Origin of the sequence: Mesorhizobium sp. B2-6-1, assembly GCF_006440475.1 — a bacterium.
GTDB lineage: Bacteria > Pseudomonadota > Alphaproteobacteria > Rhizobiales > Rhizobiaceae > Mesorhizobium.
Genome location: NZ_VFUH01000006.1, coordinates 168,940 through 224,639 on the forward strand (window position 1 = coordinate 168,940; position 55,700 = coordinate 224,639).

The 55,700-nt window shown below is 63.9% G+C and carries 55 protein-coding genes and 1 other RNA gene (2 of these 56 only partly in view); 25 read left to right on the plus strand and 31 right to left on the minus strand.

What is annotated here, in order from left to right; translation table 11 throughout:
* The 4 genes from FJ443_RS15015 to FJ443_RS15030 form a co-directional block, all read right to left on the minus strand.
* A protein-coding gene (locus FJ443_RS15015; protein ID WP_140521174.1) for a protease modulator HflC crosses the window boundary here: on the minus strand, positions 1–603 show its 5' portion. It extends 366 nt beyond the left edge of the window; the window shows 603 of its 969 coding nt (coding positions 1–603); it begins with the start codon at positions 601–603; the stop codon falls past the left edge of the window.
* On the minus strand, positions 603–1,724 hold the full coding sequence (gene hflK, locus FJ443_RS15020; RefSeq protein WP_140495337.1) for an FtsH protease activity modulator HflK: 1,122 nt from the start codon (positions 1,722–1,724) through the stop codon (positions 603–605). The genes FJ443_RS15015 and hflK overlap by 1 nt, the downstream gene beginning before the upstream one ends.
* 166 nt (positions 1,725–1,890) lie before the next feature.
* Complete coding sequence (locus FJ443_RS15025; RefSeq protein WP_140664677.1) at positions 1,891–2,409, minus strand: dihydrofolate reductase; 519 nt, start codon at positions 2,407–2,409, stop codon at positions 1,891–1,893.
* Positions 2,409–3,419 carry a DUF4424 domain-containing protein gene (locus FJ443_RS15030; RefSeq protein WP_140664680.1) on the minus strand — a complete coding sequence of 337 codons (1,011 nt, stop codon included), beginning with the start codon at positions 3,417–3,419 and terminating at the stop codon, positions 2,409–2,411. The genes FJ443_RS15025 and FJ443_RS15030 overlap by 1 nt, the downstream gene beginning before the upstream one ends.
* 124 nt (positions 3,420–3,543) lie before the next feature.
* On the opposite strand from FJ443_RS15030, the gene cobF reads away from it, so the two are divergent.
* Positions 3,544–4,308: a precorrin-6A synthase (deacetylating) gene (gene cobF, locus FJ443_RS15035; protein ID WP_140516517.1), complete on the plus strand. Its 765-nt coding sequence runs from the start codon at positions 3,544–3,546 to the stop codon at positions 4,306–4,308.
* Between the two features lie 134 nt (positions 4,309–4,442).
* On the opposite strand, the gene FJ443_RS15045 is transcribed toward cobF, so the two are convergent.
* From FJ443_RS15045 to FJ443_RS15070, 6 genes are all read right to left on the minus strand, one after another.
* Positions 4,443–4,784: a winged helix-turn-helix domain-containing protein gene (locus tag FJ443_RS15045; RefSeq protein WP_140495328.1), complete on the minus strand. Its 342-nt coding sequence runs from the start codon at positions 4,782–4,784 to the stop codon at positions 4,443–4,445.
* Positions 4,785–4,876: 92 nt separating this feature from the next.
* A complete protein-coding gene (modC, locus tag FJ443_RS15050) occupies positions 4,877–5,989 on the minus strand; it encodes a molybdenum ABC transporter ATP-binding protein (protein WP_140664685.1) in 1,113 nt (370 codons plus the stop codon).
* Complete coding sequence (modB, locus tag FJ443_RS15055; RefSeq protein ID WP_140495324.1) at positions 5,986–6,690, minus strand: molybdate ABC transporter permease subunit; 705 nt, start codon at positions 6,688–6,690, stop codon at positions 5,986–5,988. The genes modC and modB overlap by 4 nt, the downstream gene beginning before the upstream one ends.
* A gap of 15 nt (positions 6,691–6,705) precedes the next feature.
* Positions 6,706–7,500: a molybdate ABC transporter substrate-binding protein gene (modA, locus tag FJ443_RS15060; RefSeq protein ID WP_140559667.1), complete on the minus strand. Its 795-nt coding sequence runs from the start codon at positions 7,498–7,500 to the stop codon at positions 6,706–6,708.
* 731 nt (positions 7,501–8,231) lie between these two features.
* Positions 8,232–9,026: a thymidylate synthase gene (locus FJ443_RS15065; RefSeq protein WP_140521267.1), complete on the minus strand. Its 795-nt coding sequence runs from the start codon at positions 9,024–9,026 to the stop codon at positions 8,232–8,234.
* A gap of 303 nt (positions 9,027–9,329) precedes the next feature.
* Positions 9,330–9,641 carry a DUF2853 family protein gene (locus FJ443_RS15070; protein ID WP_140495320.1) on the minus strand — a complete coding sequence of 104 codons (312 nt, stop codon included), beginning with the start codon at positions 9,639–9,641 and terminating at the stop codon, positions 9,330–9,332.
* A gap of 168 nt (positions 9,642–9,809) precedes the next feature.
* Between FJ443_RS15070 and ssrA the strand changes: the two genes are divergently transcribed.
* Both ssrA and FJ443_RS15080 read left to right on the plus strand, forming a co-directional pair.
* Positions 9,810–10,170: a transfer-messenger RNA gene (ssrA, locus tag FJ443_RS15075) on the plus strand.
* Positions 10,171–10,285: 115 nt separating this feature from the next.
* Positions 10,286–10,837 carry an AAA family ATPase gene (locus FJ443_RS15080; RefSeq protein ID WP_140664688.1) on the plus strand — a complete coding sequence of 184 codons (552 nt, stop codon included), beginning with the start codon at positions 10,286–10,288 and terminating at the stop codon, positions 10,835–10,837.
* A 64-nt stretch (positions 10,838–10,901) separates the two neighbouring features.
* Here FJ443_RS15080 and FJ443_RS15085 read toward each other — a convergent pair whose 3' ends face one another.
* Positions 10,902–12,107: a multidrug effflux MFS transporter gene (locus FJ443_RS15085; RefSeq protein ID WP_140664691.1), complete on the minus strand. Its 1,206-nt coding sequence runs from the start codon at positions 12,105–12,107 to the stop codon at positions 10,902–10,904.
* A 186-nt stretch (positions 12,108–12,293) separates the two neighbouring features.
* On the opposite strand from FJ443_RS15085, the gene FJ443_RS15090 reads away from it, so the two are divergent.
* The 4 genes from FJ443_RS15090 (at position 12,294) to FJ443_RS15105 (ending at position 14,107) form a co-directional block, all read left to right on the plus strand.
* Positions 12,294–12,983 carry a TetR/AcrR family transcriptional regulator gene (locus tag FJ443_RS15090; protein WP_140495314.1) on the plus strand — a complete coding sequence of 230 codons (690 nt, stop codon included), beginning with the start codon at positions 12,294–12,296 and terminating at the stop codon, positions 12,981–12,983.
* 145 nt (positions 12,984–13,128) lie between these two features.
* On the plus strand, positions 13,129–13,662 hold the full coding sequence (locus tag FJ443_RS15095) for an SspB family protein (RefSeq protein ID WP_140495312.1): 534 nt from the start codon (positions 13,129–13,131) through the stop codon (positions 13,660–13,662).
* 18 nt (positions 13,663–13,680) lie between these two features.
* On the plus strand, positions 13,681–13,878 hold the full coding sequence (locus tag FJ443_RS15100; RefSeq protein ID WP_140495310.1) for a DUF4169 family protein: 198 nt from the start codon (positions 13,681–13,683) through the stop codon (positions 13,876–13,878).
* Positions 13,879–13,885: 7 nt separating this feature from the next.
* The gene (locus FJ443_RS15105; protein WP_140516531.1) at positions 13,886–14,107 is read left to right on the plus strand and encodes a ribbon-helix-helix domain-containing protein; all 222 of its coding nucleotides are present in this window, start codon (positions 13,886–13,888) and stop codon (positions 14,105–14,107) included.
* A gap of 12 nt (positions 14,108–14,119) precedes the next feature.
* Here FJ443_RS15105 and FJ443_RS15110 read toward each other — a convergent pair whose 3' ends face one another.
* Positions 14,120–15,913 carry a chloride channel protein gene (locus FJ443_RS15110; RefSeq protein WP_140664693.1) on the minus strand — a complete coding sequence of 598 codons (1,794 nt, stop codon included), beginning with the start codon at positions 15,911–15,913 and terminating at the stop codon, positions 14,120–14,122.
* 148 nt (positions 15,914–16,061) lie between these two features.
* Here FJ443_RS15110 and FJ443_RS15115 point away from each other — a divergent pair, with 148 nt between their 5' ends.
* From FJ443_RS15115 to FJ443_RS15130, 4 genes are all read left to right on the plus strand, one after another.
* Entirely contained in the window at positions 16,062–16,508 is a 447-nt protein-coding gene (locus tag FJ443_RS15115) for a MarR family winged helix-turn-helix transcriptional regulator (protein ID WP_140495304.1), read from the plus strand.
* A 38-nt stretch (positions 16,509–16,546) separates the two neighbouring features.
* Entirely contained in the window at positions 16,547–16,792 is a 246-nt protein-coding gene (locus FJ443_RS15120; RefSeq protein ID WP_140495302.1) for a DUF982 domain-containing protein, read from the plus strand.
* A 266-nt stretch (positions 16,793–17,058) separates the two neighbouring features.
* Positions 17,059–17,364, plus strand: a complete 306-nt coding sequence (locus FJ443_RS15125; RefSeq protein WP_140495300.1) for a hypothetical protein — start codon at positions 17,059–17,061, stop codon at positions 17,362–17,364.
* A 134-nt stretch (positions 17,365–17,498) separates the two neighbouring features.
* On the plus strand, positions 17,499–18,386 hold the full coding sequence (locus FJ443_RS15130) for a sigma-70 family RNA polymerase sigma factor (protein WP_140630949.1): 888 nt from the start codon (positions 17,499–17,501) through the stop codon (positions 18,384–18,386).
* A gap of 62 nt (positions 18,387–18,448) precedes the next feature.
* On the opposite strand, the gene FJ443_RS15135 is transcribed toward FJ443_RS15130, so the two are convergent.
* The gene (locus FJ443_RS15135; RefSeq protein WP_140664696.1) at positions 18,449–22,318 is read right to left on the minus strand and encodes an AsmA family protein; all 3,870 of its coding nucleotides are present in this window, start codon (positions 22,316–22,318) and stop codon (positions 18,449–18,451) included.
* Positions 22,319–22,542: 224 nt separating this feature from the next.
* Here FJ443_RS15135 and FJ443_RS15140 point away from each other — a divergent pair, with 224 nt between their 5' ends.
* Complete coding sequence (locus FJ443_RS15140) at positions 22,543–23,526, plus strand: Dyp-type peroxidase (protein WP_140495294.1); 984 nt, start codon at positions 22,543–22,545, stop codon at positions 23,524–23,526.
* A 112-nt stretch (positions 23,527–23,638) separates the two neighbouring features.
* Here the strand turns inward: FJ443_RS15140 and FJ443_RS15145 are convergent, their stop codons facing one another.
* Together FJ443_RS15145 and FJ443_RS15150 are read right to left on the minus strand one after the other, a co-directional pair.
* Positions 23,639–24,160: a hypothetical protein gene (locus FJ443_RS15145; RefSeq protein WP_140495292.1), complete on the minus strand. Its 522-nt coding sequence runs from the start codon at positions 24,158–24,160 to the stop codon at positions 23,639–23,641.
* A 99-nt stretch (positions 24,161–24,259) separates the two neighbouring features.
* Positions 24,260–25,675 carry an FAD-linked oxidase C-terminal domain-containing protein gene (locus tag FJ443_RS15150; protein WP_140495290.1) on the minus strand — a complete coding sequence of 472 codons (1,416 nt, stop codon included), beginning with the start codon at positions 25,673–25,675 and terminating at the stop codon, positions 24,260–24,262.
* A gap of 215 nt (positions 25,676–25,890) precedes the next feature.
* Between FJ443_RS15150 and FJ443_RS15155 the strand changes: the two genes are divergently transcribed.
* Together FJ443_RS15155 and FJ443_RS15160 are read left to right on the plus strand one after the other, a co-directional pair.
* On the plus strand, positions 25,891–26,376 hold the full coding sequence (locus tag FJ443_RS15155; RefSeq protein ID WP_140495288.1) for a thioesterase family protein: 486 nt from the start codon (positions 25,891–25,893) through the stop codon (positions 26,374–26,376).
* A 147-nt stretch (positions 26,377–26,523) separates the two neighbouring features.
* A complete protein-coding gene (locus tag FJ443_RS15160; protein ID WP_140495286.1) occupies positions 26,524–26,721 on the plus strand; it encodes a hypothetical protein in 198 nt (65 codons plus the stop codon).
* 50 nt (positions 26,722–26,771) lie between these two features.
* Here FJ443_RS15160 and FJ443_RS15165 read toward each other — a convergent pair whose 3' ends face one another.
* The gene (locus FJ443_RS15165; RefSeq protein ID WP_140557567.1) at positions 26,772–27,251 is read right to left on the minus strand and encodes an Lrp/AsnC family transcriptional regulator; all 480 of its coding nucleotides are present in this window, start codon (positions 27,249–27,251) and stop codon (positions 26,772–26,774) included.
* Between the two features lie 89 nt (positions 27,252–27,340).
* Between FJ443_RS15165 and FJ443_RS15170 the strand changes: the two genes are divergently transcribed.
* The gene (locus FJ443_RS15170) at positions 27,341–28,240 is read left to right on the plus strand and encodes an EamA family transporter (RefSeq protein ID WP_140557565.1); all 900 of its coding nucleotides are present in this window, start codon (positions 27,341–27,343) and stop codon (positions 28,238–28,240) included.
* A gap of 8 nt (positions 28,241–28,248) precedes the next feature.
* Here the strand turns inward: FJ443_RS15170 and FJ443_RS15175 are convergent, their stop codons facing one another.
* A complete protein-coding gene (locus FJ443_RS15175) occupies positions 28,249–29,145 on the minus strand; it encodes a dienelactone hydrolase family protein (protein ID WP_140557563.1) in 897 nt (298 codons plus the stop codon).
* 243 nt (positions 29,146–29,388) lie between these two features.
* On the opposite strand from FJ443_RS15175, the gene FJ443_RS31175 reads away from it, so the two are divergent.
* The gene (locus FJ443_RS31175) at positions 29,389–29,544 is read left to right on the plus strand and encodes a hypothetical protein (protein ID WP_181168351.1); all 156 of its coding nucleotides are present in this window, start codon (positions 29,389–29,391) and stop codon (positions 29,542–29,544) included.
* A 4-nt stretch (positions 29,545–29,548) separates the two neighbouring features.
* Complete coding sequence (locus FJ443_RS15180) at positions 29,549–29,983, plus strand: hypothetical protein (protein ID WP_140664700.1); 435 nt, start codon at positions 29,549–29,551, stop codon at positions 29,981–29,983.
* A 30-nt stretch (positions 29,984–30,013) separates the two neighbouring features.
* Here the strand turns inward: FJ443_RS15180 and FJ443_RS15185 are convergent, their stop codons facing one another.
* Complete coding sequence (locus FJ443_RS15185) at positions 30,014–32,329, minus strand: glucose/quinate/shikimate family membrane-bound PQQ-dependent dehydrogenase (protein WP_140664703.1); 2,316 nt, start codon at positions 32,327–32,329, stop codon at positions 30,014–30,016.
* A 182-nt stretch (positions 32,330–32,511) separates the two neighbouring features.
* On the opposite strand from FJ443_RS15185, the gene FJ443_RS15190 reads away from it, so the two are divergent.
* Entirely contained in the window at positions 32,512–35,208 is a 2,697-nt protein-coding gene (locus FJ443_RS15190) for a UvrD-helicase domain-containing protein (protein ID WP_140664706.1), read from the plus strand.
* Positions 35,209–35,394: 186 nt separating this feature from the next.
* Here the strand turns inward: FJ443_RS15190 and FJ443_RS15195 are convergent, their stop codons facing one another.
* The 3 genes from FJ443_RS15195 to FJ443_RS15205 form a co-directional block, all read right to left on the minus strand.
* Positions 35,395–35,709, minus strand: coding sequence for a hypothetical protein (locus FJ443_RS15195; RefSeq protein WP_140567336.1), 315 nt, complete (start codon positions 35,707–35,709; stop codon positions 35,395–35,397).
* A gap of 123 nt (positions 35,710–35,832) precedes the next feature.
* On the minus strand, positions 35,833–37,386 hold the full coding sequence (locus FJ443_RS15200; protein WP_140664709.1) for a trimethylamine methyltransferase family protein: 1,554 nt from the start codon (positions 37,384–37,386) through the stop codon (positions 35,833–35,835).
* A 12-nt stretch (positions 37,387–37,398) separates the two neighbouring features.
* The gene (locus FJ443_RS15205; RefSeq protein ID WP_140664712.1) at positions 37,399–39,810 is read right to left on the minus strand and encodes an FAD-dependent oxidoreductase; all 2,412 of its coding nucleotides are present in this window, start codon (positions 39,808–39,810) and stop codon (positions 37,399–37,401) included.
* 309 nt (positions 39,811–40,119) lie between these two features.
* Here FJ443_RS15205 and FJ443_RS15210 point away from each other — a divergent pair, with 309 nt between their 5' ends.
* Positions 40,120–41,610 (plus strand): esterase-like activity of phytase family protein, encoded by a 1,491-nt coding sequence (locus FJ443_RS15210; RefSeq protein WP_140664715.1) that lies wholly within the window; start codon positions 40,120–40,122, stop codon positions 41,608–41,610.
* Between the two features lie 168 nt (positions 41,611–41,778).
* Positions 41,779–43,251, plus strand: a complete 1,473-nt coding sequence (locus FJ443_RS15215) for an MATE family efflux transporter (protein WP_140664718.1) — start codon at positions 41,779–41,781, stop codon at positions 43,249–43,251.
* Positions 43,252–43,263: 12 nt separating this feature from the next.
* Here FJ443_RS15215 and FJ443_RS15220 read toward each other — a convergent pair whose 3' ends face one another.
* Together FJ443_RS15220 and FJ443_RS15225 are read right to left on the minus strand one after the other, a co-directional pair.
* On the minus strand, positions 43,264–44,472 hold the full coding sequence (locus tag FJ443_RS15220; RefSeq protein ID WP_140664721.1) for an MFS transporter: 1,209 nt from the start codon (positions 44,470–44,472) through the stop codon (positions 43,264–43,266).
* Positions 44,473–44,662: 190 nt separating this feature from the next.
* Entirely contained in the window at positions 44,663–45,067 is a 405-nt protein-coding gene (locus FJ443_RS15225) for an SH3 domain-containing protein (protein ID WP_140557552.1), read from the minus strand.
* A 237-nt stretch (positions 45,068–45,304) separates the two neighbouring features.
* Here FJ443_RS15225 and FJ443_RS15230 point away from each other — a divergent pair, with 237 nt between their 5' ends.
* Positions 45,305–45,880: a TMEM175 family protein gene (locus tag FJ443_RS15230; RefSeq protein WP_140495258.1), complete on the plus strand. Its 576-nt coding sequence runs from the start codon at positions 45,305–45,307 to the stop codon at positions 45,878–45,880.
* A 4-nt stretch (positions 45,881–45,884) separates the two neighbouring features.
* Here FJ443_RS15230 and FJ443_RS15235 read toward each other — a convergent pair whose 3' ends face one another.
* Positions 45,885–46,166 (minus strand): hypothetical protein, encoded by a 282-nt coding sequence (locus FJ443_RS15235; RefSeq protein WP_140557550.1) that lies wholly within the window; start codon positions 46,164–46,166, stop codon positions 45,885–45,887.
* A 159-nt stretch (positions 46,167–46,325) separates the two neighbouring features.
* Between FJ443_RS15235 and FJ443_RS15240 the strand changes: the two genes are divergently transcribed.
* On the plus strand, positions 46,326–47,192 hold the full coding sequence (locus FJ443_RS15240) for an SDR family NAD(P)-dependent oxidoreductase (protein WP_140664724.1): 867 nt from the start codon (positions 46,326–46,328) through the stop codon (positions 47,190–47,192).
* Between the two features lie 79 nt (positions 47,193–47,271).
* On the opposite strand, the gene FJ443_RS15245 is transcribed toward FJ443_RS15240, so the two are convergent.
* The 3 genes from FJ443_RS15245 to FJ443_RS15255 form a co-directional block, all read right to left on the minus strand.
* Positions 47,272–47,712, minus strand: a complete 441-nt coding sequence (locus tag FJ443_RS15245) for a low affinity iron permease family protein (RefSeq protein WP_181173455.1) — start codon at positions 47,710–47,712, stop codon at positions 47,272–47,274.
* Positions 47,713–48,045: 333 nt separating this feature from the next.
* Entirely contained in the window at positions 48,046–48,687 is a 642-nt protein-coding gene (locus tag FJ443_RS15250) for a DapH/DapD/GlmU-related protein (protein WP_140516571.1), read from the minus strand.
* A 79-nt stretch (positions 48,688–48,766) separates the two neighbouring features.
* Positions 48,767–49,270 (minus strand): CreA family protein, encoded by a 504-nt coding sequence (locus FJ443_RS15255; protein ID WP_181168350.1) that lies wholly within the window; start codon positions 49,268–49,270, stop codon positions 48,767–48,769.
* Between the two features lie 220 nt (positions 49,271–49,490).
* Here FJ443_RS15255 and FJ443_RS15260 point away from each other — a divergent pair, with 220 nt between their 5' ends.
* From FJ443_RS15260 to FJ443_RS15270, 3 genes are all read left to right on the plus strand, one after another.
* The gene (locus FJ443_RS15260; RefSeq protein ID WP_140495247.1) at positions 49,491–50,069 is read left to right on the plus strand and encodes an SCO family protein; all 579 of its coding nucleotides are present in this window, start codon (positions 49,491–49,493) and stop codon (positions 50,067–50,069) included.
* Positions 50,070–50,079: 10 nt separating this feature from the next.
* Entirely contained in the window at positions 50,080–50,952 is an 873-nt protein-coding gene (locus FJ443_RS15265; RefSeq protein WP_140630930.1) for a 50S ribosomal protein L11 methyltransferase, read from the plus strand.
* 86 nt (positions 50,953–51,038) lie between these two features.
* A complete protein-coding gene (locus FJ443_RS15270; protein ID WP_140664726.1) occupies positions 51,039–52,883 on the plus strand; it encodes an aminopeptidase P family protein in 1,845 nt (614 codons plus the stop codon).
* 46 nt (positions 52,884–52,929) lie between these two features.
* Here the strand turns inward: FJ443_RS15270 and FJ443_RS15275 are convergent, their stop codons facing one another.
* The 4 genes from FJ443_RS15275 to ligA form a co-directional block, all read right to left on the minus strand.
* Positions 52,930–53,226 carry an AzlD family protein gene (locus FJ443_RS15275; protein WP_140516579.1) on the minus strand — a complete coding sequence of 99 codons (297 nt, stop codon included), beginning with the start codon at positions 53,224–53,226 and terminating at the stop codon, positions 52,930–52,932.
* Positions 53,223–53,951, minus strand: coding sequence for an AzlC family ABC transporter permease (locus tag FJ443_RS15280; RefSeq protein ID WP_140516581.1), 729 nt, complete (start codon positions 53,949–53,951; stop codon positions 53,223–53,225). Before FJ443_RS15280 ends, FJ443_RS15275 begins: the two co-directional genes overlap by 4 nt.
* A 104-nt stretch (positions 53,952–54,055) precedes the next feature.
* Positions 54,056–54,748 carry a TIGR02453 family protein gene (locus tag FJ443_RS15285; RefSeq protein ID WP_140664803.1) on the minus strand — a complete coding sequence of 231 codons (693 nt, stop codon included), beginning with the start codon at positions 54,746–54,748 and terminating at the stop codon, positions 54,056–54,058.
* Positions 54,748–55,700 carry the 3' portion of an NAD-dependent DNA ligase LigA gene (gene ligA / locus FJ443_RS15290; RefSeq protein WP_140521206.1) on the minus strand. 1,252 nt of this gene lie beyond the right edge of the window, so only the last 953 of its 2,205 coding nucleotides appear in the window; its start codon lies beyond the right edge, outside the window; the stop codon is at positions 54,748–54,750. Before ligA ends, FJ443_RS15285 begins: the two co-directional genes overlap by 1 nt.

Sequence of the window (55,700 nt, forward strand, 5' to 3'; positions counted from 1 at the left end):
CGCCCTCAGCCTTTCGGCCTCAGCCAGACGTTCCGCCTTCATGCGATCGAAGGTCTGCTGCGAGACTTCGGCGGTGAGGTCGGTGCGGCGGATGCGGACATCCTCGATCTGCAGGCCGAGCGAGGTGGCGTCGGGCCGTAGCTGATCGCGCACTTCGCGCATCATCACCGCGCGCTCCTCCGAAAGGGCGGCCTCGAAGTCTCGCAGACCGTAGACCCGGCGCAAGGCAGCGTCGAGACGCGTCCTCAGCCGGGCTTCGGCGAGCTCGATCTGGCCGGATACGGCGGCACGGAAGACACGCGGATCCGAGATTCGGTAGGCGATGAAGGCATCGACCTCATAGAACTTGCCGCCCGAGACCTGGACGCGGATGTTGTCGAGGTCGAAGCGCAGCACCCGGTTCTCGATCAACTGCACCGTGTCGGCGTCGAAGAACGAGAACGGCGCCTTGAAGTAGATGCCGGGTTCGGTCTTGACGTCGACGATCTCGCCGAACCTCAGCACCAGCGCCTGCTGGCGCGCATTGACCACGAAGACCGACGAATAGAGCAGGAACAGGATGACCGCCGCGATGACGACGATGACGGGAAGACGGTTGGCCATCACTGGTTACCTCCCGTCGTCGCGCCAAGCGGAGCCGGAGCCGGCGCTTTCTGCTGCAATGCCGGCAGCGGCAGATAAGGGACAACCCCCTGCCCGTTGCCTTGCTCGACGATCACCTTGCCGGAGTCCTTCAGCACCTTCTCCATCGTTTCCAGGTAAAGCCGCTTGCGCGTCACGTCGGGCGCCTTGGCATATTCGTCATAGACGGAGATGAAGCGCTGGGCCTCACCTTCGGCCTCCTGCACCACCCGGTTCTTGTAGGCGGCCGCGTCTTCGCGGACCTGTGCGGCCTCGCCGCGAGCCTGGCCGAGCTTCTGGTTGGAGTACTGGTTGGCCTGCTCGACGAACTTATCCTCGTCCTGCTCGGCGCGCTGCACCTCGTCGAAGGCATCGGCGACCTCACGTGGCGGTGCGGCGTCCTCGATCGAGATGGCGTTGACCTGAAGCCCGGCTTTGTAGCCGTCGAGCGTGGTCTGGATGATCTCGCGCACCGAAGCCGCTATGCCCTGGCGGTCGTCACGGAAGATGTCCTGCGCCGGCCTGCGGCCGACAGCCTCGCGCATCGCGCTCTCGGCGACCTGCCGCAGCATGCCGTCCGGGTCGGAGACGTCGAACAGATAGGCGCGGGGATCGGAGACCTGATAGGCGACCGAGAACTGCACGTTGACGATGTTCTGGTCGCCCGAAAGCATCAGCCCCGACGTGTTGCCGCTGGACGCGCCACCGCCAATGTCGACGAGCTGCTCGGAAATCTTGGCCGTTTCGACGGTTTCGAGCGGCCACCAGTGGAAATGCAGGCCGGGCTGCGACAGCTCGGCCTTCGGCTTGCCGAAGCGCAGCTCGACCGCGACCTCATCGGGCTGCACGGTGTAGACTGCCTGGAACGCCCATAGCACGACCAGCGCCGCGCCGATCAGGCCGAATATGGCCGGACTGGCGCCGCCACCGCCGGGCAGCGCGCGCCGCAGCCTGTCCTGGCCACGGCGGATGATGTCCTCGAGGTCGGGAGGCGAGCCTTGCGGGCCGCTTGGCCCCTTCGGTCCCTGCCCCCAGGGTCCCTGATTGTTGCCGCCGCCGCCCCATGGGCCGCCGCCACCGCCACCTTTGTCGTTCCAGGGCATGAATGTCCTTTCGCTTGGAATTCCCTCAAGCGCCGGAATTACGGCGCAAATCCAGTCTTGTTCTTCTATAGGGACGCCACGGCATGCTTTCAACGCGATGCTCTGCTGGCATCATCGGTTTTGGGCCGGTCGCGACCCTTTGTCGTCTTTAAACGCCTTTTTTCTTTCAATGGCTCTCGCGGCGTCGCTCGTAAACCGTATAGCGCGTCGCGTGGCTGTCCTTTTCGCCGGCTGGGATCTCCTGCGAACTGACTTCGCGCCAGCGTTTCGGATCGATCGGCGGGAAATGCGCGTCGCCGTCGACAGCGGCCAGCACATGGGTGACGTGCAGCCGGTCGGCCAGCGGCAGCGCCTGCGCATAGATTTCGCCGCCGCCGATGACGCAGACCTCGTTCACCCCGCTCATGCAGCGCCCACGCACATCAGCCAGTTGGATCGCGTTCTCGAGCGTATGCGCCACCTCCACCCCGTCGGCGCGCCAAGCCTTGTCACGGGTGACAACGATGTTCAGCCTGCCCGGCAGCGGCCGGCCGATGCCTTCATAGGTCTTGCGTCCCATGATGATAGGTTTGCCCATCGTGTCTGCCTTGAAGCGCTTGAGATCGGTGGAAAGCCGCCAGGGCAGCCCCCCGTCCCGCCCGATAACGCCGTTCTCGGCGATGGCGACATAGATTGCCACGTGCATCAGTTGCCGTCCCCATTGTCGGATGGATCGAGGATAAGGATGTCGATGTCGCGCTCTGGATAGAAGTCCTCAGCCGTCATCTCGAAACTCGTCGGCCCGACCTTCCTGACATTGTCGCCGCAGAACGAGACCAGGGCTTTGGGATTGTCCTTGTCGACGGTCAGCTTGAACTTGCCGATGCTACCGGCCGCCCAGTTGCCGCCGGTGGTCAGGATGTAGGCGATGCGGCTCTCGTAATATTTTGGATAGCCGTCGGGATCGTTCTTGGCAGCCTTGCGCACTGCGTTCTCGAAGGTGTCGTCCATGCAGTAGCGGGACTTGTAGGCGGCGTACTGTCCCTGGAACTTGCCGTCGTAGAAGAAGCTGACCGACGAGGTGCCGCCGACGCTCGGTTTGTAGCGGTGGGAAACGTGGACGTCCTTGTTGGCCGGAAAGGTCGAGCGCCACCAATAGGTCGAGCGCAATTGCCAGAACGGTGCATAATTGGGTTTCGCGCCAGGGCTGTCATCGACAGTGTCCTCGATGATGATGCCGCGGGTGACCCAGTCGTCCGCCACCGTTTGCGGCAGCTTCCCGAGCGCCGCCTTTGCCGCTTCGCCGAATGGGTTGAAAGGCACGTTCTGCGCCTTCAGGTCGGCACCGATGTCGATGCCGAGCGCGAACGCCTTCTGCTCGAGCTCAGGCTTTGCCGCCACGCCGTCGATCGTCACCTCGAAGCCAAGGAAATTGTCGCTCTGGTTTTCGGGGATCGCCGGCATCTCCTCGGGATCGCCGGAGATGTCGGGCATTGGGAAGGCGACGATCGCGTCGACGTCCTTATCGGTGTTGTTGTGGAAGACGTAATCCACGGTCACCTTTTCCGGCGAGATGAAGAGGTCCTCGCTCTGCATCGCCACGGCATCGCTGCGCGACAGCACCAGGCCGCCGGTGCCGAGTTCGGCAACGGAATCATTGGCGAACGCGGGTGCGGCCGACAAGGCCAGCACCGCCGTCAGAACATATCGCAACATGAAAGCCCCTCGGCGAGAATGTCGCGATGACCCTAGCGGTTTCAACGTGGCGTTTCAAAGCCCTTCCGCATCCGCGCCACGCCAGTCTGGACTAAAGGGTTGCGATCGGGCAGGAGTTCGCTTCATGCGCAAGCTTCTCGTCATCGGCATCGGCGCCGGCAATCCCGACCATATGACCGTGCAGGCCATAGACGGCCTCAATCGGGCCGACGTGCTGTTCATCCCCGACAAGGGTGCGAAGAAGAACGATCTTGCCGAACTGCGCCGTCACATCTGCGACCGCTTCGTCACCAACCCGAATTCACGCCGCGTGGAATTCGACGTGCCCGTGCGGGCCGAACCGGCGCCTTCCTATCGCTCGACGGTGGATGACTGGCACGAGGCAATCGCCGCCATCTATGAAGACCTGATCCGCGAAGAGATCGCCGAGGATGGTTGCGGCGCCTTCCTGATCTGGGGCGACCCCTCGCTCTACGACAGCGCGCTGCGCATCCTGGAGCGCGTACGCCTCAGGGGCAACGTCGCCTTCGAACTGGAGGTTATTCCCGGCATCACCGCCATTCAGGCGCTCGCCGCCAGCCACGCGACAGCGCTGAATCGCATCGGCGATTCCATCCTGATCACCACCGGCCGCCGGTTGACGGAAGAAGGCATGCCGCAAAATGCCGGCAGCGCCGTCGTCATGCTTGACGGCAAATGCGCCTTCAACACGCTCGCCGACCAGGATCTTTTCATCCAATGGGGCGCTTATCTCGGCACGCCGGACGAAATCATCGTCTCCGGCCGCCTCGGCGACGTCGGCGCCGAAATCGAAAAAATCCGCGAGCAGGCCCGCGGGGAAAAGGGCTGGATCATGGATACGTACGTGCTGCGGAAGGTAGGGGAGTAGGGGAGTAAGGCAGTAAGTGAACGAGACATCAGGAGCCGGAACACAAGAAAGCACACAAAAATTCGACGCGCCCGAGTTGGTCTGCCCTACTGCCCTACTGCCCTACTGCCCTACTGCCCTACTGCCCTACTGCCCTACCCCTCCTCAATCTCCGCCTGCAACGCCTCCATATGCGTCGCGGCGGCCGAAGCCGCCGCGCGTTCGATGGCGCGGAAACGGCTGACCACGGCCAGGCCCACCGCCGTCAATTGTGCGCCGCCGCCCTTGCGGCCGCCGGTCTGCGCGGCCACCAGCGGCTTGCCGAACACCCGGTTCATGTCCTCGACCAGGTCCCACGCATGCTTGTAGGACATCTCCATGCCGCGCGCGGCGGCCGAGATCGAACCGAAGGCGGCGATCTGCTCCAGCAATTCGATCTTGCCCGGCCCGATGCGCCCGTCGGGGTCGAGATTTATCCGCAAGCTCAGCGACGGCATTGTCTTCCTCCGCGATCACGCCCGCCATGTTAGAGCGTCCCTGGCCGCCTCGCTATTCCAAATCGATATAGCGCAGAGACCCGCTCGCCGTCTCAGCCGTCCGCCTCCGCGGGGAGCCCGCCCCCGGTGTTTGCCTGGTCGAAACTCACCGTCTTGATCACGGCGAAGACCTGTCCGCCGAGCCGCAGCTTCAGAACCTGCCGCGACTGTTCGGTGACCCGTGCCAGCACGGTCGCGCCGTTGCAGTCGATACCGATCTCGACCGTCGGCCCCTCGCCCGGTCTGATCGCGACGATCGTGCCGGCCAGGATGTTGAGCGCGCTGAGACCAGACGGCCGTTCGGTGGCGATCATGACGTCGCGCGCGCGGATGCGTATGCGCACCGGCGCGCCCACCGTCGCCGCCAGCTTGGGCACGCGTATCTCGCCGGCGTTCGAGCCAAGCACCGTCATGCCGAAAACCTCGTCATGCTGCAGTACGCTGGCGTCCAGCACCGCGCCGCCCTCGCCGCGCTCCTCCGCCGGCAGAAGGTCCAGCCTTTGCATGACAGCCGTGGTCGGGCCGCTGGCGGCAAGCTTGCCTCGCGCCAGCATCACCACGTCGCTCGCCAGCCGCGCCACCTCGGCGATCGAATGGCTGACATAGACGATCGGGATCTTGGTCTCGTCGCGCAGGCGCTCGACATAGGGCAGGATTTCGGCCTTGCGCGCCTCGTCGAGCGAGGCCAGCGGCTCGTCCATCAGCAACAGCCGGGGGCTGGCGAGCAGCGCCCGGCCGATCGCGACGCGCTGCCTCTCGCCGCCCGAGAGCTTTGCCGGCCGCCGCGCCAGCAGCGGCTCGATGCCGAGCAATTCGACGACGGCGTCGATCTCGGCATAACGCTCCGCCGCCGGCGTGAACCAGCGGCCGTAGCGCAAATTGCTCGCCACGCTCATATGCGGAAACAGACGCGCGTCCTGGAACACCATGCCGATCCGGCGCCTGTGCTTCGGCACGAAAATGCCCTTGGCGGTGTCGACCAGCACACGCCCATCGATCTCGATGCGTCCCTGATCGGGCCGGATCAACCCGGCAATCATATTGATCAGCGTCGTCTTGCCCGAGCCAGAGGGCCCGAACAGCGCCGTCAGCCGCCCGGCGCTCTCGAAGCGGATGTCGAGCGGGAAATCGCCGAGCCGATGGCGGATGTCGACAAGGACCGTCATTCGATGTCCATCCGCCGGCCGACGCGCCGCGCCAGCACTTCCGAGGCCACCAGGGCGGCCATCGAGATGACGATCGAGATCAGCGTCAGCCGAAGCGCGCCGGCATCGCCGCCCGGCACCTGGGTGAACGTGTAGATTGCCGACGGCAGCGTCTGCGTCTCGTTCGGGATGTTGGAGACGAAGGTGATCGTCGCTCCGAACTCGCCCATCGCCTTGGCGAAGGAGAGGATGGCACCGGCGATCAGCCCAGGCAAGATCAGCGGCAAGGTGATGGTGCCGAACACCCATGGCGGGCTGGCGCCGAGCGTTCCGGCCGCCGCCTCCATCTTGCGGTCGACGGCCTCGATCGACAATCGGATCGCCCGCACCATCAGCGGAAAACCCATGACGCCGCAGGCAAGAGCCGCACCCGTCCAGCGAAAGGAAAAAACGATGCCGAAATGCTCGGCCAGGAATGCGCCGGCCGGCCCGCGCTTGCCGAAGGTCAGAAGCAGGAGATAGCCGGTCACCACGGGCGGCAGGATCAGCGGCAGATGCACCAGCCCGTTGAGCAGCGTCTTGCCCCAGAAGCGGCCGCGCGCCAGGAGCAGCGCTATCGCTATGCCCGGCGGCAGGCTGGCGATCATCGCCACTGTCGCCACCTTGATGGACAGCCGGACCGCATTCCATTCGTCGGGAGTGAGGTCCAGCAGCCAGTTCATGCGCAGGTGGCTATCCTAGTTGACGGGCGCAAGGACCGTGAAACCCTGCTCCTTGAATAGATCCGATGCCTTTGCCGTCCGCAGGCACTTCAGGAAGGCAGGCGTGTCCTTGTCCTTCGAATCAGCCGTTTGGGCAACCGGATAGATGATCGGCGGATGTGAATCCTCGGGGAAAACACCAACCACCTTGACGCCCTTTTCGGCATGCGCGTCCGTGGCGTAGACGATGCCGAGAGTCGCTTCGCCCGTCGAGACCAGCTTGAGCGCCGCACGCACATTCTCGGCCTGCGCCACCTTGCCCTCGACCGAGGACCAGACGCCGAGCGATTCAAGCGCGGCCTTGCCGTATTTGCCAGCCGGCACAGCCTTGAGGTCGCCCATGGCGAGCTTGCCGTCGCCGACCAGTCTGGCCAGATCAAAACCCTTTTCGATCTTGGCTTCAACGCCCGAATCCTTCGGCGCCACCAGCACGATCTGGTTGCCGAGCAGCTTCACTTCGGTATCGGGCTTGGTCAGCTTCCTGTCGGAAAGATACTTCATCCAGTCGAGATCGGCCGAGATGAAGACGTCCGCCGGCGCGCCGCTTTCGATCTGCTTGGCGAGCGCCGAACTCGCCGCGTAGGAGATGGTCGCCGCTTCGCCGACATCTGCCGCGCAGGCCTTGTTGACCGCGTCGAGCGCGTCCTTGAGGCTGGCGGCCGCAAACACCACGACCTCGTCTTGCGCGCGCGCCGCCGGCACTGCTGCCGTCCACGCCGCCGCGAAGCCACCAATGGCGACCGCCGCCACTGCAAAACCGTTGCGCGTCATGAAGCTCTCCCTGAGTTGGCATCCGGCCTGCTCGAAGCCTGCCATCCGATATATCCGGATGAATATAACAAGGAAAGATTTTTCGCCCAGCGTCGCCATTGAATGCGCGGCGTCATCGCGACCTGCGATAGACCAGCACGGATACAGCGAAAGGCAGACGAAGACGTCACAAGAAAATCGGCGCCCGTTGCCCTCGACGGAACCAAGGCTGAAATCTTCTAAAGCGCGTCGTTCCCCCAAAACTGCGGTCACTTTTGGGCGACATAGCTGTCGCCGCCGTGATCTATTGGGAGAGGCGAGACAATGTCTAAATGCAGATAAGTGTGTGTCGAAACGAGCCTTCCGGCGTCTTCACCATCCGCACTTTGCAGACATACCGCGTCTCGCTTGATATGGCGCTTGCGGGAAGGTCATTCCCCTTTGCGTCAGCGGGCTTGCAAGTCGCGCGGGGACAGTTTGGCAGCTTCGCAGCTGGATCGTCGCAGAACGGCTTCATGCTGTTGTTGATGCATTCACACCCGCACTCGGCAAATGCGTGGGCATTGAAAGCGAAGACAAAGACGAGCGCAAATACCGCTGCTGACAGTCGCATGGACGCCTCCCCCGGAAATCTCCTGGCCTGAGGGTAAGGTCGACCGATCTTGTCGAAAAGATATCAAAACGACGTACCGGCGAGGCACCACCATCGCCACGGCCTCGAGACGTCAGGTCGGCAAGGTTGCGCCGGCGGTTCAGACCGCGATCGGCGCCTTGATCGTCGCGTCGGCGACATAGTTTTCCAGCCGGAAATCCTCGAAGCGGAAGGCGAAGAGATCCTTCACTTCAGGGTTGATCCACATGGTCGGCAGCGTTCTTGGCGTGCGCCGAAGTTGCTCGCGCGCCTGCTCGAAATGGTTCGAATAAAGATGCGCGTCGCCGAGCGTATGGACGAAATCACCGGGCTTCAGGCCGGTCACCTGCGCCACCATCAGCGTCAGCAGGGCGTAGGAGGCGATGTTGAACGGCACGCCGAGGAAGATGTCGCCGGAACGCTGGTAAAGCTGGCAGGAAAGCCGGCCTTCCGAGACGTAGAACTGGAACAGGCAATGGCATGGCGGCAACGCCATCGCCTCCACCTCGGCCGGATTCCAGGCCGAAACGATCAGCCGCCGCGATTGAGGATTGCGGCGTATCTCTTTCACAAGATTGTTTATCTGATCGATCGACCCGCCATGGCCGTCCGGCCAGGAACGCCACTGCTTGCCATAGACGGGGCCAAGGTCGCCATTCTCGTCAGCCCATTCGTCCCAGATGGAAACGCCATGGTCGGTCAGATATTTGATATTGGTTTCGCCGGCCAGGAACCACAAAAGCTCATGAATGATCGATTTCAGGTGCAGCTTCTTGGTGGTGGTGACGGGAAAGCCGCGCGCCAGATCGAAGCGCATCTGGTAGCCGAACACGGAGCGCGTGCCCGTGCCCGTGCGGTCGCCGCGGTCGGCGCCATGATCCAGCACGTGCTGCAGAAGGTCGAGATACTGGCGCATCGGTTCGGCTCGATTCGATTGTGCGAGCATTATAGCTGCTAGACAGGCGGCCGAACACATCAAAACGGCGCAGGCGACGCTTGCCTCATCACTGTTTCGGCGTCTGCGCCGACATCCAAGCAAACTGGCCGCAGCCTCGGTGTCCGTCTTGCAACGCCGGCAATTGGCGAAACCATCGGTGACAGCATTCCTCTCCCCGTCTCTATACGGGGAGAAGATGGCGGCAGCCAGATGAGGGGCAGCACAAGCCGTGCCCGTTACAAACCAGCGGCGCGCTTCAGCAGCCGCGCGAGCACGGAATTCTCAGAGCGAACCGAGCTTTCCCAGGTCCTTGGCAACGAGGTAGTAAAAAGTCACTCGATTCTTGGTGTTGTCTGCGGCCATCGCCTTGCAGGTCTTCTCGATCGCAGCATCTGCCTTCGCCGCATCGGCGACGCCGAGCTTCTTGCCGACCCAGTTTTCCCGGACGCGCTCGAGTTCTTTGGGATCGGTGCAGGACACCAGCGAGGAGTCGCGGTTCCTGAGCGCGATGCCCAGATGCTTGACGATCTTCTCGACAATTTCCGCACTCGCGGCGGCGTCGTATTTCTTCACGTCTGCAAGATAGTCGGCCATCAAAATTCCCCTCGTCGGCGCCACGGATCCGGTCGATGAGGGCTGTGGCGCGCTCCGCAACTCGTGCGCTCGGTCGGTAACTCCTCACCGCGGCAAAGCTTCGGTTGAGACCGTTCCCAAGTCAACCCTGCCGCGTCGCATTTTGACACAGGGACAAAGCACCATTGCGGTCTTTCATTTCTGGCGACGGACCCTTATATTCGCTTCGTCGGCTTGACCGACTATGGCGATAAACTGGCGATGAAATAAGCCGTTCGGACCCGGGGGCGGTACCCGGCGCCTCCACCAAAAACCGCTCTGGAAGACGGAGCGGCTTTTGCTGGGGGCGAAATAGGATCGACGAAGGTGTAAAGATCGTACTTTTGCCCGGCATTGTACCACCGTCATCGGGCTAAACTTATAGTTGCCAACGACAACTATGCGGAAGCACGTCTCGCTGCTTAATGCAGTGCGATAGCTTCAAATCAAGCCCTAGGGGTTCGCACTTCTAGGCGGGGTTCGGAGGTACCTGGCAACAGAAACCTCCACTTCTCCCCTTTTTCATCGGCATCACGCGCAACGGCACGCTCGCGCCGGCTAGACTTCGTTCGGCCCATGGGAGGCGACGCAGTGGAGCCGCGTGCCTCCTTCGACATGGGTAAAAAATGCAAAACAATTCCGACCGATTCTTCGTGGTGACCGGCGGTCCGGGCTCCGGCAAGACCACACTGATCGAAGCCTTGCGCCGTGCAGGGTTCGCCACCTCGGTCGAGGCCGGACGCGGCATCATTCGCGACCAGTCCGCCATTGGCGGCTCCGCTTTGCCTTGGAGCGATCGCGCATTGTTTGCCGAATTGATGCTGTCCTGGGAGATGCGCTCGTACCAAGCCGCGATCGAACAGGAAGGACCGGTCTTCCTCGATCGTGGCGTGCCCGACACGCTGGGCTATCTCCGCCTCAGCGGTCTGCCGGTGCCCGATCACGTCGGCATCGCAGCGAAGCGTTGCCGCTACAACCCTCGTGTCTTCGTTGCCCCGCCTTGGCCCGAAATCTTCACGCAGGATGAAGAACGCAAGCAAACGCTCGACGAAGCCGAGTGTACCTGTCACGCGCTGGTCGGCGTCTATGCCGAACTCGGTTATGAACTGGTACGGCTGCCCCTGGCGCCTGTCGAGACAAGGCTGCGCTTCATGCTGGACGAAACGGGATTGGCATGAAAAAGGCCGGGATCGCCCCGGCCTCTTTCAATTTCCCGGCCTCTTTCAATTTATTAGCGATTGCCTACTCCGCCGGCGCTTCGACGGCCTCGCGCGAACGGCCGAGCGTGATCTTGGCCAGGGTGAAGGAGATCACCGCGCAGAGCGTGATGCCGGCGACCATCGGCAACGGCGTGCCGTCGAAAAAGATGCCCGCGACACCCATGGCGAGCGCACCGATGGCGAAGTGCAGCGTGCCCATCAGCGCCGAAGCCGTGCCGGCGATCTCGCCATGCTCCTCCATGGCCAATACCGAGGTGGTCGGAATGACCAGGCCGAGGAAGCCATAGCCGACGAACAGCAGCGCCGCCATCACATCCAGCCGGTCCACGCCGGAAGCCATGATAGCGAACAGTGCCACCATCGTCGTGGCGTAGCCGGTCACCGCTACCCACACCACCCGCTTGAGCCCGAAACGCTCGGAAAGCAGGCCGGTGAGCTGCGACATGCCGATGAAGGCGACGGCATTGATCGAGAAGAACACGCTATAGACCGAAGGCGACAGGCCGTAATGGTCGATCAGGATGAAGGACGAGCTCGACAGATAGACGAAGAAGCTCGCAATGCCGAAGCCCGCGATCGCCACCAGGCCGAGGAAATTGCGGTCCCCCATCAGGAAACGGTAGCCTGAAAGGGCGGTGCCAAAGGAAGAACCGGCGCGTTCTTCAGCCGGCCGCGTCTCCTTGAGCGAGGTCGCGAGCAGGATGGTTGCTAGCACCGCTGCGGCCGTGACGGTCCAGAACACGGCGCGCCAGCCGAAACTCTCGATGATCTGGCTGCCGGTCAGCGGCGCCAGGATCGGCGATACCGAGAACACCAGCATCAGCAACGACATCAGCTTGGCGGCTTCGTTGCCAGTGTGCAGGTCGCGCACGATCGCGCGCGGAATGGCCATGCCGGCGCTGGCGCCAAGGCCCTGCAGGAAACGGAAGGCGATCAGCCATTCGATGGTCGGCGCCAATGCCGAACCGACGCCGCCGACCATGAACAGCGCAAGACCGCCATAGAGCGGCAGCTTGCGTCCGACCATATCGGAGATCGGCCCGACGACGATCTGGCCGAAGCCCATCGACAGGAAGAAGATCAAAAGGCTCATCTGCACGGCTGCGGTGCCGGCGTTGAGATCCGCGCCGATCGAGGGCAATGCGGGCAGATACATATCGATGGCGAAGGGCCCGATGGCGGACAACAGGCCGAGCACGACCGCGATGCGGAGGAATTTGGGACTCATGATGTTGGCTTCTTTCGAATCTGGTTGCCGCCGCAAGGCGACGTCTGACCCCAGGACGTTCGATCCCGTGGGATTCCGACTCTCCGAGAGCGAATTGTTCGCCTGTCCAGAGGTGAACCCCTTATAGTGTGTCCACAAATTTAGACAGTCTTGTCTAAATCGTCAATCACCTCTATATAGATTTTCATGAGACCGGGTGTTTCTCCTGACAGTTTCCCGCCACGCAGCCACGAGGCCAAGCGCATCTCGGTGGTCGACGCAGCCGCTTCCGTGTTCTGCCGCGAGGGCTTTGCCGGCGCCAATATCGACCTGATCGCCGCCGAGGCGGGTGTCTCGCGCCAGACCGTCTACAACCACCATGGCGACAAGGAAAAGCTCTTCATCGCCGTAGTCCGCGATCTCACCGAGCGCTGCAATGCCGGCATCTTCGCCACCATCGCCACGTTCCCGGACCAGCCGAGGGATCTGGAAGCGGATCTGATCGGCTTTGCCGTGCGCCTGAACCAGAACTGCATCTGCAACCGCGACGGAAAATTCCTGCGCAAGCTGATCCAGACCGAAGGCGAGCGCTACCCCGAACTGTTCGCCGAATGGCGCGAACAGGGTCCTGGCAGGACATGGCCGGCAATCGCCGCCCGCTTCGCCCGCCTTGCCTATGGCGGTTACCTCGCGATCGACGACCCCGACGTCGCGGCGCGGCAGTTCCTCGGCCTCGTCAATGCTGAATTGCAGACGACCTTCATGCTCGGCGGCACCCCGGCCGAGGACGAGGTCGTGCAATCGGCGACAAATGGCGTGCGCACCTTCCTGCGCGCTTTCGGCAAGCGCCCCTCCCCGACCAGCGTCAAGAAACACGCCGCGCTTGCCAACGCGTGACATTTGCGGGTGACGCAAGCCGGCTTCCGCGATCAAATCTCGGCAATCGTCCTCGCTTCCTCGCGGCGGCGGTCTATATGCGGTTTACGCCGCGCTCAAGCTTGATTACAGCTATGCGGACGATTCAACGGAACCCGACCGCCACATGGCCGACGACCACATCCGCTATGACATTCTGGCCCAGGAGGCGTTGCGCGGCGTCATGCGCAAGGTCCTGGCCGAGGTCGCGCGCACCGGCCTCCCCGGCAACCATCATTTCTTCATCACCTTCCTGACCGGCGCGCCGGGCGTGCGCGTGTCTTCGCGGCTGCGCGAGCGCTATCCGGAGCAGATGACCATCGTCATCCAGTTCCAGTATTGGGACCTGAAGGTCACCGAGACCGGTTTCGAGGTCGGGCTCTCCTTCTCGGACGTGCCGGAAAAACTCGAAATCCCGTTCTCGGCGGTGCGCGGCTTCTACGATCCGTCGGTTAACTTCGAACTCGAATTCGACGTCAAGACCGAAGGCCAGTCAGATGACGAACCAGCTTCCCAGCCGGCGTCCGAACCGCTCGCCATCGTCTCCGAGAAAAAGCCGAAGGCGGAGAAGAAGGCCGCCGAACCCGAGAAGAAGGCGGCCGATGCCGATGCCGCCAAGGGCGCCGAAGTCGTCTCGCTCGACGCCTTCCGCAAGAAATAAGCCTTCGGGTCGCGCGTCATGGCCGACATCGTCAATCTGCGCCAGGCTCGCAAGCAGAAGGCAAGGCTGGAGAAGGAACGCACTGCCAGCCAGAACCGCGCCCTGTACGGCCGCTCCGGGGCAGAGAAGGAACGCGACCGCCTGGTTGCCGAAAAGGCCGAGTTCTTCGTCGCGGGCCATCGGCGTCAACCGTCGCCCGATCCGGACCCCAAATGAGCTCCAGGTGAGCCCGGTCGAAAAACGCTCGGTGACGATCCGTGGCCACCGCACCAGCTATTCGCTCGAAAAGCCGTTTTTTGACGACCTTGTCGCCATCGCCGTCGCGCGCAATCTGCCCCTTGCCGCGCTGGTCGCGGAAGTCGACGAAAACCGGCCGCGCGACACCAATCTGTCCTCGGCGCTCCGGATCCATGTACTGGCCTGGGCGAAGCGCGGCCGCGCCTGATGCCGGACGCCGTCAGGCAGCGCCTTCCTGTTTCCCGCGGCGGGTGCCGAACCCCAGCAGGGCCGTGCGATCGCGCTCTTCCGCCTGTTTCCTGGATCTGACGCGCATCAGGTCCTTCCAGCCGACGTAACCGACCAGCGTTCCATCGTCGCGTGCCACGACCGGCAGATGCGACACGTTGGCCATCAGGAGCTTGTCCGACAGGCCTTCCAGATATTCATCGGGATAGGCAAGCGTCACCTTGCTGCCGGCCAGTAATTCGCCGAGCGTCGTCGTCCGGTGCTTGCCGGCACGCCGCCAGCGCAGGATCGCCGGTGGATCGATGAGTCCGAGCACCTGCCTGTTGCCGTCAATGACCGGGAAGCTCGGATGACGCGTCTCCGGCGCGGTCAGGAATGCCGCCGCACCATGCAGCGTCATCGTCGCCGGCACGCTCTGAACCTGCGTGGTCATCACTTCATGCACCCTGGTCAGCGCGAACGGATCGACCCGGTATTCGCGCACCAGATGATGCCCTCGCCTGGCGATCTTCTCGGTCAGGATGGAACGTTTCATCAAAAGCACCGTCACCGCATGGGCGGCGGCGCAGGCCGCGATCAGCGGCACCAGCACATGCGTGTTGCCGGTCAATTCGACCGCGAAGAAGGTCGCCGTCAGCGGCGCGCGCATCGTGCCACCCATGGTCGCCGCCATCGCCAGCAGCGCCCAGAAGCCGGGATCGGCCGCCGGCAGGAAGCCGGCGAGCACCGCGCCCATCGCGCCGCCCATGATCAGCAGTGGCGCCAGCACGCCGCCCGACGTTCCCGAGCCCAACGCCACGGACCAGATGACGGCTTTCACCACCAACAACAGGAGTGCCGCCGTTGCGATCGTACGGCCGTCCAGCATGCTGGATATGTTGTCGTAGCCGACGCCGAGCGCCTGCGGCTCGATCAAGCCGCCAATGCCGACGACGAGGCCGCCGAGCATCGGCCACCACATCCAGTGGATCGGCAGCTTCTGGAAACCGTCCTCGCAGGCATAGACCATCTGCGTCAGCAAGGCAGACAGGAGGCCGGCGGCAACGCCGATCAGGACCCAGCCGCCAAGACCGGCAAAGGAAATCGCCATGCCGCCCTGAAACGGAAAGATCGGTCCCGGCATGTGCAGCATGGTGCGCTCGACCTCCGCCACGATGGCAGCCACCGCCACCGGAATGAAGCTGCGCGGCGTCCACTCGAACAGAAGCAGTTCCACCGCCAGCATGATGGCGGCGATCGGCGTTCCGAACACGGTGGTCATGCCCGCGGCGGCGCCCGCCACCAGCAGCGTCTTGCGCTCATTGTCGCTGACCGGCAGCATCTGCGCGATCAGCGAGCCGATGGCGCCGCCGGTCATGATGATTGGGCCCTCGGCGCCGAACGGTCCACCGGAGCCGATCGAGATCGCCGACGACAGCGGCTTCAGCACCGCGACCTTGGCGTCCAGCCGCGAGCGCCCGAGCAGGATCGCTTCGATCGCTTCTGGAATGCCGTGGCCACGGATCTTCTCGCTGCCGTAGCGCGCCATCAGGCCGATGATGAGTGCGCCGATCACCGGCACGGCGACGGCGGCATATCCAAGCGGCGTGTCCTCCAGTTTCAGATCGGCGAGCGTGAATTGACCGAAATAGGCGACGTTGGTGGCGAGCCGGATCAATTTCAGCAGGATGATGCCGGCAAACAGCCCGGCCGTCGCCACCACCACCGCGATGCCCGCGATCAGCAACACCCTGGCGTCGGTGGTGAAATCGCGCAGATGTCCGGGACTGCCCTGTTCGGTCTTCATTGCCTGCCTGCTTTCCGTGGCGTGTCGCTGTTGGAGGATCGGCAAACCGTCAAAACGGCTTTGCCGGCGGCTATGTATCGTAATACGATATAAATATTCAAGCGGGCCTGGCCCGAAATCGTTTGAGCTTTGGCCGGAATGACAACACATGTCTGATATGTCGCATCCGAAAGAACCCCGCCCCGCCATCAGCCAGGCCGACTACCAGCGGCTGTCGGAGTTCCGCTATCTGATCCGCCGCTTCCTGGAATTCAGCCAGCTACAGGCCGAAGACGCCGGTCTGACGCCGCGCCAACATCAGGCACTGCTCGCCATAAAGGGTTTTCCCGGCGGAGGCCCGGTAGCTATCGGCGACCTCGCCGAACGCTTGCGCATCCGCCATCATAGCGCCGTCGAACTGGTCAACCGCCTGTGCGAGGCCGGGCTGATCGTCAGAGATCAGGACAAGGAGGACCAGCGCAAGGTGCTGCTGCAACTGACCGAGCGGGCCGATGCCTGCCTCGCCGACTTGTCGGCCGTGCATCTCGACGAGCTTTCGCGCATCGAACCCATGCTGAGGAGCGTGCTCGCCCGAAAGGACCGCGACACGCTCTAGAGACAAGTTTCGCAACCTAGCTGAATGGAGGCTATGCCATGTACAACATCTGGTTTTCCAAGGCAGTCCCGGTTTCCACAGGCGTTACTGGCGACGTTCGAAATCTGTCCAATGCCGAACAAGCTCTCGACCTTCTCACCAATCACTGGCGCGATGCGGGAAGCATCAAGCATAAGGCTGCGCTGCGGGCGTGCCGGCAGGCCATGAACGGCGGCGTATCGGCCGATACCGCCAGGGATGCTTTTGTCGAAGCCGCGAGGGAAGCGCGCATTCTGGTCGAATAACTGCCGCGCATGGCCTGGGCGTTGTTGGCCCAACCACAGGCCCGACATACCGTCCTCGATCGACGGTGAGCGCACGATGAGATCGCGACAGCCGTCAGCAACGCGCCGTCGTCCATTCAACTTTTGCGAAGCCCGGCTACCATCGGGAAGATGGGACATAAGGGGCCGCATAAAAAATTCCGGAAACCCCGAATCCTTTGGCTCCGCCGCTTCGTCTCGGACATGAGCGACCTGCAAGGTGCAGGGCCGGCAAAGGAACAGACAAGATGAAACACCATTTGATACGTTACAGGACCAAACCGGAGCTGGTCGACGAGAACGAGCGGCTGGTCAAGGCCGTGTTCCAGGAATTGCGGGATAAATCGCCCGAAGGGTTTCGCTACATGACATGGCGGTCCGGCGACGGTACCTTCTTCCATCTGGTCGAGGCGGCAACCGAGGAGCAGGCCGGCACCCTTCCGGGGCTAGCGGCATTCGCGACTTTTCAGAACGGCATCAGGGATCGCTGCATCGAGCCTCCGCATCGCGAGGCGATGACGGTGGTGGGCAGTTACCGGATGCTGGACCACTAGAGCAGTTCACCGTTTCATGGAAACAGCGAACCGCCCTAACTCTTTGTTTTGACGCAATTCTGGACAGAAAACCGCACACACTTTTCTTGGAATTGCTCTAGGCGCGGTCAAGCGATGTGGAGAACGGCGGGCGTATGAACATCCTCATTCCTGGCGGGCACCGCGCGCTCATCGAACGCCTGCTTGGGGAGTTGCGCCCAAAGCTGCACCGCTATTGCGCGCGCATGACGGGTTCCGTCTTCGACGGCGAGGACGTGTTGCAGGAAGCGCTGGCCAAGGCGTTCGAGGCTTTGCCGAACGCCGGCCAGATCGCAAATCCGGAGGGCTGGCTGTTCCGCATCGCGCACAACACGGCACTCGATTTTCTGCGCCGGCGAGCCCGCGAAAAGGCCTTTTCCGATGAGGATCCGGACATGATCGTCGACCCGGCCAACGCCACCTTCGACCGTCAGGCCGCTGCCGCCGGCCTGCACACCTTCATGCGCCTGCCCGTCGCGCAGCGCAGCAGCGTCATCATGATGGACGTTCTGGGTTATTCGCTGCAAGAGATCAGCGCCGCGCTGGACACCAGCGTCCCGGCCGTCAAGGCGGCGCTGCATCGTGGCCGCGGCCGCTTGCGCCAGCTCGCCGCCGAGCCCGAGGATCGGCCGGTTCCCAGGCTGGGCGTCTCCGAACGCCTGTTGCTCGAAGCCTATATCGATCGCTTCAACGCCCGTGATTTCGACGCCGTGCGCGACATGCTCGCCGATGAAGTTCGCCTGGAGCTGGTGGCCAGGACGCGGTTTACCGGACCCAAGGAAGTCGCTACCTATTTCCACAACTATTCCCGCCTCCGCGATTGGCGTTTCGTGCCGGGATTCGTCGAGGACAGGCCGGTGGTCCTCGTTCACGACGGCAACGACCCGGCTGCGCGATCAGCCTATTTCATCCTGCTGGTCTGGCAGGAGGGCAAGCTTGCCGCCATCCGCGATTTTCGTCACGCCCGCTACGTCGCCGACAGCGCCGAACTGCTCGTTCTTTGAACGATCGAGGGAAATCCCCTGCCTACTGCCCTACTGCCCTACTGCCCTACTGCCCTACTGCCCTACTGCAAAGACTTCAGCAAATTGTCGATCGTAGACGGATTGAACTGCGGTTTGGCCGGAGGCGGATTGTCGTTGGCCACCGGCGGCGGCGCCCGTTCCGGGTTCGGCGCCTGCTCGGCGCCCTTGCGCTCTGCTTCCAGCCTTGCCTTCTCCTGCGAGGCGGTCCGCATCGCCTCCTCGGCCTTTGCCTTGGCATCCGCCTCGGCTTTGGCCTTTGCCTCGGCATCCGCTTTGGCCCTGGCCTCTGCTTCGGCCCGCGCCTGAGCTTCCGCCTCGGCTTTCGCCTTGGCGTCGGCCTCGGCCTTCAGCCGCGCCGCCTCCTCCTGCTGTCGCAGCTCCTCGGCCGCCTTGTCGCGCTGGTCCTGCAACGCAGCGTAATAGCGCACCTCGCGCCGCAGCCGCTGCTTCTCCAGCAACGCGGCCTGCATCGCCTCGACCCGCTGCTGCTCCTTCTCGAGCGCGCGCTGGGTCAGGAACTGCGCCAGCGGTTCGCTGTCGAACTGCCGTTTGACGGCGCCGAACGGCCCCTCGACGCTGAAATTCATCGCCGGTTCGGAACCGACGAGCGCTTCGTCGCCGGGCCGGTAGGTGACCGCGCCCTTGGCGGAGACCGTATCGGCATTGAGGTCCGCCGTGATGTCGGCGGACAAGGTCGCCGAAGGATTTTCGAGGCTGATCGGCGGCGCTCGCAGCGTGCCACCTGCAATGGTGAAGGCGATGTCGGTATCCTTTGCCGCGAAACTGCCATCTGCCGCGATAGCGGGCGCGAAGCCGGCGGTCTTGGCTGCATCGATATCGCGGCCGATCGCGTCCGCCTTGGCGAGGAAGGTGCTGAACGCATTGGGATTGACGCCGGCGACCGTGACGCCCTTCAGCGCCGCCGTGCCCGAACCCGACAGAGCGGCAACCATCGCGTCGACCGATTTGCCGCTTGTCGAAAACGCCGCGGAGATATCCCCCTTGCCGCCGATGCCGGCATCCGGCAGCAAGGCTGGCAGATCGGCGTCCGCGAGCTTCATCTGGCCGGTGAAAAGCCCAGTGCCGTCATTGTTTTTCAATTCGAACAGGCCGGTCAGCGCACCGCCAAGGAATTTCGCCTTGAGATCGGACACGCGGATGCCTTCCTGGTCGAGCTTCAGCGACAAGGCCGCGTCATAGGCGGTCGCGAATGGCCCTGCGGCAAGGGAAGCCGTGGTCAAGTCGAGATCGGCCGTGAATGGAAGGCTGGATTTCTGGCTGAACGGGGCCGACGGCCACACACCGCCGTTGTTGTCTCCGCTCTTGTCCGTGAACGCGGAATCGCCGAACAGCGCCACCGCCATCGGGTCGAGATCAAGTTCGTCGAGCGCCAGCGAGCCGGCCAGATGCGGCACGCCATCTTTGCCGTCAATCCCCTCCTTGACGTCGATGTTCACGTCACCCGACACCGCAGCTTCGTTGATGGCGGCGTTGAGGCCGGAGAGCACCAGTAGGCCGTTGCCGTAATCGGCCTGCGCGGTGAGCGACGTCGACGTGCCTGTCCCCATGCCCGGCAGGCCTATGCCCGATGTCATCAGCCAGGGCTCGATGTCGGCCGTATCGAGGCTGACCTTGCCCTTCGCGACCGGACCTTGCGGCGTGTCGGCTACGGTGCCGTCGAAACCGGCGTTGAAGTCGTTGCCGGCAAGGCTGAAGCTCGTCGCCAGGCCGCCGCCCAGCGTGCCCTTGGCCTGGATGTCGGTGCTTGCCTCGCCGAGCATGCCGAGCGGCAGTGCCGGCAAGCCGTAAAGTGCCAGCAGCGCTGTGGCGTCGGGGTTCCTGGCATTGAAGGTCAGCGCCACAGGCGCTTCAAGAAGCTTGTCGACCGCTCCCTTCCCCGACAGCGAGGCGGAAAAGGACGATCCGCCGGCCTTGCCTTGCCCGCTCACAGCAAGCCCTGTTGTGCCGTCGCCATTGTCGGCAGCACTCACCACAAGATCGACGCGCGAGTCCTGGAACAGGTCGGGATAAGCAGCGGCGCGGCTTGCCAGTCCCTTGAGCACGGCATTGTCGGCATAGTGCTGCGCCGCCACGTCTATCAGCGGCTTCAGGTCGACGGCGACCACGGAGGCGTCAAGCTTGCCGGTCGGGCTCGCTGGGAAATCCTTGATCCGGCCTGTGGCGCTGATCGACGCGCCAGCCAGCCCGCCCACCGACAGCCGGTCGATCTCAAGCAGCCCGTCGCGCAGCCTGAGCGCGGTGTCGACCGTGTCGGCGGTCAAGCCTCCGGCACTGACCGGTCCCGCCTTGATCTGGAAATCGAGGTCGCGGTCGGCAAATCGGTTGGCGCCCTTGTCACTGATGAAGATCGAAGCGAAGGCCGCTAGCCCGTCGACATCGAGATCGCCGCCTTCCAGCCGCATCAGCACCGAGGGCCTGGCGTCGTCGGGCTGGCTGGAATCGATGCGGCCGGAAAACATCGCTTTGCCCAGGACCAGTTCGAGATCGCTGAAGGCCTGGCGCTTTTCGGAGAGATCGACTTTAGCCCGGAAGCCGGCGGCGGGCAGACGCCGGATCGCCTCGTCGACGTCCTTGGACAACCAGGCAGCGAAGCCGGAAGGCTGCGCCACCGCCAGCAGCAGCGAACCGGTGAAGCCGAAATGGTTCTCGACGCTGAGCAGGCCGTCGGCCTCCAGCGTGGCGCGGCCGGGCAGTGTCGCGGCGAGCGATTTCACCGACCAGCCGCCATCGACCGGCTCGGCGGAAAGATGAACGTCGCGAACCGTGGTGTCACCGGCCACCACGGCCGGCAACCTGACCTCGACCGTTCCGGGAATGGTCGGCTTGGGCAGGTCGAGCAAAGCCTGTTCCAGTCCGGCAATGCGCTGATCCAGTGTCAGGCCGGCGCCTGCCGCACCCACGGCCTCGTCGAACTGCACCTGCGCGCCATTGGCCTCGATGGCGAAGCTCGGCTTCTGGCCGAGATCGATCGAGGCCTTGCCGTCGGCGGTATAGGGATTGTCGAGGGGTCCGGTCTCGAAGCGGAATTCATCGATGCCGAGCTTCTGGTGATCGAGCGCGAACTTGCCGTTAACCCGAAAGCCGGGATTGGACTTGCCGGTGCCGACCTTCACCGTCTCGCCATCGGTGCCCCGCAACTGGGCTGAGTTCTTATCGGCGCCGGAAATCTTGAACTGTCCGGAGTAGATGGCGGCGCCGTTGACGATGCCGGCATTGCCGTCGGTTTCGATGACCAGCGGATACGCGTCGGGATCGGCCTTGAGCCGAAACCGCATCTGGCCGTTGGCTTCGGCCTTGCCGGTAGTGGCGGCAACCGTCGTGCGCAGGCCGTCGAACCTCAACGTGCCATCCATGCGCCACGGGCCCGCCAGCGATTTGGCCGAAATGGTCGAATTGATCTCGGACATGGTGTGGCTGCGTCCGCCGGCGGCATGACGCAGCTCGATCTGCCCTTCCGTCACCGTCAGCTTCTCGATCGAGATCTGGTTGAGGTTGAAGGGCGAGGACGGCCGCATCGCCCAGTCGACGGTGCCATTGGCGGCGATGTCGATCGTCGCTTTCGGCCGCACCAGCCGCATGTCGAAAATCAGCACCTCGCCACGCAGGAACGGCGCCAGTTCCGCATCCATCGAAAACGTCTCGACGGTCATCGCCGGCTGGCCGGCGGGGCCGCCGGCAACGGCGACATTGGAGAAGGTTACCGACGGAAACGGCAACAAGCGCGCCGTGGCGTCGCCCTGCACGGTCACCTTGCGGCCGAGAATGGCGCTCGCTTCGCGCTCGAACTGCGCCCGATAGCCGGACCAGTCGACAAAATACGGCCCCACCAGCGCCGCGCACAGCACCAGCACGAACAGGCCACCAAAGATCACGAACAGGCGTGCGAGCATCAGTTCCGAACGGTTTGGTTGAAATCAGCCGCACTCTACCTGCATCCGCGTGTCGATAAAGAGGCAATTCGATCGTCGTCGGCGACAACCATGGACGGCGTTCGATGTTGCGCGGTCGCTCTTGATCGCGATACCTTGCTTTGGGCGTCCTCGCCCTGTTCCGGTCGCGGCGTTTTCCGATCCGGGATCGTCTGAAACAATCCTGGAAAAGCGGAGAATTGGGGATGTCGGGGAAGAACTGGGACCGTGTGCCGATCGATGCGCAGAGCGTCGACGCGCCGCTTTCGCAATCAGCGATTTTCCTTGTCGTCACCATAGCCGATGAACAGGCGGTTCTCGGAAAGGTTTGTTCCGTACTCGGCGACCTTGACGACCTGGTCAAGACTGTCGGGTTTCGCGACCTCGGCGGCCGCCTGTCCTGCATCGCCGGCATCGGCCACGATCTATGGAACCGGCTCAACCCCGGCCGGCGGCCGGCGGAGTTGAAGCGGTTCACGCCGATCAAGGGTGCGGTTCACGCCGCGCCCACGACGCCGGGCGACCTTCTCTTCCATATCCGCTCCGAGCGGCCAGACATGTGCTTCGAGTTCGAGCGTATCCTGCTGGACAGGCTTGGTGCCGGCGTGACCGTCGTCGACGAAGTCTCGGGGTTTCGTTATTTCGATGCCCGCGACCTGCTCGGTTTCGTCGACGGCACAGCCAACCCCACCGGCCTCGATCTGCCCGCCTCGGCGCTCGTTGGCGACGAAGATCCCGATTTTGCCGGCGGCAGCTATGTCGTCGTTCAAAAATACCTGCACGATCTCCAAGCGTGGGCGCGAATCCCCACGCCCGTGCAGGAGGCGATCATCGGCCGAACCAAGATCGACAACATCGAAATCGATGATGACGAAGCGCCGCGCAAATCGCACAAGTCGCTCGCCACCATCGAGGATGCCGACGGCACCGAACATGACATATTGCGCGACAACATGCCGTTCGGCCGGCCGGGGCAACGGGAATTCGGCACCTACTTCATCGGCTATTCGAGATATCTCTGGGTGATCGAGAAGATGCTGCAGCGCATGTATGTCGGCGACCCGCCCGGCGCCTACGACCGGCTGCTTGATTTCTCCACCCCTCACACCGGCACGACATTCTTCGCACCGACACGGCCGATGCTGCAGGTGCTTGCCGAGGCAGCGCCAGAGAAGTTGGCCACTCGGTAAACGACGCACACAGCAAAGCGGCCTACCGACCACGTGCCGGCGGAGAAGCGTTTGTCGTGCTTCGGCGTGCTGCGGAGATCAGCACGCGATCATCGGCGTCATCAGTGCGAATTCAACGCGCGTCGCGCTTTGCCTGCGCCACCTTGGCCGCTTTGCGTTGTCGGCCGAGCTCAGCCGGCCGAACCAGATTCGGCGTCCTCTGGTTTGCCACCGCTCGCATGCCCTTGTGCGCAGTGCGCGCGTTGAACGCTGGACCATCCGTCGGCGCTTTCTGCTTCAGGGCCAGCGCCTTGCGCGCGCTGTCGACCAATGAGACGCGCGCCGTCAACTGGCGGCGCCGTTCGGCCTCGCCATTCAACCGCCGCATGGCCGTCGCCAGCATCGCAAGCTTCAACTGAGAGCCGCCATCGGCCTTTGAAGCGACAGCCCCTTTCGGTGTGCCCTTGCCCCGGATTTCGCGCCGGCGTCGATGCGCCTCGGTCTGCGCCTTGTCGCGCCGCTCCCGAAGGCGTTTGACGAGGCCGGACAGATCGGCGTCGGAAAGGTCCTGGACCGCCGGATGGTGCGATTTTTCCACCAGCTCGTGTTCGTCGGCACTCAGCGCGCGCGCTTCTTCCTTGCGTGAAATCGCCATGACACCACTCCTCCGCTTGGGTTGCCCGTCTTCTGGGCCTTCAGCACACGGAGTCTCGGCCCGATTGGAGGTGGGGTCAAGACGAGCCGATGACGGCGTCTACTCGGCAGCCGGCAGGATCTTGCCCGGGTTCATGATATCGAGCGGATCGAGCGCCTGCTTGATCGTGCGCATGATGTCGACGCCGTGGCCGAGCTCATGGCGCAGGAAGCCGATCTTGCCTTGGCCGATGCCGTGCTCGCCGGTGCAGGTGCCCTCCATGGCGATGGCCCGCATGTTGAGCCGCGCCACGAACTTTTCCGACAGCGCGATTTCCTTCGGGTCGTTCACGTCCATCAGCACCAGGACGTGGAAATTGCCGTCGCCGGCATGGCCGACGATCGGCGCGACAAGCCCCATTTCGGCGATATCGGCCTCGGTTTCGGTGACGCATTCGGCAAAACGCGAGATCGGAACGCAGACATCGGTCGACAGGCCCTTGGCGCCTGGCCGCAGCGTCAGCGACGACCAATAGGCGTCATGTCTGGCCTTCCAAAGTTTGGTGCGCTCCTCGGCGACACTGGTCCACAGGAACGGTCCGCCGCCATTCTCCTCGGCGATCATGCCGAAGGTCTCGGCCTGCTCGGCAACGCCGGCATCACTGCCATGGAATTCGACGAACAGGCACGGGCTTTCGGGATAGTCGAGCTTGGAATATGTCTTCATCGCCCGCATCTGCAGCGCGTTGACCAGTTCGATGCGCGCCACCGGAATGCCCATCTGGATCGTCGCGATGACGGCGTTGCAAGCCGCTTCGACGCTCGGAAACGGGCAGACACCACCGGAAATCGCCTGCGGAATCCCTTGCAGCCTCAAGGTCAGCGAGGTGATGATGCCGAGCGTGCCTTCCGAGCCGACCAGCAGCCGTGTCAGGTCGTAGCCGGCCGAGCTTTTTTTTGCCCGCTTGCCAGTGGTCACCGCCTCGCCATCGGCCATGACGGCCGTCAGCGACAGCACGTTCTCGCGCATCGTGCCGTAGCGCACCGCGTTGGTGCCTGAGGCCCGTGTCGCAGCCATGCCGCCCAGCGAGGCATTGGCGCCGGGATCGATTGGAAAAAACAGGCCGGTGTCGCGCAGATGCCGGTTGAGATCCTCGCGAGTCACCCCGGGCTCGACCGTGCAGTCGAGATCCTGCGGATTGACCGATAGGATCCGGTTCATCCGCGAAGTGTCGACCGAGATGCCGCCGCCCGGCGCGTTGGTGTGGCCTTCGAGCGAGGAGCCGACGCCGAAGGCGATCACCGGCACGCGGTGCGCGGCGCAGGCGCGCACGATCTCCTGTACCTCGGCGGTCGTTTCCGGGAAGACGACGCCGTCCGGCGCCTGCGTCGGGATGTAGGTTGTCGTATGCGCATGCTGGGAGCGAACCGCCCGGCCGGTCTGAAAGCGCTCGCCAAACCGCTGCTTGAGGATGCCGAGCACGGCGGCGATGCCTTCTTCGTTGCGCTCGACCGGATTGAGGTCGCTCAGGGCCATGAATTCCTCCGCGAATGGACCAGTGTCCATGCTTGTCATGCATTTATGGATGATGCCTAACGCAATTCCAGGAAAAGTGTGAAGCGGTTTTCCCCGGAAAAGCGCCTAGCGCTTTCCCTGGGGAATTGTATCAAAGAGGCGGTCCGACGTTTCCGTGAAACGATGAACCGCTCTTACAACCACGCTCTGTCCAGCACCAGAACAAGGAAGTTGCCATGCCGATCCCCGCCCCTTTTGTTTCTCAGCCAATGGCTATCGAGAAGGACTGGATCGATTATAACGGCCATCTCAACATGGCCTACTACAACGTCCTGTTCGACCGCTGTTCGGATGAAGCCTTTGAGGCGATGGGCATGGGGCTGGACTATGTCAAGAACCGCCGCCTCACCATCTACACCGCCGAAGTCCATGTCTGCTACGTGCAGGAACTGCATCTCGACCACAAGGTCACAGTTTCCTTCCAGCTCATCGACCATGACGAGAAGCGGCTGCGGTTCTACCAGGAAATCCGCCATGCCGACGGCTGGCTCGCCGCGACGTCCGAGCAGCTTGCACTGCATGTCGACATGTCCGGCCCCAAGGTAGCCCCCTTTCCCGCCGACGTGCTGGCCAAGATCGAAGCGATGCGCGCCGCTCACGCAGCCTTGCCGATGCCCGAACGCGCAGGCCGCTCGATCGGCATCAAACGCAAGACGGCTTGAACCCGCCCGGGGCCCGCGTTAACCTTACCGAGGTTTTAACGGGAACAAGCCGATTGGACCGTTGCGCGACTCAGCGGGCCGTTCGAAAACGATCCGCATCGAAGTAGCGACACGGGCGGCGGGGCATAGCCGATTCGGGGGACGTGCATGAAAACCGATATCAAAGTCGAGGTGGACAGGCTCGCCGCCGATCCGCGCATTACCGACTATGATTTCTGGCGCTCGCTGAAGAACGTCAACAACGAGATCTTCCACATCGCCAACAACAATGAGCCGATCCCCTTCGACATGATCCGCTGGCGCGTCATCCTTAAGCAGGCCCGCATGAAGCGCGGCCACGCCTGACGCTGCGGGTAGAGCGGCCACTCCGTTGACGACATTCCGGGCGTTTGACCTCAACCCTGCCGCCTGATCGCCGCCAGCGGCGAGCGCGCCGCCACCGGCGAAGACTGGATGATCGCCGTGTTGGTCATCGCGTAGGGAATGATACGGTCGATCACCCGTTCGAGTTCGACCACCGAGCCGACATGCGCCAGCGCGATGAAACAGTCCTCGCCGGTTACCCGGTCGCATTGCGCGATCTCGGGTAGGTCGCGGATGATCTCGGCCACGACGGCGAGCTGCCCCGGCACCGGCCTGATGCGCAGCCATGCCGACAGGTTCAGGCCAAGCGCCGCCGGATTGATCCGCACGCAATAGGCTTCGATGACGCCGCTCTCCTGAAGCTGCTTGACACGCTCGGACACGCTCGGCGCCGACAGGCCGACGGCGCGCGCCAGCTCGGCCGTGCTGGCGCGCGCATCTTTTTCCAGCAGGCGCAGTATCTTCAGATCGACCGCGTCGAGGTCGAGATTTTCGTTTCGAAGGCGCTTCATCAAAAACTCCTTGCATCCGGAAAGCGACCGAGGTCCCTGAACGACCACGACCCATATCAAACGGAAAAAATACCTGCGATACTGATCCGATGAACGATCGGACGCAAGTCCAAACCACGCCCGCAGGTGCGGCCTTCACCAGCCTGGCGACATCGCTGCCGCCGCATGTGTGGTTCTGCGTCAGCGCCGTGTTCCACTATCTCGGCCCTGCCGTCGCCGTGCTTTTGTTTGCGCAGATCGGCGTGCTGGGCATGGCCTGGCTGCGCATCGCCACCGCCGCGTTGATTTTCGCGCCGCTGACGCGTCCGTGGCGAACCTTCGCCCAGGCCGATTGGTCGACACGGCTGCTGCTGCTCGCCTTCGGCGCCTGTCTGGCAGTGATGAACTGCTCCTTCTATCTGGCGCTCGACCGCCTGCCGATTTCGCTGGTGGCCGCGATCGAATTCGTCGGCACCATCGGCGTCGCGCTGGTCGGTCTCCGAAGCGCGCGCAATCTCGCTGCCCTTGCCGTCGCCGTGGCCGGCACCTTGCTGCTGATCGACGTCAAATGGTCCAGCGATCCCATCGGCCTGTTCTGGGCCTTCCTCAACGGCGCGCTGTTTGTGGGCTATATCGTGCTTGGCCACCGCGTCGCCGCTTCAGGCGCCGGCGGCGGCATTGCCGGGCTCGGCGCCGCCATGGCCGTGGCCTTCCTGGTCGTGCTGCCGATCGGCCTCACCGACGCGTTGCCCGCCTTTTTCTCCGCGCCGCTGCTGCTGGCGGCCATCGGCGTCGGCATCTGCTCCTCGGTCATCCCCTATATCTGCGACCAGCTCGCCATGGCGCGGCTACCGCGGTCGAGCTTCGCGCTGATGCTGTCGCTGCTGCCAGTCACCGCGACGCTGATCGGCATTCTCGTGCTGCGCCAGATCCCCGGCATCAGCGACTGCATCGGTATTGCGCTGGTGGTGGCCGGCGTCGCCTTGCATAGGCCTGCGAGCACGCAGTAGATCCTCCGCTAAGCCAGTTTCTCCTTCAGGAAGGCGACGGTCCGGCCCCAGGCGAGATCAGCCGCCTTCTTGTCATAGCGCGCTGCCGAAGTGTCATTGTTGAAGGCGTGATTGGCGCCTTCATAGACATAGACCGTGTATTCGACATGCGCGGCATCGAGTTCCTTCTTGAAGGCGTCGATGCCGGCATTGGTCCGTTCGTCCAATCCGGCATAGTGCAGCAGCAGCGCCGCCTTTATCTTGGAAACGTCCGCGGCCTTCGGCTGCATGCCGTAATAGGCGACACTTGCCGCCAGATCAGGCGCGTTCACGGCGAGCATGTTGGCCGTGCCGCCGCCCCAGCAGAAACCGACGACACCGACCTTGCCGTTGCCGTCCTTGTCGGCCTTGAGGAAAGCCACCGTCGCGACGCCATTGGCGACGGTCTGCGCCGGATCCAGCTTGGTGAACATGTCGCGCGCCTTGTCCTCGTCGGCGGGCGTCTCGCCGAGCGGCGACAGGAAATCCGGAGCGAGCGCCACGAAGCCCTCCAGCGCCACGCGCCGGGCGACGTCGCGTATATGCGGGTTGAGCCCCCTGTTTTCGTGGATGACGATGACGGTGCCGAGCTTGCCCGCCTGGTCCGCCGGCTTGACCAGATAGCCCTTCATCTCGCCGCCGGCGCCGGGATAGGTGATGTCCTGGCCTTTCACGCGGGGATCGTTCTCGGCGACGATGGCCGCCTGGGCGGAGTTGGCAGCCAGCATCGGCGCGATCGCCGCGGCCGCCGCCCCGGATCCCGCAAGCCGGGTCAGTTGCTCCATGAAGCGGCGGCGATCGAGTGTCAGATGCGTGTATTCGTCATAGGCGTCGATCATCGCCTGGGTGATCCCAAGCTTTGCTGGTCTGGCGGCTGCTTTGGTCATGGCGCATTCCTCGGCTTCAGGCTTCAACACCGGAGCTAGATAGGGGCGCGGCTGGGCCGGTCCAGCCTGGATGAGCGCAGCGGCAAGCATCGGCCGCAGCCAGTGAAGCCGGCAACGCCGGCGCCCGCCCCATCACTTTTTGGTCATCGCCGATAAATCCTGCCGGCACTGCCACAATGGTAAGGGAAGCTGCGTGCTACCGATGCCCGTCCCATCCCGTCCCGACCAGAAGGAGCGCCGCCGATGACCATGCCGATCCTCACCAGCGCGTTCGTCCTTGCCCTGGCCGCCGCTCAGGCATTACGCTTCAGGCTTGCGGACGCAGGCAGGCGGTCGATGATCGAGCTTCGCATCGGCCGGGACCACCGCCCGGACCCGAAATTCCCAAATTTGAGGTGAGACCATGAACGTCCAGGATATCGTCAACACCGTCTCGCAAAAGGCGGGCCTCGACCAGGCAACGACCGAGAAAGTCGTCGGCACCATCTTCTCGGTGCTGGAGCACGAGGCGGAAGGCACCAACGTCTCGGGTTTCTTCGCCAAGATTCCCGGCGCCGACGATCTCGCCCGCCAATACGACGTCATGGCCGCCGGCGCGGCCGGCGGTGGTGGCCTGCTGTCCTCGTTGCAAGGCGCGCTGGGCGGTGTTCTCGGCGAAAAGGCCGGCGCACTGATCAACGGCGTCGCCGCGCTCAAGGCCTCCGGCCTCGATATGGCGCAGATCAGGCAGGCCGGCGCCGCGCTGATCCAACAGGCCGAAGCCGCCGCCGGGCCTGACCTCACCAATGAAGTGCTCGGCTCGGTGCCAAGCCTGAAGAGCCATCTCGGAATCAGCTAGGGCGCGATCCTGCGGGACCGAACCCGTTCCTTACTTCGGCAGTGCGTATGCCATTACATAATCGCCGGGCTTGGTGCCGACCGAGCCATGGCCGCCGGCGACGATGACCACGAACTGGCGCCCGTCAGCCACCGTGTAGGTCATCGGCGTCGATTGCCCGCCGGCTGGCAGGCGCGCCTGCCAGAGCTGCCTGCCTGAGGTCAGGTCGTAGGCGCGCAGGTAGTCGTCGACCGCGGCGCCGAGGAAAGCCACCCCGCCGGCGGTGATCATCGGCCCGCCAATGCCGGGCACGCCGACCTTCAGCGGCAAAGGCAGCGGCGTCATGTCGTAGACCGTGCCGTTCCTGTGCTTGTAAACGATCTGTCCGGTCCTGAGGTCGGCTCCGGCGACATAGCCCCATGGCGGCGCCTGGCACGGAATGCCGAGCGGCGACAGGAACGGTCCCATCACCACCGCATAAGGAGCGCCGTCATTTCGGTTCAGCCCCTGCTCGCTGCCCTTGGCGTCGCCTGGCGGCGGCACGTCCGCGCGGGGCACAAGCCTGGAGGTGAAGGCGAGATAGGTCGGCATGCCGAACAGCACCTGCCGGACCGGATCGACCGCCACGCCGCCCCAGTTGAAGACGCCGAAATTGCCGGGATAGACCAGCGTGCCCTGCAGCGATGGCGGCGTGTAGCGGCCCTCATAGCGCAGCCTGTGCAACGCAATCCGGCACGCCAGCTGGTCGAACATGGTGATGCCCCACATGTCGGCATCGGTCAGCGGCGGCGGATTGAAGGAAAGGTCCGACACCGGCTGCGTGGGCGATGTGTGGTCGCCTTCGATGGCGCCGCCGGGCGCCGGCACTTCCTTGACCGGGATGACCGGCTCGCCGGTGCGCCGGTCGAGCACGTAGAGGTCGCCCTGCTTGGTCGGCCCGACCAGCGCCGGCACGACCGTGCCGTCGGCCTTGGTGATGTCGACAAGGCTCGGCTGCGCCGGCACGTCCATGTCCCACAGGTCATGATGCACGGTCTGGCGCACCCATTTCAATTGCCCCGTATTGAGGTCGAGCGCGGTGATCGAGGAGGAGAATTTCTCGACATTGGCGCTGCGGCCGGCGCCGAGCTGGTCCGGCGTCTGGTTGCCGAGCGGTATGTAGAGGAGGCCGAGCTTCTCGTCGGCACTCGGCGTCGACCACATGTTGGGCGAATTGGCGGTATAGGTCTGGCCCGCCGCCAGCGGCGTGGTCTGGTCGGGATTGCCGGAATCCCAGTTCCAGATCAGCGCGCCGGTGGAGGCGTCGAAGGCGCGGATGACGCCGGACGGCTCCTGCGTCGAATAATTGTCGTTGACCGCGCCGCCGACGATGATCTTGTCGCCTGATATCAGCGGCGCCGATGTCGAATAGTAATAGCCGGACTTGGGATAAGGCATGCCGGTCAGAAGGTTCAGCGTACCGCCTTCGGCAAACGCCTGACAGACCTGGCCGTTGGCGGCGTCGAGTGCGATCAGCCGCGCATCCGAAGTCGGCAGGTAGACACGCGCGGCGCAAGGCTGCCCGGCACCGATCTTGGCATCGGCGTAATACGAGACGCCGCGGCAGGTCTGGTGCTGGCGGTCCTTGTCGAGCTTGACCTGGGGATCGTAGCGCCACTTCTCCTTGCCCGTGGCGGCGTCGATGGCGATGGCGAAATTGTGCGGCGTGCAGATGTAGAGCGTATCGGCGATCTTCAGCGGCGTCACCTGATAGGTGGTCTCGCCGACATCGTCGGGACCTTTCACGTCGCCGGTGCGATAAGTCCAGGCCGGCTGCAGGTTGGCGACGTTCTCCGGCGTGATCTGGTCGAGCGGCGAATAGCGCTGGCCATAGGGCGTACGGCCGTAGAAGTGCCATTCGCCGGCAGGTATGTCCCCGCCTAGATCGGCCGCCGGGGTCACCTTGTCGGTGTCGAGATTGCCGGCAATATCCTTGGGATCGGTCGTCATTGAATAGCCGGCGACCGCCAGCGATGCCAAAATGGCGAGAATGAGCGGCGCGCGGCCATCGGGACCAACAAGGCCCCGCCTCGCCCACGGCGTCAGCAGCCACAACGCGACGAGCACGATGATGCCGCCGCGCGGCCCGAGTTCCCACCAGTCGAAGCCGATTTCCCAGACCGCCCAGGCAAGCGTGCCCAGCACGATCGCGGCGTAGAGCCAGAGCGCGGTGGATCTGCGCCGGTAGAGCAGCCATGCTGCGATGAGGAAGGCGATGCCTGATATGATGTAGTACCAGCTACCTCCCAGTGAAGCCAACCAGATGCCGCCGGCGCCAAGCGCGAGGCCGATGAGGAGGAGAATGAGGGAGGTGATGGTGACAGCCAAGATGATACTCCTTCGACTGTTGCGCGCCTCGAGGCGGCCGTGGGCAACAGGATCCCCTCCCTGCCCTTTGCGCAGCTTTCCCTCACCCGCCCTGCCTGTCAAGCAGGCCGGAAACAATCAGGGATGGAACAAAACGTAGACAGTTCTGGTCTTTCTCTGCCGAATCACTACATTCGGGGGCGATGTCCGGCTTTTCCGAAGACATGCCCTTTTTCGATGAACCCGATGCGCGGCCCACCGCCCCGTCGGGCATCGCCGCGCGCGCCATGGCTGCCCGCAGCGGCCACAACAACGCGCCCGACTATCTCAAGGGGTTGAACCCCGAGCAGCGGCTGGCGGTGGAAACCACCGAAGGTCCCGTTCTGGTGCTGGCCGGCGCCGGCACCGGCAAGACGCGCGTCTTGACCACCCGCATCGCCCACATCCTGGCGACCGGAAAAGCCTTTCCCTCGCAGATCCTGGCCGTGACCTTCACCAACAAGGCCGCGCGCGAGATGAAGCAGCGCATAGGCATCCTGATCGGCGAAGGCAATGTCGAGGGCATGCCCTGGCTCGGTACCTTCCACTCGATCGGCGTCAAGCTCCTGCGCAGGCACGCCGAGCTTGCCGGGCTGAAATCCGACTTCACCATCCTCGACACCGACGACGTCGTGCGGCTGATCAAGCAATTGATCCAGGCCGAGGGCCTCGACGACAAGCGCTGGCCGGCCAAGCAGTTCGCGCAGATGATCGACGGCTGGAAGAACAAGGGGCAAGGCCCGGCTGATATCGCCGAGGGCGATGCGCGCAGTTTCGCCAACGGCAAGGGCCGCGAGCTCTACAAGGCCTATCAGGAGCGCCTGCAGACGCTGAACGCCTGCGATTTCGGCGATCTGCTCTGCCACCCTATCCGCATCTTCCGCGCCAATCCGGACGTGCTGAAGGAGTATCATAAGCGGTTCAGATACATTCTCGTCGACGAGTACCAGGACACCAACACCGCGCAATACATGTGGCTGCGGCTCCTGGCGCAGCGGCCAAATAGCGGGCGTAGCGCGACGTCTACGGATTTGCATTCGGCCGAAGGCCGCAAGCTCGACCGGGCGTCCGAGCCTTTGCGAAGCCCCTCCCGCGACGCCGAAGGCGCGCAGAAAAGAGGGGTCGGGCCCGCGCCGGCAGGCGCGGAACAGCCCGTGAGCGAAAACAAAGTAAACATCTGCTGCGTCGGCGACGACGACCAGTCGATCTATGGCTGGCGCGGCGCGGAGGTCGACAACATCCTGCGCTTCGACAAGGATTTTCCCGGCGCCACCATCATCCGGCTGGAGCGCAATTATCGTTCCACCGCGCATATCCTCGGCGCCGCTTCGCACCTCATCGCCCACAATGAAGGCCGCTTCGGCAAGACGCTGTTCACCGATCGCGACGATCCCGAGGACGGCAAGGTCAACGTCCACGCCGCCTGGGATTCCGAGGAGGAAGCGCGCGCTGTCGGCGAGACCATCGAGGCTTATCAGCGCCAGAAGCACAATCTCAACGACATGGCGATCCTGGTGCGGGCGTCCTTCCAGATGCGCGAGTTCGAGGACCGCTTCGTCACGCTCGGTCTCAACTACCGCGTCATTGGCGGCCCGCGCTTCTATGAGCGCATGGAGATCCGCGACGCGCTTGCCTTCTTCCGCGTCGTCGCGCAAGGCGCCGACGATCTCGCCTTCGAGCGCATCGTCAATGTGCCCAAGCGCGGCCTCGGCGAAACCACCATCCGCCAGATCCACGACACGGCCCGCGCGCTGCGCGTACCGATGTTGGAAGCCGCCGCCAAGCTCGCCGAGAGCGATGAATTGAAGCCCAAACCGCGCGCTGCATTGCGCGAGGTCGCGGCCAATTTCGAACGCTGGCAGAAGGCGCTGGAAACCACGCCGCATACCGAACTGGCCGAGACCATCCTGGAAGAGAGCGGCTACACCGACATGTGGAAGAACGACCGTTCGGTCGAGGCGCCCGGCCGGCTGGAAAACCTCAAGGAGCTGATCCGCTCCATGGAGGAGTATGAATCGCTGCGCTCCTTCCTCGAACATGTCGCTCTGGTCATGGATGCCGAGCAGAACGCCGAACTCGACGCCGTCAACATCATGACGCTGCATTCGGCCAAAGGCCTCGAATTCGAGACCGTTTTTCTCCCGGGCTGGGAGGAAGGCCTGTTCCCGCACCAGCGCGCGCTGGACGAAGGCGGCCGTTCCGGCCTGGAGGAGGAGCGCCGGCTGGCCTATGTCGGCGTCACCCGTGCCAAGAAGAACCTGCACATCTGGTTCGTCTCCAACCGCCGCATCCACGGCCTGTGGCAATCGACGATTCCCTCCCGCTTCCTCGATGAACTGCCTGAAACCCATGTCGAAGTCGCCGAAAGCGGCAACTCCTATGGCGGCTACGGCAATTCCTATGGCGGCGGCTCGTTCGCTTCCGGCCGAGGCGGCCAGGGGGCAGGAAGACAGAACCCCTATGGCGCCTCGCGCTTCGACAATGTCGGCGCCGAAAAATCCGGCGCCTTCTCCAACAGCTACGCCACGCCGGGCTGGCAGCGGGCGCAGCAGAACCGCACCGAGGCGACCGATCGCAACTGGGGCTCGGGCTCCGGCCACCAGGTCGAGCGCATCGGCTATGGCGAGACCGACAGCGGCTACGGCGCCGGCCGCACCTCGATCAAGGGCCGCACCATCGACGGCGAGTTGGTCGCCAAATCCGTCGCCGACACACCGTCTCCGTTCAACGTCGGCGACCGCGTCTTCCACCAGAAATTCGGCAACGGCAACATCGCGGCCATCGAGGGCAACAAGCTGACCATCGACTTCGACAAAGCCGGCCAGAAACGCGTGCTGGACGGATTTGTCGCGGCGGTGTGAGAAAAATGGACACTGGCTCGGGTAAGGAGCTGGCCGAAAAATCCTGAGGTTTTCTTGTGAAAATCGAAGTAGATTTTGATGCTAATTATATTTGCGATTTCACAGCTAAAATTGATTGGAATCAATTCCAATAGCGTGGACGTCCGGAGTGAAAGGAACTTTCGGTAACCACCCGGGCCGGACCGCTCAATCCACCTTCTTCTCGCCCGCCTCGCCGGCCTTGACGATATCGCCGGTGGTGAACAGGATTTCCTTCAGTTCCGCGCGCCAGTCCTGCTTCCGACGCAGCAGGAATTCGAGGTCCATGCCGAAATGCTTGAACTCCTCGCCTTGCGCGTTCTTCATGATGGCGCGGGCCTGCGGGTCCTTCTCCACCGACATGCGCTGTTCATACCAGGAGATCGCTTCCGCTTCCTCGATCAGCGAGGTGATCATGCGGGCGAAGGTTCGCACCTCCTGCGACAATTCTTCGGGCGGTTCGTGGTACTGGTCGAAACCCATGTGGTCGTCCTCCCTCAATGGCTCGCAATGCGAGCAGGCACCGGCCGTGCCATGAATGCATGAGAGGTGCAGCGGGTTCCGGATCGCACCCACAATTCAGGACGATGAGAGGAACAGGCTATCTCACGACACCGGCGCCGCCCCGCCCTGTTCGGTGCGACGCGCGATGAAATCATCGAGCACAGCCGACGTGGCAATGGCCGTCGCCGGCGGCTCGAAATCGGCGAGGATGCGCTTCCAGATACCGGTGGCGCGTTCGGTTGCGGTCTTGGAACCGGCCTGCGTCCAGTTGCCGAAATTCGACCAGTCGGCCACCAGCGGCTCGTAGAAAGCGGTGCGGTAGCGCGCCATGGTGTGACCTGCCGAGAAGAAATGGCCGCCGGGCTGCACTTCGGCGATCGCCTCGAAGCCGATGGCATCGTCGTCGCCGGGCGTGGCGGCGCACAGTTCAGCCACCGTCTGCAACGCCTCGATGTCGGTGACCAGCTTTTCGAAGGAAACGCTCAGCCCCCCCTCCAGCCAGCCGGCGGCATGGATGCACACGGTGGCGCCTGCCAGCACCGAGCCCCACAGCGCAAACTGCGTCTCATGCGCCGCCTGCGCATCGGAGATGTTGGCCGCGCTGCCGCCGCCCGAACGCCACGGCAGGCCGGTGAAGCGCGCCAGTTGGCCGGCTCCGAGCGTCGCCTTGATATGCTCCGGCGTGCCGAAGGCCGGCGCGCCCGATTTCATGTCGACATTGGAGGAGAAGGAGCCGTAGACGACAGGAGCGCCCGGCCGCACGATCTGCGCCAGCGTCAACCCGGCCAGCGCCTCGGCATGCTGCAGCGTCAGCGCGCCGGCCACCGTGATCGGGGCCATCGCACCCGCCAGGCAGAAGGGCGTGATGATCAGGACCTGGCCCGCCCTGGCGAAGTCGATGATGCCTTGCGCCATCGGGATGTCGAGCTGGCGCGGCGAATTGGTGTTGATGACGGTGTAGCAATGGGCGCCCGAGCGGAACTCGTCCTCGGACAGCCCGCGCGCCAACCTGATCATGTCGAAACTATCGTCGACCTGCGGGGTGCCGCGCGCGAAGATGAAGGGAAGCTTGTCCGACAGGGTCAGTTGCGCCCGGTTGACGGCGTAGTGGCGAAAATGGTTGTCGATGTCCTGCGGCTCGACGCAAGGTCCCAGCATGTGCAGCACGTCGAAATGCTGCACCAGCTTGATGAACTCCTCGAAGGCCGCCAGTGTGCCTGGTCGGCGGCCGCGTTCGAGGTCAGTGACGTTCGGCGCGCCGCACCCTGCCAGGAAGGTCATCGACCCGAGTTCCAGCGTCAGATCGCGGGAGCGGTCACCGGCATGGGTCTGGATCGATTTTGGCGCCGAGGCCAGTGCGGCCGCCACCATGTCGCGGCCGATCCGCACCATGTCGGTTTCGGGGTCGATCAGGGCGCCGGCGCGAGCGAGCAGGTCGCGCGCCTGCGGCAGCAGAACCTTGATGCCCAGCTCTTCCAGCACGCGCAGCGCCGTGTCGTGGATCGAGGCGACGTGGTCGTCCGAAAAGATTGGCTGCGGCAGGAATGGGTTCTTCAGAGAGCGGTAATTGGGCCGGCGGCTGCTCTCGCTGCCGGCCTCGCCGATGCGTCCTCGCCGGCGCTCGCGCCTGCCTTCGCGTGCCGCGTCATCGATCATCCGGAAACCTCCTCATTGCCGCATCGCCTTGCCCAAGGGATCGTAGGGCGAAGCCGGAATGACACGCGCCGGCCGCTCGGTGCCGACAATGTGCACGCAAAGCGCCGTTCCTTCCTCGGCAAAATCGTCATCCACCAACGCCAGCGCGACGCTCTTGCCGATCGTGTAGCCAAAGCCGCCGGAGGTGACGAAGCCGACGCGCCGAGCGCCGTGCCAGACCGGCTCGAAGCCGCTGGCGTCCGCGTCGATGGCATCGACTTCCAGCGTCACGATCCGTCGTGCAACACCGGCCTTGCGTTCCTTCAGCGCCGCCTCGCGGCCGATGAAATCGCCCTTGTCGAAAGCAATGAAGCGGTCGAGCCCTGTCTGGCCGGGCGTGTAGCCTTGCGTGAATTCACGCGACCAGATGCCGAAGCTCTTTTCCAGCCGAAGCGCGTTGAGTGCGTAATAGCCAATCTCGGCGAGGCCGAGATCCTCGCCGGCGGCAAGCAGCGTTTCGCGCAATGTGGCATGCATGGCGGCCGGGCAGTTGATCTCGAAGCCGAGTTCGCCGGCGATGGAGAGGCGAGCCATCCTTGCCCGCACCATGCCGATGTCGAATTCGCCGCATGCGATGAATGGCAAGGCTTTGGCGGAGATGTCCTGGTGCGTCGTGCGCTCGACGATCTTTCTGGCATTGGGGCCGGTGACCAGAAAGCCCGACATCGCATCTGAAATATCGGTGACGCAAACGCCTTCAGCCATATGCGCTTCGAACCAGCGCATGTGGAATTCGCGCAGATAGTAGGAGCCCATCAGCCAGTAGTCGCCATTGCCCCAGTTGAAGACGGTGAGATCGCCCTTCAGCCGCCCGTCCGGCCCGAGCATCGGCGCCAGCCTCGCCTGTCCCGCCTTCGGCAGCCTGCAGGCCAGCAGCCTGTCGAGCCAGGCCTCCGCGCCCGGTCCCGAGGTCGCGTAGCGCGCATAGGCCGAGATATCGATGAGGCCGGCGGCGCGCCGGACTTGCAGCGCCTCGTCACCGACGATGTCGAAGGCGTTGGAACGCCTGAGCGTCGTCTCCTCGCGGAATCCCATCGGCGCGAAATAGGCGGGGATTTCCAGCCCCCAGGAGGCCGTCCATTCGCAGCCCGCCGCACTCATGCCGTCATAGGCGCCGGGGCGTTTCAGCGGCCGGCCCGCAGGCAGCCGTTCGTTGGGAAAGGTCATGACGAAACGACGAGAATAAAACTGTCGCGTCGTCTGCCTGAGATATTCCCGGTTTGCGGCGAAGGCGCCGTAGCGGGCGATGTCCATGCCGAAAATGTCGGCCTGCGGCTCGCCGTAAATCATCCACTCGGCCAGCGACTTGCCGACGCCGCCGCCCTGGCTGAAGCCGGCCATGACGCCGCAGGCGACCCAGTAATTCTTCAGGCCGCGGACCGGCCCGACGATCGGATTGCCGTCCGGGGTGAAGGTGAAGGCGCCGTTGACCCATTTGCGGATGCCTGCCGTCGCCAGGCAAGGGAAGCGCTCATGCGCCTTGGCAAGTTCCGGGCCGATGCGGTCGATGTCTTCGGGGATGAGCTCGATGCCGTAATCCCACGGCGCGCCGTCCATGTTCCAGTGCTTCGGGTTCTGCTCGTAGACGCCGAGCAGCACGCCCTTGCGCTCCTGCCGCAGATAGGAAAAGCCGTCGAGATCGACGGCCAGGCCGATCTCCTTGTCGAGGGCAGCGACTTCCGGAATGTCCTCGGTGACGAAATAATGGTGCTCCATCGGCGTCACCGGCAGTTCAACCCCGGCCATGCGGCCGAGTTGCTTGGCCCACAACCCGCCGGCATTCACGACATGCTCGGCGGTGATGGTGCGTTGCTCTGTGACCACGTCCCAATGGCCGTCGGCGCGCGCCTTCAGCTCGACCACGCGGTTGCGCAGGATCACGTCGGCGCCGCGCTTCTTGGCGGCACCGACATACGCATGCGTCGTGCCGTAAGGGTCGAGATGGCCCTCGTTGGAATCGTAGAGGCCGCCAAGCACGCCGGTGACGTCGACGATCGGGCAGATCGCCTTGATCTCGTCAGGCGTCACCAGCCGGGCGGTCTCGATGCCGACCGACTGGAATACCGCCCAGGCCGATTTCAGCCACTCCCAGCGCGCCGGATCGCTGGCGATGTTGACGCCGCCGGTCATGTGCAGGCCGACGTCCTGGCCGGATTCGGCCTCGATCTCGCGGTAAAGGTTGATGGTGTAATCCTGCAGCGCGGCGACATTGGGGTCGGCATTGAGCGCGTGGAACCCCGCCGCCGCATGCCAAGTCGACCCCGCCGTCAGTTCGGCGCGCTCGATCAGCGCCACATCCGACCAGCCGAACCGCGCCAGGTGATAGAGCACCGAAGCGCCCACCACTCCTCCCCCGATGACGACTGCGCGGTAGTGAGACTTCAAGGCTTCCCTCCCCGGACTGTCCGAAACCGGCACCATATACGTACTGTACATAAGTGTCTAGTACTGCGAACAGCTCCTGGACGCTGTCGAACCTGTGTTGGAACGATCGATTTTCCGGCGCGGCCGCACTTCCCCAGCAGCGTCGCGGCGGGCCGACGCGAATGCGTCACCAACTGTCATGCAAGCATCATGTTCGCGCCTTAGACCGCTTGCCGAGGGCACAAGCGGCCCTCCAGGGCGGCAGCCTCGCCGCCGCCAGGCAACCTCAGAATTCCGCCGTCCCGGCGCTTTGTCATCAAGGGGATATCCATGACGCATCTACGCTCATTCTCGTTGCGGCTGCTGGTCGCCGCGCTGGCGGCCTCGGCCGTTTCGCTGCCCGCCTTCGCCGACAGCTCGGCCAGCGTCGGCGGCGCCAGTTTCGTCAACAAGGGGCTGGTGGGGGTTGGCCGCATCCCGGCCGGCCAGCGCGACAGGTTCGGCGAGACCTTCGGCTCCGGCTCCGGCATGTCGATCGACACCGCGGGCTGGACGCATGATGCCGGCACCTACAAGGGTTCGCTGTGGCTGCTGCCCGACCGCGGCTATAACGTCGTCGGTACCACCGACTACCGGCCGCGCCTCAACACGATCAACATCGAGTTCGCCCCGGTGGCGCCAGGTCTAGCGCCCGCGGCCGGCCAGGAGCAGACCGGCGTCAAGGCGACGCTCGCCGACACCATGCTCCTGACCGACGACAAGGGCGCCGACGCCAGCGGTCTCGACCCGCTGAACGGCGTGCGTCCCGCCGCCGGCGACATGCCTGTCCTGCCGCAGGCCGACAATGGCAAGCTCGCGCTCGACAACGAGGCGATCGTGCGGCTGCCCGACGGCACCATGCTCGTCTCCGACGAATACGGTCCCGACATCTACCGCTTCTCCGCCGACGGCCGTCTGATGTCGGCGACCCAGCCTCCGGCCGCGCTCGTGCCGATGCGCCACGGCACGGCCAATTTTGCTTCCGACAATCCGGGCCCAGGTGCTGCCGAACCCGACCCAAAGGATCCCGAAACCGGCCGCCAGAACAATCAGGGCCTCGAAGGCATGGCAATGACACCGGACGGCAAGTTCGTGATCGCGGTCTTGCAGTCGGCGACCCGGCAGGACGGCGGCGATTCGGCCTCGACGCGCCAGAACACCAGGGCGCTGGTCTATGACGCCTCCGATCTTGCCCATCTCAAGCTGGCACATGAATATGTCGTGCCGCTGCCGGTGTTCAAGGACGCCAAGGGCAAGACCAAGGTGGCTGCGCAAAGCGAGATCGTGGCGCTGTCGGATACCGCTTTCCTGATGCTGGCGCGCGACAGCGGCAACGGCCAGGGCCTGAAGGGCGAAGAGTCGCTGTATCGCAAGATCGACATTGTCGACCTTTCCGGCGCGACCGACGTCGCCGGCGGTCCCTTCGATGCCGCCGACAAGCCGGTGGCGCCCAAGGGCGTGCTCGATCCGTCGGTGACGCCGGCAAGGCTGACGCCGTTCATCGACATCAACGACAAGGCCGAGCTTGCCCGCTTCGGCCTGCACAATGGCGCGCCCAATGACAAGGACAACCTCTCGGAGAAGTGGGAAGCGATGTCGCTGGCGAGCGTGCTCGATCCGAAGCTGCCCGACGACTATTTCCTGTTCGTCGCCAACGACAACGATTTCCTCGCCCAGGGCGGTTTCCAGGTCGGCGCGCCCTACAAGGCCGAGGACGGCGCCGATGTCGACACCATGTTCCTTGTCTTTCAGGTCACGCTTCCCGGCCTCGCCAGGAAGTAAGCATCTTGCAGGAGGCGCCGCCTGGCGCCTCCTGCCCGACAAGCTTGATCGGATGCACGACGGCGTGCCTTGCCCGCCGTCGCTCCTTTCGCAAGGGTGCATCCCGGTCGGGCCTGCGGTATCCTGCGTGCCGGACTCAAAACAACCAGCTTTGCCGGATTGCCCGCCATGGATGAAAAGATGCCCGCGCGCCGGCGCACCGGTGACCTGACCAGCGGCCCCATTCCGCGCACGCTCCTGCTGTTCGCCCTGCCGGTGCTCGGCTCCAACGTGCTGCAATCGCTCAACGGCTCTGTAAACGCCGTCTGGGTCGGCCGCTTCCTCGGCGAATCCGCGCTCACCGCCACCTCCAATGCCAATCTGGTGCTGTTCCTCATCCTCGGCACCGTGTTCGGCATTGGCATGGCGGCCACCATACTGGTGGCGCAATCGGTCGGCGCCCGCGACCTACCCGAGGCGCGCCGCATCGTCGGCACCAGCGCCACCTTCTTCTTCTTCGTCTCGGTGCTGTTCGCCGTCTGCGGCTGGATCTGGGTAGACGCCATTCTGGGCGCGCTCGGCACACCGCCCGACGCCTTGCCGCTGGCGCGCTCCTATTTGCGCATCATCTTCGTGGCCGTGCCGATGATGAACCTTCTGTCCTTTGTGATGACGGTGCTGCGCGGCGCCGGCGATTCGCGAACGCCGTTCTTTTTCATGGCGCTCGCCGTCGTGCTCGACATCATCTTGAACCCACTGCTCATCCGCGGCATCGGGCCATTTCCAGAGCTCGGCATCGCCGGCTCGGCAACCTCGACGCTTGTCGGCCAGACGGTGAGCGTCATTGCCATCCTGATCGTGCTCTATGTCCGTAAGCACCCGCTGCGTCTGGCCGGCGCCAATCTGGCGCTGCTGCGGCCGGATCCCGCCTTGCTGCGCGTCGTCGTTTTCAAGGGGGTGCCGATGGGTTTGCAGATGATCGTGATTTCGGCCGCGGCCCTGACGGTGATGGGCATCGTCAATTCCTACGGTTCGCAGGTGGCCGCCGCCTACGGCATCGCCGCGCAGTTATGGACCTACATCCAGATGCCCGCGCTCGCCATCGGCGCGGCCGTGTCCTCGATGGCGGCGCAGAACGTCGGCGCCGGCCGCTGGGACCGCATCAGCCGCATCGCAGCGTCAGGCGTCGGCTTCAACCTGGTGCTGACCGGTGCTCTCGTGGCACTTCTATGGGTCTTCGATCGCTCGATCCTCAGCCTGTTCCTGAGCCGCGACAGCGCGGCGATAGACATCGCCGCTCACATCAACAACGTCGCATCCTGGTCGTTCATCCTGTTCGGCGTCACCATCGTGCTGTTCGCCACCGTGCGCGCCACGGGCGCCGTGATGCCGCCGCTGGTCATCCTGGTGATCTCGGTGCTGGTCGTGCGCACCGGCTTTGCCTATTTCATGCGCGATGTGATCGGCGAGGAGGCGCTGTGGTGGAGTTTCCCCGCCGGCTCGACCACCTCCCTGCTGCTGGCCGCGGCCTACTACCGTCTCGGCGGCTGGCGCACCCTGCACATGATCGAGAACCGGCCGGCCGCCGGCGAGCCGCCCGACACCGGGCTCGGCGTGCCGCGCCAGCGCGCGCATTTTTCCCCAGAGACGCCGAACGGCTGAAGCTGGCCGCTCTCAAGGCCTGTTTTTCAACCCAAAGCCCAGCGCGACCAGCGCAAACACGATGATCATGCCGGCGAACGCCAGGCTGGCCGCGATGGGGCTGGCATAGGTCGAGATGATGCCAATACCGATGACGGGCAAGGCATTGCCGATAAAGCAGCAGATGAAGAAGCTGGATACCACTTCGGCGCGGCGATCCTCCGGTGCGATCTCGTTCACCACCTGCAGGCTGCCACGATAGCCGAGTGCGGCCGTCACGCCGCAGCAGGCGGTGGCGGCGATCATCAGCGCCATCGACGCCAGCATCTGCGCCGCCACCACCATGAGGATGCTGGGAATCATCAACGTCAGCGCGGCCAGCATGGCCTTGCCGCTCTGCATTTGCTTCAGCGCTACGATGCTGAGCGCGGTGATGATCGCCAATTCGAAGAACAGCGCACCGGCGACAGCATGGTTCGTCTCGTGCAGTTGCTGCGCCAGGATGCTTGGCGCCACCGCGGCATAGAAGCCGACCAGCGCCATGGCGCCGAAACCGGTCACCGCCGGCGCGACGAAGCGCGCGCGGATTTCATCCGGCACGGCAAAGTGCGGCCGCATGGAAATCTGCCCGAGGCCGCCAGGCTCCGCCACCGTTTCGCGTGTACGCCAGACCAGGATGGAGACGATCACAAGCGCCGCCAGATAAACGATGAAGACCAGGCGCAAGGGCCACGGTTCATACTGCGCCAGCAGTCCCGAAACGAGTGCGCCGAAACCGAGGCCCAGGAAATTGGTGCTGGTGGCAATGACGCTGGCGCGCGCCTTGTCAGCGCCGGGGAGAAGCTCGGCGATCCATGCCGTTCCGGTCCCCGCGCCGACACCGATGCCAAGCCCGCTCAGGACGCGCGCCACATCGAGCAGAACGACATTGTTGGCGAACAGAAAGACAAGCGCGCTGGCGACGGCGACGATCATGGCCACGAGAGCGGCAGGCCGGCGCCCAACGACATCCGACGCGCCGCCCAACATCAGCAGGGCGCCGAGATTGCCGACGACATAGACCGCGTAGACCAGCGTCAGCGTGATCTGTGAAAAGCCGAATTGCTGCTTGTAGATGATGTACAGCGGCGTCAGCACCGTGCTGCCGGCAAACAGAACGGCGATCATTGTGGCAACCACCGGAATTGCGAGAGCCTCGCCGCCTGCTTCGTTGCGCGTATGCGCCAAGTCACGAATGGCCATGGCCAAACCTCTTCATCGGTTCAGGGATCGCGACCTTAACGCGCCCTTACTCCCGACGTTCCGGCCGGCCGGCGGGCTCCTGACAGCATGACGGACGTTGCCCCGAAACCCGCCGCCTGAACAGGCCCGAATCGGAGCCGATGGTTCCGATCCGTCACGACATCCTGTCGTGTGACCCCGCTAAAAACCGCTATTTGCAGGAGAAACCCGGTGCGATCTTGCACTTGCCGGGACGCGGTTTGTGCGGCGGGCGATGGTGCGGAGGACGGTGCGGCCGATGCTGCCAGTGCGGCGGACGATGCGGCGGGCGCACGATGATCACTGGCGGGCGAACGACATGGGCCCGCGAGAGATAGCCGGAACTGGCCCAGCCGCTGAGGCCGCCGCCATGGATTCTGCACCAACCCGGCTGGCAGCCGGTGACGTTCACCCTGTAGCCGACTGGCAGCGTCCCCACCTTGGCATATCCCGCCCCGGGCCCGGAGCGCACGTTGAGGTTGGTGGTGGTGTGGGCGCTGTAGGCGAACGCGGCGGCCGACGTGCCGAGGATGGCGGCCAGAATGGTCGCGAGGCAGAGCAGAAATCGAAATCTCATCAGTCACTCCATTCGATCGCTCGGCCTTATGTGATTCAGCCGAGGCTGTCTTCGATGGAGGACTGTGGCAAGAAAAGTCAACAATTTGCCACAGCAAACCATTGCCGCGAGCCGGCCTGGCGGGAGAGTTTCCCCTGATATAGTTGAGAAATTCCCCGGATGGCGTTTATCGGCCTGACAACATCAGCTAACGATTTACCATCTTCAACGATCGACACCGGACATAGGGCGCAAATCATGGGCAAAGGCAGGGTCGAGGCATTCACCGACGGCGTCGTGGCCATCATCATCACCATCATGGTGCTTGAACTGAAGGTGCCGCACGGCGAGGATCTCTCGGCCTTGCTGCCGCTATGGCCGATCTTCTTCAGCTACGTGCTGTCCTTCATCAACGTCGGCCTTTACTGGAACAATTTGCACAATATGTTCCACACCGTGCAGCGGGTCGACGGCCGCGTGTTGTGGGCGAACCTCAATCTCCTGTTCTGGCTGTCGCTGATGCCGGTGACGACGGCCTTCATGGGCGAAAACCATTTCGCGCCGGTGCCGGTCGCCGTCTACGGCGCCGATCTTGCGCTGTGCGCCATCGCCTACTTCATTCTCGTCGTGACGCTTCACCGATTGCACGGCAACGATACGGCCTTTGCCAGGGCGATCGGCAACGACCGCAAGGGCAAGATCTCGCTTGTCGCCTATCTCTGCGCCATCCCGCTGACCTTCATCAGCCAGTGGATCGGCGTCGCGATCTATGTACTGGTTGCCCTGGTCTGGCTTGTGCCGGACCGGCGTTTCGCACGCGTGATCGAAAAATAGGGATCTATTCGCGCATCGCTTTCAGCTTCTCGGCCACCGACGCGGCAAGATCGGCGTAGCGCTCTTCCAGCCGTTCCGCCGCCTTGATGACCGCAAAGTCATGGCCGAACTTTTCCAGCGCCATGCGCAGCTTCTCGACGAAATCCGCCTGTTTTTCCAAGGCGGAAAACAGCGTCTTCACCTGTGCTTCGTTGATCTCGGGGTTTGCCAGCATCTGCGGCACTTCGCGGTTCATCTGATCGCCGATGGTGGTCTGCTGCTTCAGGATTTCGATCCAGTCCGTCAATCGGGAAATCTCCTTTTTGCGAGGCACCATGCGCAGTCTCGGCTGGACCGGTCAACCCGGCCCATGCCGGCTGCTGAAGCGCAGCCAGGCGCGTGGAGGCTTGCGCCAGCCCGCTCCGGCGCTAAGTTCGGCGCCATCGCAAGAAGGAATCCGCCGCCCATGCTGACCGACGCAGAACTCCAGACCGCTTTGCCCGCGCTTGGTTCGGGCAATGCCGCAGTCATTACCGGCGCTGCCAGCGGCATTGGTCTTGCCGCCGCGAAGCGGCTGGCTCTCATGGGCATGAAGATCGTGCTTGCCGATGTCGCCGGCCCGCGTCTTGAGGATGCGGCCCGTATTGTGTCCGCGATCGCCGGCGACGATGCCGTGCTGGCCGTCGCCGCCGATGTTTCGAAGGCACAAGACGTGGATCGTCTCGCCGAAAGAGCCTTTGGCGCCTTCGGCAATGTGTCGCTGCTGATGAACAATGCTGGTGTCGGCAACAACCCGGGTAAGCCGTGGGAGAACCGCGACGCTTGGAAGCAGCTGCTGGACATCAATTTCTTGGGTGTCGTGCATGGCGTCGAAGCCTTCGTGCCCCGCATGCTGGCGGCCCGCCAGCCGGGCCTAATCGTCAACACCGGCTCCAAGCAAGGCATCACCACGCCGCCTGGAAACCTTGCCTACAACGTCTCCAAGGCCGGCGTGAAGACCTTTACCGAGGGACTGGCGCATGCCCTGCGCAACGAACCGGGTGCCCATCTGTCGGCGCATCTGCTGATCCCGGGCTTCACCTATACCGGCCTGACCGAGGGTGCGACCGAGAAGCCGGCCGGCGCCTGGACCGGCGAACAGGTCATTGACTTCATGCTGGAATCCCTGACAAAGCGCGACTTCTACATCCTGTGCCCTGACAACGAGGTGACGCGTCCGCTGGATGAGAAACGCATGGCCTGGGCGATCGGCGACATCATCGAAAACCGCCCTGCTCTGTCGCGCTGGCACCCCGACCACAAGGATGCCTTCGCGGCATTCATGAAGCAATGAGCATGTCCGAAAAATGAGAGCCGGTGTTCGGATCGGGTCGCATTCGAGCAACGACGGAACCCTTGGGGGTTAACCGGTTTCAGCCGGTGCTTCGAGCCACCTGCTTTTTCGGTTTGCTCTTTGACGCCACGGCTTTCTTGGCAGCTTCGGCCGCGATTTTCTCGTCATGCCGCTTCGCTGCCCGCTCGCATTTGGCACGGATCTCCTGGACCTCGGCTTCGGTCAGATGCTCGATACCGATGAAGGTGTTCTTGGCTTCGCTGACCCGGATCAACTCGTCCAGTTTGGCCTGGATTGCCGCGCCGTCTCGATTCTGGGTGTTTTGGATGAGAAACACCATCAGGAAGGTGATGATCGTCGTCCCGGTGTTGATCACCAGTTGCCAAGTGTCCGAGAAGGCGAAGAGTGGGCCGCTTACTGCCCAGATGATGACGATCAGGCAGCAGAGTGCGAATGTCGGCGACAGCCCCGCAAGGTGGGCTACCCGGTTGGCGATTTTGGTGAAGAGCTTCTCGATCATGGGGTCCCTCAAACAGCGCCGCGCCGTGCGGTACGCCGGAAGGAACAACCGGCGGCCATATCGGGTTCCCATCGGAAAGAAATACAACCGCCGCAATCGAATGCACGCGTCAAGGGAATCGGAAGGACAACACACTTTATCGGTTTGGTGTCACAGTAACGGTGCAGGCAAAACAGGCCTGTTCCTTCCGCTTCACAGCGGTTTACCTCCAGCCCCTTCCGTTGCGCCACCCCCGCATGACGGAAGGGGTTCAGTCCGGAGCGCTCGCACAGTGGTTCCCTGAAGCGCGCCTTTGGCGCAAATGCGCGTGCTCTTCAGCCGCGCCGGCGTCACTCACGCGGCGTGATTTTCCCAGCGGTCCAGGAAGGTCTCGATGGTCATGGCCTGCATGTCGGGAACGGCGCTGGCGAGCTTTTCGACCGGCCAGTCCCACCAGGCGAGAGCCTCGATCCGCGCCGCGACATCGGCTGCGAAGCGCGGCCGAAGCGGCTTGGCCGGCACCCCGGCGACGATCGTATAGGGCGGCACGTCATGCGTGACGACGGCATTGGCGCCGACGACGGCGCCATTGCCGATGGTGAGGCCGGGCATGATCACGGCCCCGTGGCCGATCCACACGTCATGGCCGATGCTCACCGCCTTCGCCTGGCGCCGTTCGCGGAAGACGGCATCGACGCCCAGCCAGCGGAAATATTCGTTGGGCCGGTAGCTGACCTTGTGCTGGGTCAGTCGCTCGATCGGATGATCCAGCGCATTGATGCGGCTGTTGGCGGCAATCGAGCAGAATTTGCCGATGTTCGTGTAGATCGCCTCGGCGTGCCGCTCGAAATAGGAAAAATCGCCGACGCTCACTTCGCGCAGCACCACCCGCTCGCCGATCGAGGCGTAGCGACCGAGCTTGCATGCTTTCAGCTCCGCCGTCGGATGGATACGCGGCTCAGGATCTTTCAGCACGAGATTTTCGGAACGGTCCATGCGGGCGGCTTTACGTCAGAGCAATAGCTCTCGCAAGCCGGGAGCAATTGTCGGTCAGGTCAATTGCACGAAAGAACATCTATTTCGGCTTGCCCTTGGTCCACACCACGTTCTGGCCGTAGAGCGGCACGGTGGTGACCGACATCTTGGCCGAGCCGTTCTGCACCTGGCGCGAATGCGAGAGGTAGATCAGCGTCTCGTTGGCCTTGTCGTAGATGCGGTTCACCACCTGCTTCTTCCAGATCAGGCTGATGCCTTGCTTGAACACCTCCTCGCCGCCTTCGCTCATGTCGATGTCGCCGATGGTGATCGGACCGGTCTGGCGGCACGAAATCGAGGAATCGGAAGGATCCTCGAACCAGTTGCCCTTGTGCAGGCGGTCGATGATGCCGCGGTCGAAATAGGACACGTGGCAGGTGACGCCGTCCACCTTCGGGTCCTTGATCGCTTCGACGATGATGTCGTTGCCGAGCCAGTCGACGCCGACCTTGCCGACTTCATCGGCGACTGCGGCACCGGCGCCAAGGACAACGCACGCGGCCAGGGCGCCGCCGATCAGATTTCGCCCAATCAGTCGTTGCAAGATAGCCTCCGAGGTTCAAGTTTGCCGGTCTCAGGTGGGGCGAAGGACGTTGCATTGCAAGCCGGCGGCCCCGATCAAAACGCCGGCATAGGTCATGGCCGGTTGCGTCAACGCGGCACCTTTGCGTGTACCCGGTCGAACCGCTAAGACTGTTCGCCGAACCGAGGGCTGCCTGGCCATGGCCGGCATGCCGATGAAATTACAAGACGGAATCCTGCGGATGATGCGCTCAATACTGGTCGGCATTCTCGTCCTGATGGCGGCCGGCATAGGCTGGCTGACCTTCGACTGGTATCGCGGCCACTATGGCGGCGAGCCTTTCGGTGCCGCCTTTACGCTGGTCGACCAGAAAGGCGCGCCGATCACCGAAGCCGCCTTCCGGGGCCACCCCAGCGTCGTCTTCTTCGGCTTCACCCATTGCCCAGAGGTCTGCCCGACCACGCTGTTCGAACTGTCCGGCTGGCTGAAGACGCTTGGTGACGATGGCAAGAACCTGCATGCCTACTTCGTCTCGGTCGATCCGGAGCGCGACACCCCCGCGGTCATGAACGCCTATGTCAGCAATTTCTCTGACCGCATCACCGGCATATCGGGCGACCCGGACAAAGTCCACGCCATGGCGAAGTCCTTCGGCATCTACTGGAAGAAGGTCGACACCGGCGACGGCGACTACACGATGGACCATACCGCCTCGGTGCTGCTGCTCAACGGCAAGGGCGATTTCGCCGGCACGATCGCCTATGGCGAAAGCGCCGACACCGCCGTGGAAAAGCTCAAACGCCTCGCGGCCAAGGGCTGATGCGAAATTCATGACCCAGACGCGGCTCCATTTCACCGCCGGCAAGATCGAATCCACCAGAATTTTCGCCGCCCTCGATGCCGCCTTCGAGGACGAAGGCTTGCCAATCGCCGTGCTGGAGGTCGATGAGGACGCGGACATTCATGAAGTCTCTCTCTATGCCGACGGCGATGTCGATGCGGTCGAGGCGCGGGTGAAGGACGTTCTGGCAGGGCTAGCCCTGTCCAGGCCGGTCGAGCGCGAGACCTTGCCCGATATCGACTGGGTGGCGCGCTCGCTGGAAGGGCTGAAACCGGTGCGTGCCGGCCGTTTCTTCGTGCATGGCGCGCATGATCGCCGCAAACGCCACAGTGGCGAGCTTGCCATCGAGATCGAAGCGGGGCTGGCCTTCGGCACCGGCCATCACGGCACCACCGCCGGTTGCCTGGAAATGCTGGAAAAGGTGACGCGGCGCGAGCGGCCGCGCAACGCGCTCGACCTCGGCACCGGCAGCGCGGTGCTGGCCATCGCTGTGGCCAAGCTCTTCCATATTCCCGTGCTGGCGACCGACATCGATCCGGTGGCGGTAAGCGTTGCCGCCGCCAATGCGCGGCTCAACCACGTAAAGGCGCTGGTGGAGACGGTGACCGCGCCCGGATTCCACCATCCGATCTTTGCCAGGCGTGCGCCTTTCGACCTGATCGTCGCCAACATATTGGCGCGGCCGCTGATGCGGCTTGCGCCGGAAATGGCGCGACACATCAGCCTCGGCGGCTCGCTGGTGCTGTCAGGCATCCTCGACCGGCAGCGCGACGCGGTGATCTCCGCCTATGTCGGCCAGAGCTTTCGCCATGTCAGAACGCTGCACCGCGAAGGCTGGGTGACGATCCATCTCAAACGGTGACGCAGCCCCGTCTGGCCCTGCTGAAATCGATTCCGGTTTCCAGCTCCATGCGCTACGGTCGGGCACTATCCGAGGGAGACGCCACCATGTTCCAGACCTTTGATTCCGCTGGCAATCCGGCCGTCGGCAGACCGCGCGTGGCGCTGCTGCGCCAATGGCTGGCGGAAAACGGCCTGGATGGATTTGTCGTTCCCCGCGCCGACGAGCATCAGGGCGAATATGTCGCCGACCGCTCGGCGCGGCTAAAATGGCTGACCGGCTTCAGCGGCTCCGCCGGCGTTGCCATCATCCTGCGCGACCGCGCCTTCATCTTCGTCGACGGACGCTACACGCTGCAGGTGCGCGGCGAGGTTGATCTCGGTATCTTCTCGATCGAGAGCCTGGTCGACAATCCGCCTGCAAATTGGCTCAAGGATAACCTCGGCAAGGGCGCGCGGCTCGGCTTCGACCCCTGGCTGCACACGATCGGCGAGGTCAAGGCGCTGCGGGCCTCGGCCGAAAAGACCGGCGCCGTGCTGGTGCCGCTCGAGGCGAACCCGATCGACATAATCTGGAAGGATCAGCCGGATGCACCGGTCGCTCCTGTCGAACTCCATCCCATCGGTTTTGCCGGCGAGCTCGCCAAGGACAAGCTGGCGCGGCTGGCGGCGGCGATCGGCAAGGAGGGCGCCACCCATGCGGTGCTGACGGATCCCTCCTCGATTGCCTGGGCCTTCAACATCCGTGGCGGCGACGTACCGCACACGCCGCTGGCGCTCGGCTTCGCTGTCCTCGCTGCCGACGGACGGCACCGGCTATTCATGGACAGCCGAAAATTCTCGCGCCAGGTTGCGGCGTATCTCACCCAGCTTGCCGAGCCCCATGAGCCCGGTGAATTCGAGGCAGCGGTCGTGGCGCTGGCCAAGAGCGGCGCGAAAATCGCGCTAGACCCCGTTTTGGCCGCCGACAGGCTGCGCATGCTGGTCGAGGACAATGGCGGCGAGGTGATTGCCGTTCCCGACCCGGCCCGCATCCCGCGCGCCACCAAGAACCAGGCCGAGATCAACGGCTCGCGCGCCGCGCATCGGCGCGATGGCGCGGCGGTGGCGAAGCTTTTGTGCTGGCTCGACCGCCAGAAGCCCGGCTCTCTCGACGAGATCGCGGTCGTCACCCGGCTGGAAGAGACGCGCCGGCAGACCGGCGAGGAAACGCAAATGCCGCTGCGCGACGTCTCCTTCGACACCATTTCGGGCGCCGGCCCGAATGGCGCCATCATGCACTACCGCGTCTCACGCGCCACCAGCCGCAAGCTCCAGGCCGGCGAGCTGTTCCTGCTCGATTCCGGCGCCCAATATCAGGACGGCACCACCGACATCACCCGCACCGTGCCGATCGGCCAGCCGACCGAGGAAATGCGCGAACGCTTCACGCTCGTGCTGAAAGGCATGATCGGCATTTCCACGCTGCGTTTCCCCGCCGGCACGCGCGGCTCGGAAATCGACGCCGTCGCCCGCATGGCGCTGTGGAAGCACGGCTGCGACTTCGCCCACGGCACCGGCCATGGCGTCGGCTCTTATCTGGCCGTGCACGAAGGCCCGCAACGCATCGCCCGCACGGGCACCGAAAAGCTGCTCGAAGGCATGATGCTGTCCAACGAGCCGGGCTATTACAAGGAAGGTTCTTACGGCATCCGCATCGAGAACCTCATCCTGGTGACGCCGGCCGAGCAGATCGACGGCGGCGACATCGCCATGCACGGTTTCGAGACGCTGACCCTGGCGCCGATCGATGTCAGGCTGGTGCGCTCGGATTTGTTGACCCGCGACGAGCTGCATTGGCTCGACACCTACCACGCCCGCGTGCTGGCCGAGATCGGCCCGATGCTCGACGGCGAGACGCTGGCCTGGCTGGAAAAGGCAACGGCGCCCTTACCGCATGACGCTAAGATTTGAGTGCGTCTAAGGTGGCGCCAGCGTTCGAACGATCGCGCCCGGAACTCTATCCCACGAACTGCCGCGCGAGGATCAGCATCGCCGCACCAGCCAAAAACATAGCCATCAGCCCGCCGCGCAGCGAAACCACAGCGGTGACAACCAATGCCGCCCATTCCGCCGGTCCGGCATTCAACAGTTCCGGCGCCACCAATGTCGTCAGCACCGCCGCCGGCACCGCGTTCAGGCCGGCCTCGACGCGCGGATGGATGTTGTCGAAGCGCGAGATGACCAGATGCCCGCCGATCCGCGTAAGATATGTGGCGATTGAGCCGGCGATGATGATCCAGAACGTCGTGCTCATGGCCGTGCCTTCACGCCTGAGTGGTGGGGCGGCAGGATGACGGCCAGCAGCACGCCAGCGATGGCGCCGATCGAGACGTGCCAGGGTGAACCTACCGTCTTGTAGGCGACGATCGAGGCGCAAGCACTGGCGACGACCACCGGCAGCCACAACGGCCGCTTGCGGAAGCCCATCACCAGGCCAAGGAAATAGATCGGCAGCAGGAAATCGATGCCCAGCGCATGCGTGTCGGGGATAAGCTTGCCGAACACCGCGCCGAGCGCGCTTTCGATCACCCAGAATACATAGACTGGCAGGCCGAGCCCGAGATACCAGGCGAAGCCGACCGTCTCGCCGGACTGCGCCCTCGCCTCGGCGACGGCGAATTGCGGATCGGTGAGGATGAAGAAGCCGAGCGCTTGGCTGACCACGGGCCAGTGCGCTATGCGCCGGCCGATACCGGCGGAATAGAGCACATGGCGAAAATTGACGGCGAAGATCGACAGCACGATCAGCCACGGCGCGACATGCTGGCCGAACAGCTCGATGCCGACCATCTGGCTGGCGCCGCCGAAGATCAGCGCACTCATCAGGAAGGCTTCGAACACCGAGAAGCCATTGTCGACGGCCAGCGCCCCGAACAGCACCGCGAACGGCGCCGACGCCACAACGACGGGCATGGAAAGCCGCACGCCTTGCCAGAAATCGCTCTTTGCGCCGTGCCCGGAGATTGCGTCCGACACCATGGATAACTCCCAGGAGAATGGCCTGATCTAGGTAGCGTGGTCCGCCTTGTCACACGAATTCGGTTGAGCCCAACAATCAGCGGAAATGATTGCCAGGACCAATCCTAGCCCTGCGCCACCTTGCCCTCTATGGCCCTGCCCCAGTCGAGCAGCGGCTTGGCGCACATGGTGAAATCGACCAGCTCGTCGACCAGCGCCACCGTGTGGATCCCCGCCGGATCGATGACATGCTGGACGTAGAAATGACGGTTGCGGATGGCCTCGGCCAGATCGGAATCACCGACATGCTCGAAGCCCCGCGGCGTGCGCTTCATGCGGCCCTCCGTCTCGAACTCAAGACCATTCTTCTTCAAGGCGGCCACCAGGGCGCGGAACCTGTCGGGCCTTGCCGCGATGGCCTTGCGCATGGCGAGCAACAGTTCCGGGGCGGGCTGCCACCAGGCAATGTCGGCGAAGCAGCGTTCCAGCCCGACATGGACATAGAACACGCCCTGCTCCATCTTGGTGCCGTCGGGCGACAGGATCGCCGACAGATGCCGGTTGTAAGGCCGCTTGTCCTTGGCGAAGCGCACGTCCCGGTTGATCCGGAACAGTGATTTCTTGCGGTCGCCCTTGAGGCCGAGCCCGGCCTCGCCGAAACGGCGTGTGAGCGTCTCCACCAGATCGCCCAGCGGATCGCGCAATTCCTGTTCGAACAGGTCACGATTCTCTACGAACCACTCGCGGCTCTGGTGGAAATCAAGCGCCTTCAGGAACGGAATAGCCTTCTGGCCGAACCCCTTGAATTCGCCTGACATCATGCCTTGCCGATCCGCTGCAGCCACGCGTCCTCGTCTATGACCTCGATGCCGAGTTCACTGGCAAGCTTGAGTTTCGAGCCCGCGCCGGGCCCCGCCACCACCAGATCGGTCTTGGCCGAAACCGAGCCCGCCACCTTGGCGCCCAGCCGTTCGGCCATCGCCTTGGCTTCGGAACGCGTCATCTTTTCCAGCGAGCCCGTGAACACGACGGTCTTGCCCGCGACCACGCTGTCGGCCGAGACGGTGACGACATACGGCTTCGGCCTGACCTGTTTAAGCAACGCCTCAAGCACGTCGTCATTGCGCTCATTGCCGAAGAAATCGGCCAGCGCGTTGATCACCGTATCGCCGATGCCGTTGATTGACGGGAAGACACTATGCGGATCGTCAGCCGCCGCGGTCTCCTTGCCGACGCGGATCAGTTCCTCGATTGTCGAAAACGTCCGGGCAAGCACGGCCGCCGTCGTTTCGCCGATATGGCGGATCCCAAGCGCAAAGATGAAGCGGTCGAGCTCGGGTTCGCGGCGCGAATCGATCGCCGCAAAGAGCTTGTCCAACCCTTCATAGTTGCGGTCCTCGACGCTGCGCACATTCTTGCGCGTCTTGCCCGACGCCGCCTCGCGCTGCCTCGCCTGCTCCTCGCGCCGCTCGGCCAGCGCCTTGGTGACGGCGGGACGCCGATCCCTGAGCGTGAAGATGTCGGCGGCCGTCTTGACCAGGCCCGCATTGAAGAACAGGTCGATGTTTTCCGCGCCTAGTCCCTCGATATCCATGGCCCCGCGCGACACGAAGTGGCGCAGCCCTTCCACGGCTTGCGCGGGGCAGATCAGTTCGCCCGTGCAACGCCTGCGGGAATCCTCCTTGCCGGTCTTCTCGTTGATTTCGCGCGTCGCCGGCGAGCCGCAGATCGGGCAAGTATGTGGGAATTCGTAAGGCACGGCATCCGGCG

Bases quoted from the DNA above. Each gene is read 5' to 3' on its own strand.
- hflK (WP_140495337.1), bottom strand. From the start codon at position 1,724: ATGCCCTGGAACGACAAAGGTGGCGGTGGCGGCGGCCCATGGGGCGGC.
- FJ443_RS15025 (WP_140664677.1), bottom strand. From the start codon at position 2,409: ATGCACGTGGCAATCTATGTCGCCATCGCCGAGAACGGCGTTATCGGG.
- FJ443_RS15030 (WP_140664680.1), bottom strand. From the start codon at position 3,419: ATGTTGCGATATGTTCTGACGGCGGTGCTGGCCTTGTCGGCCGCACCC.
- cobF (WP_140516517.1), top strand. From the start codon at position 3,544: ATGCGCAAGCTTCTCGTCATCGGCATCGGCGCCGGCAATCCCGACCAT.
- FJ443_RS15045 (WP_140495328.1), bottom strand. From the start codon at position 4,784: ATGCCGTCGCTGAGCTTGCGGATAAATCTCGACCCCGACGGGCGCATC.
- modC (WP_140664685.1), bottom strand. From the start codon at position 5,989: ATGACGGTCCTTGTCGACATCCGCCATCGGCTCGGCGATTTCCCGCTC.
- modB (WP_140495324.1), bottom strand. From the start codon at position 6,690: ATGAACTGGCTGCTGGACCTCACTCCCGACGAATGGAATGCGGTCCGG.
- modA (WP_140559667.1), bottom strand. From the start codon at position 7,500: ATGACGCGCAACGGTTTTGCAGTGGCGGCGGTCGCCATTGGTGGCTTC.
- FJ443_RS15065 (WP_140521267.1), bottom strand. From the start codon at position 9,026: ATGCGCCAGTATCTCGACCTTCTGCAGCACGTGCTGGATCATGGCGCC.
- FJ443_RS15070 (WP_140495320.1), bottom strand. From the start codon at position 9,641: ATGGCCGACTATCTTGCAGACGTGAAGAAATACGACGCCGCCGCGAGT.
- FJ443_RS15080 (WP_140664688.1), top strand. From the start codon at position 10,286: ATGCAAAACAATTCCGACCGATTCTTCGTGGTGACCGGCGGTCCGGGC.
- FJ443_RS15085 (WP_140664691.1), bottom strand. From the start codon at position 12,107: ATGAGTCCCAAATTCCTCCGCATCGCGGTCGTGCTCGGCCTGTTGTCC.
- FJ443_RS15090 (WP_140495314.1), top strand. From the start codon at position 12,294: ATGAGACCGGGTGTTTCTCCTGACAGTTTCCCGCCACGCAGCCACGAG.
- FJ443_RS15095 (WP_140495312.1), top strand. From the start codon at position 13,129: ATGGCCGACGACCACATCCGCTATGACATTCTGGCCCAGGAGGCGTTG.
- FJ443_RS15100 (WP_140495310.1), top strand. From the start codon at position 13,681: ATGGCCGACATCGTCAATCTGCGCCAGGCTCGCAAGCAGAAGGCAAGG.
- FJ443_RS15110 (WP_140664693.1), bottom strand. From the start codon at position 15,913: ATGAAGACCGAACAGGGCAGTCCCGGACATCTGCGCGATTTCACCACC.
- FJ443_RS15115 (WP_140495304.1), top strand. From the start codon at position 16,062: ATGTCTGATATGTCGCATCCGAAAGAACCCCGCCCCGCCATCAGCCAG.
- FJ443_RS15120 (WP_140495302.1), top strand. From the start codon at position 16,547: ATGTACAACATCTGGTTTTCCAAGGCAGTCCCGGTTTCCACAGGCGTT.
- FJ443_RS15125 (WP_140495300.1), top strand. From the start codon at position 17,059: ATGAAACACCATTTGATACGTTACAGGACCAAACCGGAGCTGGTCGAC.
- FJ443_RS15130 (WP_140630949.1), top strand. From the start codon at position 17,499: ATGAACATCCTCATTCCTGGCGGGCACCGCGCGCTCATCGAACGCCTG.
- FJ443_RS15135 (WP_140664696.1), bottom strand. From the start codon at position 22,318: ATGCTCGCACGCCTGTTCGTGATCTTTGGTGGCCTGTTCGTGCTGGTG.
- FJ443_RS15140 (WP_140495294.1), top strand. From the start codon at position 22,543: ATGTCGGGGAAGAACTGGGACCGTGTGCCGATCGATGCGCAGAGCGTC.
- FJ443_RS15145 (WP_140495292.1), bottom strand. From the start codon at position 24,160: ATGGCGATTTCACGCAAGGAAGAAGCGCGCGCGCTGAGTGCCGACGAA.
- FJ443_RS15150 (WP_140495290.1), bottom strand. From the start codon at position 25,675: ATGGCCCTGAGCGACCTCAATCCGGTCGAGCGCAACGAAGAAGGCATC.
- FJ443_RS15155 (WP_140495288.1), top strand. From the start codon at position 25,891: ATGCCGATCCCCGCCCCTTTTGTTTCTCAGCCAATGGCTATCGAGAAG.
- FJ443_RS15160 (WP_140495286.1), top strand. From the start codon at position 26,524: ATGAAAACCGATATCAAAGTCGAGGTGGACAGGCTCGCCGCCGATCCG.
- FJ443_RS15165 (WP_140557567.1), bottom strand. From the start codon at position 27,251: ATGAAGCGCCTTCGAAACGAAAATCTCGACCTCGACGCGGTCGATCTG.
- FJ443_RS15170 (WP_140557565.1), top strand. From the start codon at position 27,341: ATGAACGATCGGACGCAAGTCCAAACCACGCCCGCAGGTGCGGCCTTC.
- FJ443_RS15175 (WP_140557563.1), bottom strand. From the start codon at position 29,145: ATGACCAAAGCAGCCGCCAGACCAGCAAAGCTTGGGATCACCCAGGCG.
- FJ443_RS31175 (WP_181168351.1), top strand. From the start codon at position 29,389: ATGACCATGCCGATCCTCACCAGCGCGTTCGTCCTTGCCCTGGCCGCC.
- FJ443_RS15180 (WP_140664700.1), top strand. From the start codon at position 29,549: ATGAACGTCCAGGATATCGTCAACACCGTCTCGCAAAAGGCGGGCCTC.
- FJ443_RS15190 (WP_140664706.1), top strand. From the start codon at position 32,512: ATGTCCGGCTTTTCCGAAGACATGCCCTTTTTCGATGAACCCGATGCG.
- FJ443_RS15195 (WP_140567336.1), bottom strand. From the start codon at position 35,709: ATGGGTTTCGACCAGTACCACGAACCGCCCGAAGAATTGTCGCAGGAG.
- FJ443_RS15200 (WP_140664709.1), bottom strand. From the start codon at position 37,386: ATGATCGATGACGCGGCACGCGAAGGCAGGCGCGAGCGCCGGCGAGGA.
- FJ443_RS15210 (WP_140664715.1), top strand. From the start codon at position 40,120: ATGACGCATCTACGCTCATTCTCGTTGCGGCTGCTGGTCGCCGCGCTG.
- FJ443_RS15215 (WP_140664718.1), top strand. From the start codon at position 41,779: ATGGATGAAAAGATGCCCGCGCGCCGGCGCACCGGTGACCTGACCAGC.
- FJ443_RS15220 (WP_140664721.1), bottom strand. From the start codon at position 44,472: ATGGCCATTCGTGACTTGGCGCATACGCGCAACGAAGCAGGCGGCGAG.
- FJ443_RS15225 (WP_140557552.1), bottom strand. From the start codon at position 45,067: ATGAGATTTCGATTTCTGCTCTGCCTCGCGACCATTCTGGCCGCCATC.
- FJ443_RS15230 (WP_140495258.1), top strand. From the start codon at position 45,305: ATGGGCAAAGGCAGGGTCGAGGCATTCACCGACGGCGTCGTGGCCATC.
- FJ443_RS15240 (WP_140664724.1), top strand. From the start codon at position 46,326: ATGCTGACCGACGCAGAACTCCAGACCGCTTTGCCCGCGCTTGGTTCG.
- FJ443_RS15245 (WP_181173455.1), bottom strand. From the start codon at position 47,712: ATGATCGAGAAGCTCTTCACCAAAATCGCCAACCGGGTAGCCCACCTT.
- FJ443_RS15250 (WP_140516571.1), bottom strand. From the start codon at position 48,687: ATGGACCGTTCCGAAAATCTCGTGCTGAAAGATCCTGAGCCGCGTATC.
- FJ443_RS15260 (WP_140495247.1), top strand. From the start codon at position 49,491: ATGATGCGCTCAATACTGGTCGGCATTCTCGTCCTGATGGCGGCCGGC.
- FJ443_RS15265 (WP_140630930.1), top strand. From the start codon at position 50,080: ATGACCCAGACGCGGCTCCATTTCACCGCCGGCAAGATCGAATCCACC.
- FJ443_RS15270 (WP_140664726.1), top strand. From the start codon at position 51,039: ATGTTCCAGACCTTTGATTCCGCTGGCAATCCGGCCGTCGGCAGACCG.
- FJ443_RS15275 (WP_140516579.1), bottom strand. From the start codon at position 53,226: ATGAGCACGACGTTCTGGATCATCATCGCCGGCTCAATCGCCACATAT.
- FJ443_RS15280 (WP_140516581.1), bottom strand. From the start codon at position 53,951: ATGGTGTCGGACGCAATCTCCGGGCACGGCGCAAAGAGCGATTTCTGG.
- FJ443_RS15285 (WP_140664803.1), bottom strand. From the start codon at position 54,748: ATGTCAGGCGAATTCAAGGGGTTCGGCCAGAAGGCTATTCCGTTCCTG.